This window comes from Gelidibacter japonicus (genome assembly GCF_010725055.1).
In the GTDB taxonomy this organism is placed as follows: domain Bacteria; phylum Bacteroidota; class Bacteroidia; order Flavobacteriales; family Flavobacteriaceae; genus Gelidibacter; species Gelidibacter japonicus.
Window position 1 is genome coordinate 115,343 of the sequence record NZ_BJKB01000008.1, and the last position, 57,671, is coordinate 173,013.

Here is a 57,671-nt window from a genome sequence, read left to right on the forward strand (position 1 = left end):
GTATCTGAATACGCCATAAACATGAACATGGCTTTGTTTTCCAATGGTTGGGGTATAAAATGCCAGATCGCCCGTGGCCCAAAATCCAAGACGGCCAAAGGCATCATCCATATCCTGACTTTTATCGCCCATAAAATGACTGTAAGCAACGGCCACATCCAACGCAAAAAATGGTTTTCGCTGCAGGGATTGCTCAAAATTTTGAACTATGGCTTGGTAACCTTCCAAGCTGGTGATGGCGGTGTTTATCTCCGACAGACTTAAACTTGGGTTTGCAAAGATCGCAATGACTTCAGGACTTGACATAAACTGCTCATACGATGTGTACTGTGATTTGATCTCGTCAATTTGATTTCTGGTCTTAACCGACAACAGCCGTGTTCTCGCACCAACAGAAACGTAAGATTGTGGCACTTCAAAAACGTTGAAGGTTCCATCCATCAAGGCTAAAGAAACAGATGCCTTTTTCCAAGCATCGCCAAACACATTGTAACGCGTATAATCATTGATACTTACATTTTCCCCTTCAGGTTTATCACTTATGAGGTTATTATATTTAAAGAAGTTCATCTTTTCTCGTTTCACATACCAGTAGGGCTGAAACTCCACCGCGTAATTGTTGTTTCCCAATCCGTCCTTGCTATTTCCTGAAAACGCACTAATGGTCTGAATGGAAAATGCCTGAATATTATCGGGTACAATAATATTGGAAGGCGCAATATCCATCAATACAAAAGCTGGAGAATTTGGAGACGCCAAGTTTTTCAGTCCCGCCGTCGGATTAGTATCCGATTGGGCAACGAGTATTGACGTTAACAAAACACCCAAATATTTTAAATATTTCATAATATTCGTTTTAAGTTAGCTTTATGGCACCCTCTAAAACACAGGTTTTTGTAGCGTAAACTGCTTCTATTTTAAATGGTATGGTGTAAGGGCCATCATCTCCACCATTGATACTCGTTTCATACGTGTCTTCCACTTGTTTAATGGCCAGATTAAACGTTTTCTCATCAGGAAAATCAATAAAAAATCTCAAAAAAGTAAGGACTCTAAAAAATTTTCCATTCACAGTGTTGCCGTTGTCCAATTGCTTCCATCCTGTTTTTTGGGTAGGATCAAAAGGTGTCATATATGAATATGGCGTTTGGTCATTGATGCGGTGATACAAAAACGCATAAGTCATTGGTATGGCCTCCGTTTCTATGGCCACTTTTAGTTTGATGGGCGCATTGTCCCCAACTTTATAGCTTTCCATAAGTTCTATAGTTTATTCTTTATTATTTTAAGCCTCAAGCACATCATCTATTACTGACTCCACATCAAGATCGTACTTTATACTATTGATCCATTTTGAGGTTTCAATATGATCTAAAAATGAATTCAATGCTTGTCTTACCTCTTGTTTTTGGGCCGTTGGCAAGGTATCTATAATAGCTTCCAAGTTATTTATTAATTCAATTGGGCTTACTTTGTCTTCACTAAGTTTAAATGCAATTTCAGCGGTCAAGTCCAAAAACTTCAAATAGTTGACTATGGTAGTGATGGGCTCGGAAATTTTGAGCCGTTTAAAGACTTCTCTTGTAAATCCTCTGGTCTGTGGACCGGAAATACCGTCGATAATTACTGATTTTCCATAGATATACTTTAGTACCATCTGAAGGTAAAGCGTTTCTGATTTTGAAGATTCTTGGTAATCCACAGGAACGCTCGTATCTAAATGCCAGTGGTCTGCGTGACTTGGATAAAAGTGGTTCAGGACAATTCCGAAGTGCTTCCGAAGAATGGATTCGATACCCAGATAGAGCTGCTTTTGGTGAACAAAGTTTAAGGTAACCAATGTCGTATCTTTCCAAAATATAGCATCCAAATCGAAAGCGCTGCCATGGCCATGCTGTCCAGATTTGGCAACAAATATCCCTGCAGTAGTTATAGCTACAGGAGGGCCCAACGGACATCGTTTAAAGACTTCATCAAATGCCTTTTCCAGAATCTTTAAAAAATCATCATCAATCGAAAAGTAGCGCTGTTCACCTTTGGTTCCATAAGGATGATTGGTTAATCGAGCGTAATGCAACGGAATACCATTAATGGAATTAATTGATTTCATGGGCGACTGGATTTAGTTTTTAATTCAGCTATTATTTCCTCGATCTAATCAGTAATCAATTCGCTTTGGATGACACGGTCATAATAGGCGATAGTACTTTTACTTAAATGCCTGGCCAAAGTGGGTTCGTAAGTCTGCCAAACTATTCCATTATCATTAATTTGTTTTTTCACCTTTGCATTTTGCCGATCTAAAAAATAATTGAGTTCAATGATTTGATCTGAATCGATCAGTTTGCCTCCCAAAAAGGCTTCCACCTCCTTTAATTCGATTTGAAAAGGCAGATAGATAGGAATGTAACTCACCAGTGGATTTTTACTCCAATCATTTAAGAAATCACTTAAATAATTTGGGATTTTATCTAAGTTCAAACCTGTTTTAAGATCGGCCACAATATTATCCTGTTCCTTTTCTTCAATAAAGAAATGATCAACATCCTTCTCTTTTTTAAATTTCTGTATGAGGTGCCAGATATAATTGTTGCGTCCGTTTATTATTTCTACAAAAACTTTCTTGCTAGTATTCAAAGTAGAATCCTTTAGCAAGTAATTATGCAAGTCGATAGAACTCAACAGTCCACTATTGTCAATGGCACCCGCATCGATATAGTGCCCGTAATTCTTGATTTTCGCCGCAGGACTGAGCGCAGGAAACCTATTGGTGGACGATACGGCTTCATAAAAGGCAATAGCGCCATTATGCAGTTGCGATAAGTTGTCTGAATTATAAAACAAGGTGGAATCCTTTGGGTATTTCACCGAATAGAAGACCCCTCGCCTACCATTGGTTTTGGCAGTATTGATAATTAACGAGGGAAAGTATTGATTTTTATTATCGAAAATATTGGTTTTCCAATAAGCATTGAACGACAAGGAATCCAAGGTTCTGCCTGTTTTGTTCTCCAAAATATTGCGGTAGGTCACCATTGAGTAATATGACCGGTCCCTATATTTTCCCAATTTATTAAAAGGATACAATTTTCTAAAACCATCAAAACCAAAGGTCAAAGCTAAATCCTTAGAGGCAAAATTTTCTGTGGCCACTTCATTTATTTTCGCTTCTATGGCTTCAAAATCGCCAGTGTATTCACCTGCCAAAACCGAATATAGAGACAAACCCATCATACCTCCCGAAGCTCCAGAAAACGAGATGGTCTGATTGAGAAATTCGCCTTCCGTTTTAGTCTGAATTTCGTTTAAGATCTTCATCGTCCAGATGTTTGCCTTTAACCCACCCCCATGTGCGGCAACAAAAAACAAAGGTTTTTGGGTGCGTTCCCTGAGTTTTAATTTAAACGCGTCCATATCCATGAGTTTCTCGTTCTTAACATTTTGGTACACTTGAAGTTCATGGATGGCACTTTCTGAGTTTAATGAAATAATGCCTAAAACAATGACCAGCATTGTAAGTACTGACGCAACCAATCGCCGACGTTGGGAAAATTCCTTTTGCTTTGTAAGAGGCACCAAATGGTGTCTGTTTTTCTGCTTTACACCTGAATTGTATAAGTAACTTTTATCTGTAACATAGGGGATTTTTTCCAGGTCTTCTTTCTGCGTATTGAAAATTGACAACATAAAATAGTATTTCACCAAACATGCCAATCCATAATAGAAAACAAAGAGATAACTTAACAATATCAACATAGCGTTGGCTTGTTTCCATGCAAAATAGACAGCAAGATTGCTGTATATTAAAAACAGTAATGTTACAATTGCGAAAACAAAATAATACCTCAAATAACCAACACTACTGCTCAAGGCATTTAACTTATAATATACCGTGATGACCTGCACCCTAAACACCCTGAATAAAATATACATCACTGCCAATAAAAATGTAAATACCTGAAGAAGCCAATAACCTGAATAGCTGAATTTTAAAGTGATGACCAATACAAAGGCATAAACAATCACAATACAAATACTCAACAAGAGTGCGGTGACACCTAAAGTTGTGAATTTCTTTTTTTCGATTTTTGCTTTCTTTACCTCTTCCTCGTCATCTTCAACATCAACTATTTTATCTTGATAATCATCAAATTTGTCCAACAATACAATTAAAAGAATTGCCGGAATAATGATAAACAAAAGTGACATACCCTTAATAAACCCAATATTATAGTCACTAAAAACCAGCTTTGGATAAAAGGTTTGGTAAATATAATAGTGCCAAATAATAAAAATGACCAAGCCCAGGGAATGTCTGAAAAACTTTGCCTTATAATCCTGTTTATAACTTCTATCTATTTTTGAGAAAATAAAAATAGGATAGCCCAACCATTTATAGGCGTACCATTGGTGGTCGTCACGACTATCGTTAATATTTTCGGCATAATAGATATAGCGAGGATAGTGAGACAGTACAGAGGCAAAAACAGAAATCAGGATAAAACAACAGATCAATGACACCTTATCATGCTCTATCATGTCCACCAATAATGTATTGGCCTGTTCCATGGCCTGAACCAAGAGCAAGATGATGCCAAGAAACAGAAGACTCAGATATGAAGACTTACCAAATTTCCCAAAGGCAGAAATAATATTGTCGACAAAATTAAGGAAGCGAAGTGCTAATTTTCCTATATTATTTAGAAACATCATTGGCGTTTAAAATTATTACTCGTGCGGGGATCAAGAATTAATTTTAATTCATCATTAGGGAAGTCATAACTCTAATCTACGAAAAAAACAGTTTAAAATTATTTATTTTTCTAATTATTATTCTTTTATATATGTGATATTCAAAATGATAGTACAAGAAGTAGTTCATATATTTCTATAGCACTAAAAAATTAAAAGACGAACAAAACAATTTTGAGACTGCTATAAATTTATATCTTAGTTGTCCTAATCAACATACAAATGAACCCTACCAAACGCATCGGTTTCCTCTTAGGCCCATTGGCTTTTATCCTAATTTTATCATTTTTTAAACCTGAAGGTCTTTCGGAAGAAGGCAGGGCCATATTGGCATCTACAGCATGGGTGGCCATTTGGTGGATTACAGAAGCCATTCCAATTGCCGTGACATCCTTGTTGCCCATTGTCCTTTTTCCTTTATCTGGCGGATTGGATCTGGGGACTACAACGGCATCCTTCGGACATAAATACATTTTCTTGTATATAGGTGGATTTATCATAGCCATTGCCATTGAAAAATGGAACCTCCATAGACGAATCGCCCTAAACATCATCAATTTTATTGGTTCTGACATTAAAAAAATTATTCTCGGATTTATGGTGGCCACGGCATTTTTGAGCATGTGGATTTCCAATACGGCGACCGCTGTGATGATGTTGCCTATTGGGATTGCCATTATTACTCAACTTAAAGACAACCCAAATACTATCGAAAACGAAACGAATTTATTTGGAAAGGCCTTGATGCTTGCCATAGCCTACAGTGCGTCCATTGGCGGGATTGCCACATTGATTGGCACACCTCCCAACTTGGTTTTGGCTGGGGTAGTCTCGAATATCTATGATTATGAAATTACCTTTTTACAATGGTTCATGTTTGGCTTTCCTATTTCTGTCGTATTGCTTTTCATCTGTTGGAAATATTTGACCACTTATGCCTTTAGCTTTCAACAAAAGGAATTCCCAGGAGGCAAAGCAGAAATCAAACGTTTGATGAAATTGCTTGGCAAAATTAGTTATGAAGAAAAAATGATAGCTTTTGTTTTTGGTACAACAGCCTTCTTTTGGATCACCCGTTCATTCTTATTTAATAAGTTAATTCCAAGATTGGATGACACGATCATTGCGATAATTTTTGCAATTGTTCTGTTTCTTATTCCTTCTAAGGACAAAAAACGCAAATTGATGACTTGGGAGGACGCCGTGAAACTGCCTTGGGGAATCCTTCTTTTGTTTGGTGGAGGATTGGCTATTGCCAGCGGATTCGAATCGAGTGGCTTAGCGGTTTGGATAGGAAATCAGATGACTACTTTTGCTGGATTAACCACCATCGTTCTTATTCTATTACTGATTGCTGCCATCAACTTTTTAACGGAGATCACCTCCAATACGGCAACGACCGCCATGTTATTACCAGTTTTGGCACCCATGGCCGTGATCGTAGATGTTCACCCTTTTATTTTAATGGTTGGTGCTGCAGTAGCAGCATCATGTGCGTTTATGTTACCTGTGGCGACACCTCCCAATGCGGTGGTTTTTGGGTCTGGGTATTTGCGGATTCCAGATATGGTCAGCAAAGGTTTTGTGATGAATGTGATATCCATTGTGATCTTGACCTTATTTGTGTATTTTTTGTTACCGATGCTTTGGGATTTGACGGTGGAAGGTTTTCCCGAGGCTTTGAAGCGGTAGAATGGAACGCTGAGGACGCTGATATAACTGATCATCACTGATTTTTTTGTGGATAGAACCTTAACAATATTCTCTAAAAATAAATTTGCGACTTTAAGCTTTTGGGTCTCTGCGAGAATAGAACGCTGACCTGCCCGAACGTTCAGGCGGGAAACACAGATGTAACTGATTATCACTGATTCTTTTTCTTAAAACTGAAAGTCCTTACTTTGTACTCGTAACACCCATTATTTCCAGCAGATTCCGCAGTTTCCGCAGATCTCGCAGAACGCTAATTCCCTCAATTCTCCTTAAAACAACCTATAACACTTTTTCCTTACCACATCTGTACTTCCCTGAATTGAGTTGACTGTTATTCATTATTCCTTCTTCAAAAACCAACAATCTTCAATCGTTAATCTACAAATCCCTAATGCCTAATCCCCAATGCCTCATACCTAATGCCTAATTCCCAAAATCTCTGTACAACAACCTATACATCCATTTTTCAATAGAGAATTTAAGTTATTCTTTACTCATTTTGTGTTTTCCGTTACAAACTCCAAAGCCCTTTTCTCATTATAATACACGCCACCACGCTGTATAAACCCAACGTGTCCTCCATGTTTTGGCATTTCCAAATAGAGATTGGGATTGTTTTTGGCGGCTTTTACCGGGAAACATTCGGGTGTTAAAAACGAGTCGTTGAGTGCGTTTATAATTAAGGATGGCACTTTTATGTTCGGTAGAAATTGGAGGCAACTGCTTTTCTCATAATAGTCCAAAGCGTTCTTGAAGCCATGGGCTCTTGAAGTATAAACTTCGTCAAAATCGTTCAGGGTTTTTATAGAATTCACTTCCTCCTCTGATATTTGCTCTGGAAATTGGCTTTGCTTTAATCTTAAACTATTGACCAATCTCCTTTTAAATCGGTCGTGGAAAGGTCTATTTATAAAACTGTGCAATTGTTTCGCAGAATGCTGTAAACTACAAGGCACCGAAATTCCAATACAGGCTTTTACTTGAATTGGCACATCATTGCCCTCACCTAAGTATTTCAAAGCTAAATTTCCACCCAAACTGATGCCATAAATATAAACTTCATCATAGATTTTATTCCCAATGGCGTGCATTATAATGGTATGAAGATCTTCGGTTGCTCCAGAATGGTAGGCATAGTATTTCCGGTTGGGTTCGCCACTACATCCCCTGAAGTTAACACTGATGGCGTCAATACCATTCTTGTTGAATAGTTTTGCTGTTCCCGTGAGATAAGGGCGCTGGGCGTGACCTTCCAAACCACTTAATAATATAATGACCTTATTGGATTTTTCCGGAGCGTAGCTCCAATCTAAATCGATGAAATCGCCGTCTGCCAACTCCAACCGTTCGCGCGTTTGTTCTAAATTTACTTTTCTGAACAATCCGGAATATACGGTGGCGATAAAACTTTTACGGAAAAAGAAAGGTGCTTTGAATGTGGAATCGAGGATGGGCATTTTTTAGTTGTATGTTGTTGAGTATTACACAGAGTTACACGGAGAAAACACAGAGATACACCGAGTTTTTAATCAATTTCGAGGTCGGTAAATTTGAAATCTTTTCCATTGAATAAACCTTTATCGCTGAGTTTTAATGCTGGGATTACCAAGAGCGCCATAAATGATAAGGTCATATAGGGTGCTTTTAAAGTACTGCCCAATTCTTTCGCTATCTGATCGAGTGCAGCATATTGCTTTCCTACGGTTTTACCATCTTGATCGCTCATAATTCCGGCAACTGGCAATGGTAAGATGTGTTCCTCAGAATCAGAAACGGCGCAAATACCGCCTTTGTTTTCGATGAGCAAATTGACGGCTTTACAAATGGCCTCGTCGGAAGCTCCCACAGCAATTATATTGTGCGAGTCATGACCAACAGAACTAGCAATCGCCCCAGTTTTCAATCCGAAATTTTTAATAAATGCGATGGCCGGCGGTTGATCTTGATAGCGATTGACCACCGTCATTTTCAAAACATCGTCTTCTATATTGGAAACCAAATTACCGTCATTAATCAAACCGGCAGTTATAATCTCATTGGTCACCAATTGGCCTTCCATGGCTTCAATCACACGGATATACTTAGAGGTGGATTCAAACCTAAAATCGCTCACGTCCTTTTTAGACGTGTTGAAATTATTAAGGTTTTTAAAAGATACTCTTCCAATCAAAGAGGCACCCTCATCAAAAACCAATTGACCGTCACTATAGGTTTGTATGGTTTTAAATGTTTTTAAATCTTCAACCAAAATGAAGTCTGCGGCATCTCCAACGTTTAATGTACCAACATCCAAACCATAATGTTTTACGGGATTGATACAGGCCACTTGTAAAACTTTGAAGATGTCCATATCTTTTGCGACCGCTCTCGTACAAAGATGATTAATATGATGCAATAGCAAATCGTCAGGATGTTTGTCATCACTGCAAAACATCATATTCTCAAAATGCTCGGGCAGTAAATCAATCAAGGCTTCAAAGTTTTTGGCCGCACTACCCTCTCTAATCAAAATTTTCATACCTTTTTGAAGCTTTTCAAAACCTTCTTCATAAGTAACGCACTCGTGATCAGTAGTAATGCCTGCATTGATATATTTTGTAATGTCGTCACCCAAAACTCCTGGCGCGTGCCCATCAACGGGTTTGTTAAAATGTTTCGCCCATTGAATCTTTTTCATTACTTCAGGATCATCAAAAAGAACACCGGGGTAATTCATCATTTCCGCCAAGTATTTGATGTCCGGATTTTCAAGAAGCTTTCTAATCCCTTCGGAATCGATAGTGGCTCCAGCCGACTCAAACTCTGTCGCCGGAACACATGAAGGCGCTCCAAAATTGAATTTAAAGGGTACTTTCTTTCCATTATCAATCATAAATTCGACACCTTCAACACCAAGCACATTGGCTATTTCATGCGGATCTGAAACGGTTGCCACGGTACCATGTTTCACTGCTAAACGTGCAAATTCACTGGGTACCAACATGGAACTTTCTATATGAATGTGTGCATCTATAAATCCAGGAAGAATATAATGGTTGACCTCATGCTGCTTTTCTTTAATGTTGAGGATCTTTCCATTTTGTAGAGTGACTTCTCCTTTGAATATTCGTCTGTTAGGGATATCGACTATTTGTCCTTGTAGCTTCATTTAATGTACTTCAATTTTTAGAATAGTTGTGGTGTTATCTGTGACTTTAAAACGCTCATCGGGACGCCTTCCAATGACCCAAACCACATCATCGCCAGAAAACAGGATCCAAACCTTCTCTTTATCAACCAAGGAGAGCTTTTCATCCTTGAAAAACTTGCTCAATTTCTTTTTGCCCTTCATTCCAAGCGGATAGAACAAATCGCCCTCGCTCCACTTCCTTATGGATAAGGGATATTTGAGTTGATCGGCATCAACAAATATCTTATTTTTTGAGGTTTCTGAAATGGCATTAACTTCATCAAAAGTCAACCTGCCAAAAGCTGTTGTGATTTCTTTACCTTCTTTTTGAACAGAAATTGGATGTTCGTCAGATACCGAATCCAATTCGCTCAGCACCAAAAACTCGCGATCCTTTAGCAATCTGTGGGTTGGAGAAAACACGTACTTTCCTGATTGGGCATTAAGCAAATTGACCACATCATCCCAAGCGGTAAAATTAAAATCCTTCAAAAGTTGATAAAGATACGCTTTGGGATTGGACAGTTTTTTTAATTTATTAATATCTAGTTTGATCTGATCGCCGTCTACCGCAACCAATTTCTTCTGGATTTTTACGACGGCATCGTCTATGAGATCCTGACTGTCCTGCAGATTGGAAATCGTCGTTTGAAAGTTTTGGAGCAACTGGGGGTTCATCTGTTTCAAGATCGGAATAACATCATGTCTTAACTTATTTCTCAGATATTTTGTGGAGGCATTGCTAGCATCCTCTCGCCATTCAATGTATTCCTTCTTGGCAAAGGCTTCCAGTGCTTCTCTTGAAAACGGCAATAAAGGCCTCACGATTTTATCGGATATTTCAGGAATTCCGGTTAACCCTTCCAATCCAGTGCCCCGGGTCAGATTGATCAAAAAAGTTTCGAGATTGTCATCGGCATGGTGCGCGGTAAGGATATAGTCAAAGTCCAATTGCTCTGCCAACTCAAAAAACCAAGTATAACGGAGTTCCCGGGCCGCCATCTGAATGGAAATATGATGTTCTTTGGCATAGGTCTCCGTATCGAAACTTTCGATATAAACATCCATGTCCAAATCATCTGCCAACTCCATTACAAATTCCTCATCGGCATCACTTTCAGCAGCCCTTAAATTAAAATTGCAGTGTGCCAATGACACCTTTAACTTTGACTGATGACATAAATGCGTTAAAACAACACTATCCAAGCCTCCAGAAATAGCCAAGAGCAGTCGGCTGCCGTGAAGCATATCTAAATGCATATCAAGATGTTTCTGAAAAGCCTGTAACATTATTTTGAGTTTTATGGTGTCTGTCGATTTTTATTGCGCATTCTTATTCCGATCTTCAAACTAAAAAATTAATTGTATTAATATAGCTAATTTTCAAGTACTTGCTTCATTGCCTTCGCCTTTATCAAACATTCCTCATATTCCTTTTGGGGATCACTTTTTGCAGTAATCGCACCACCTACCGAATAAGAAACATAGTGATTTTTCGCATTATACAAGATACTTCTAATAACGACGTTAAAATCAAAATCACCCGTCGGACTAAAATAACCGATGGCTCCAGAATAAAGTCCGCGTTTGGTTTCTTCAAGATCCTCAATAATTTTCATGGCAGAAATTTTAGGTGCTCCTGTCATACTTCCCATAGGAAAAGTAGTCCGTAATATAGTAACTGGAGATGTTTCCTTTGCAACAACGGATGTGATGGTGGAAATTAATTGATGTACCTGTTCAAAAGAATAGACTTCACATAATTCCTCAACCTTGACACTGCCTTTAAGAGCGGTTTGTGAAAGATCATTGCGCACCAAATCTACAATCATGATGTTTTCACTACGTTCCTTTAGATTGCTTTTGAGCTCCTCTTTTAGTTGTTCATCCACTCCAGGATCTGATGAACGTTGGGCGGTTCCTTTAATAGGTTGCGAAATCACTGCAGTTCCGTCCTTTTTCAAATAGCGTTCAGGAGATGCAGATAAGGCGTAACAATGCTGATTTTTAAAAAAAGTCGTAAAGGGGGCTTTCGAGATGGTGTTCAGTTTTTGATAGGTCTCCAACGGATCAATTGGGGTGTTTTCAGTATAAAACTCCTGACAAAAATTAGCTTCGTAAATATCGCCTCTATGGATATGCGCCAACATCCTCTTGACCTTTTCAAAATAATGATCCTTGGTCAATCGCAATTTTATATTGATTTTTTCTGAAATACGTCTACTTTCATTTCCCGTATACTGCTCTATTTCCATAAGATCAGACATAAATTCGTCATCCACAATTTTTAGATAGTGCATTTCAACAACGCCCTCTTTTATCAGAAAAATTTTCTTTGGTTGAAAAAAGAATAGTTCCGGAAAGTTCAATCCATCAAAGTTATTGGAGCTTAGATCTTCGAGATCATTTTTTAAATCGTAACTCAAGTAGCCAAAAATCCAATCCTTGGTCACGCTTTGATATTCATGTAGTTTATCAAATGCCTGATAGCTATCTGTAGTGATACTTGTAAACGCATCAACTGCCAAAACCGCGTCATAGCTAGTGTATTTTTGAGAATGTTTATTGGAGTCCAACCAAACCACTTCCTGGAATTGCTGGCTCCATTGCAAAAGCCGGGTCGTAAAATCAGGGGATTGAATGATATAGGTGTGTTGTGTTCTCAAGGCTCAATTTTCGGTGGTAAAGTTAATGAGATTCTACAAAACTAATTAAGAACTTTGTACTTTCGTTAAAAATATCAAAACCATGTTTACCTTAAAAAATTCGCTCCTGGAAATCGCCATCCATCCTGTAGGCGCAGAATTACAAAAAATTTCAGCTGTGAAAAATGGCTTAGAATTTATGTGGGATGGCAATCCTGAAATTTGGAGTGGGCATGCGCCCAATTTGTTTCCAGTTGTGGGCGAATTGAAGGATGGTAGATTTACTTATGAAAAGAAAATCTATCACTTATCCAGACATGGATTTGCAAGACGTAGCGACGATTTCGTGGTAGCTGAACAAAGTGAAAATAATCTAAGTCTTAAGTTGACATATTCCGAAGCCACACTGCTCAATTATCCTTTTAAATTTGAGTTTTTGGTGAATTATTCCTTAGTGCAAAATCAGATTAAAATCACCTATACTGTTAAGAATTTAGATGACAAAACCATTTATTTTTCAGTAGGTGGACATCCTGCCTTTAAATGCCCTCTATATCCTGAGGAAACTTATGAGGATTATAGTTTGAAATTTGAACATCCAGAAACTTCACCAACACATTTGTTGAATGTAAGCACAGGACTTTTCACATCAGAAACTGAAGCAGTTTTTAATACACCAGATACAATTCCACTACACGCCCATTTATTTGATAAAGATGCACTCGTCTTCAAGGATTTAATATCAAAGAGTGTGGCATTGATCAGTAAAAATCATGGGGAAATCCTAAATTTCAAGTTTGGTGATTTTCCTTTTTTAGGCATTTGGGCGAAACCAAATTCCAATTTTGTCTGCATCGAGCCTTGGCAAGGTTTGGCCGATTCTGAAGACAGCAATCAACTCATAAAAGATAAAGAAGGCATCGTGGCCTTAGAAAAAAACACAACCTACAATGCCACTTACATCATTGAAATACACGAAAAGCATTTAGTGTAAGTTGATTATTAGTTTTAACTTTGGCCAGAATAAAGGTGGGTTGTCGGTTGTCGGTTGTCCGTTGTCGGTTGTCCGTTGTCGGTTGTCGGTTGTCGGTTTGAAATAAAATCATACGCTCTATCAAATTAAAAGTTATAACCCATCAATAATTTAACATAAAAAAAACATCAAACACCTTGAGCTTTAAAAACCTTAATTTAAACACCCCGTTATATAACGCCTTAGACGATTTAGGTTTTACCACGCCTACTCCTATTCAGGAACAAGCATTTAACGTTGTGGCTTCAGGCAAGGATGTGGTGGGTATTGCACAAACTGGTACAGGTAAAACTTACGCCTATATACTACCCATTCTTAAAAACCTACCTTTTTCCAAACAAGATACTCCTCGAGTGATGGTTTTAGTGCCCACACGCGAATTGGTCGTTCAGGTGGTTGAGGATATTGAAAAACTGACCAAGTACATCAATGTGAGAGTGCTAGGTATTTATGGTGGCGTCAACATCAACACCCAAAGACAGGCCGTGGCACAGGGTTTGGATATTATTGTAGCTACCCCAGGCCGTTTATTTGATTTGGCGGTGAGCCATGTTTTACCATTGAAATCCATTCAAAAAATGGTGATTGACGAAGTGGATGTCATGCTCGATTTGGGTTTTAGATATCAACTTCTAAATATTTTCGATATTTTACCTGAACGCCGACAGAATATCATGTTTTCTGCAACCATGACTGATGATGTAGATGAATTGATTACTGATTTTTTTACCAATCCAGAGAAAATTACCGTTGCAGTTTCAGGGACACCCCTGGAAAATATCGTTCAAGCGCGTTATAATGTGCCCAACTTCTATTCTAAGGTAAATCTCTTGGAGCACTTGCTGAAGGATAAGGAAACTTTCAATAAGGTTTTAATTTTTGTGGCCTATAAAAAAATGGCCGATTTATTATTTGACAAGATCGAAGTTCTTTTCCCAAACGAGAGCTGTGTGATCCATTCCAATAAAACACAAAATTACCGATTGCGGAGTATTGAGCAATTCCGAGAAGGAGAAAATCGCATCTTGATTGCTACCGATGTGATGGCACGTGGACTCGATATTGATCATATCAGTCATGTCATCAATTTTGACACCCCTCACTTCCGTGAAAACTATATGCATCGTATTGGACGGACTGGTCGTGCAGAGCGAAAAGGTCATGCCTTGTTATTTTCTACAGAGGCTGAACAAGAATGGGTTATGGCGATTGAAGATTTGATGCAAATGGAAATACCGCTAAATGAGATTCCTGATACCGTTACACTTTCAACGGAACTCATTGAAGAGGAACGTCCACAGAACAAAGAGCATTATAATCCCATAAAAAGACGGGATACAGATCAACCTGGACCTGCCTTTCATGAAAAAAAGGAGAAGAATAAAAAAGTAAATCAAGGAGGTTCATATAAAAGGGAGATCGTCAAAAAATATAAAAAACCTAAAACAAGAGGCGATAAAAACTACAATAAAAGAAATAAGAGAAAATAGTTTTATACCATTATGAAATCAATATCAATATTTATTATTACTGCAGTTTTCCTTTTTAACTCCAATAGTTACGCCAACAAAAAATGGGGCGCTACAGGACATCGTGTTGTAGGGGCCATTGCAGATCAATACACGAGCAATAAAACAAAACGTCATCTCAAAAAACTATTAAATCACCAATCCTTAGCCTTCGTATCAACTTTTGCTGATGAAATTAAGGCAGATCCACGTTATAACGAATTTGAATCTTGGCATTATGTGAATATGTCACTTGATGAGGATTATGAGTCGTCCAAAAAGAATCCAAAAGGCGACTTGGTAACCGGTATCGCTTTTTGCAAAAAAGTCATTAAAGATGATAAGTCTTCAGATGCTGATAAAACCTTCTATTTGAAAATGCTGATCCATTTGGTAGGCGATTTACACCAACCTTTACATATTGGGCGAGAAGAAGACCGTGGCGGCAACGATATTAAAGTACAATGGCAATTTAAAGACACTAACCTCCATAGAGTTTGGGACAGTCAAATGATTGAATCCTATAATATGAGTTATAGTGAATTGGCCGCAAATGCTGAATTTATATCAAAAAAGCAAATCAAGTTTCTTCAACAAGGCTCTGTTATTGATTGGGTGAATTCTACACAAAACTTAACCAAAACCATCTACAGCTCGGTCGAGGAAGGAGAAAATTTGCGTTACGCCTATTCCTATGAATATTTGGACATTGCAAGAACCCAATTGCAGATTGCAGGGATTAGATTAGCGAAAGTTTTAAACGATTTGTTCTAAAAATTGTAGCCATTCTTCAGATTGAAATCCTGTCAATCCATAGAACATTCAAGTAAGATTATTTCGGTAGAATACTATTAAATTTAATATTAGTTGGGATTTTGGCACAACCATTTCAACCTTTTTACATCTAATAGAAAACGAACAATTTATTATGACAAAAAACATTCTTATTATTTGTCTATATATCCTAATTTTCAGTTGCAGCTCCGATGATGATAATTCTACTGTCAATCAGAATTGCGGTCTCATTTCTGAAATAGTTTCCGAAGATGAATTTAATTCAATCATTACTTCAAATTATGAAATAACAGAAGTTGAATTAAATAGGGATTGTCTGGAAATAACATATAGAGCCAGTGGATGCGGAACAGAATTTTGGGAAGAGAATTTATATAGTGTAGATGCTTTTTATGCCGTTTTTCCATTACAGAGATATGTCAAAATGGAAGTGATAAATGAAGAGTTATGTGAAGCTATTTTTCAAAAATCAATTTCTTTTGACCTCACTCCATTTCAAATAAAAACTCAAAGTGAGATACCATTAAATATTGAAGGTTGGAACCAACAAATCATTTATCGATATTAGGGCTATTATTGGTTTTTTCTCTCCCTAACTTATTGACTTAACAACTAACCAGCCACATTTAAAAAATCAGTGTACAAAAAAAGCCCTCAAATTTCTTTGAAGGCTTATATTTTGGGTGGAAGACCGGGCTCGAACCGGCGACCCTCGGTACCACAAACCGATGCTCTAACCAACTGAGCTACAACCACCATGTAGCCGCATTCTTAAATGCGACTGCAAATGTAATTTATTTACTAATGTTTACAAAGCCTTTTGGTAAAAAAAATTAAACTAAGTCGAATAAACTTTTAACTGCAGCATACCGTTCTACGGTAAAACCTTCAGCGTGTTCCGTTCCTATCAATCTACCCAAATCTCTCGCTCTGTAGTCAATACTATCTGTAAAGTTTTTACTGCTGATTGGTGTTTGGGGCGCTTTGCTTTCGGGATCAAAGAATTGCGTTTTATATGCCGCAACTGCTTCCATTTTTTTATCCATAAATCCCGACACATCAACCACAATATCCGGCTCAATATTTTTCCATTGAATATAATGGTACACGTATTTTGGTCGCCAATGTTGTTGTTTTTTTCCATCCAATTCGGTCTCAATTTTCATCAAGCCACTTAAAAAACAGGCATCACTTACCAATTGACTGCCCTTGGCATGGTCAATATGCCGATCATTGATGGCATTGCACAACACCATTTCAGGTTGGTATTTTCTGATCATCCTAATGACTTCCAGTTGATGGGCTTTGTCATTTACGAAAAAACCATCAGCAAAACCCATATTCTCTCTCACCACAACACCTAGGATTTTTGCACCTTCTGCGGCTTCTGATTTTCTGGTTTCTGCAGTGCCACGCGTCCCCAGCTCACCTCGTGTAAGATCAATAATTCCCACCTTTTTACCATGGTGGACTTCCTTCGCGATCGTAGCACCACAACCCAACTCAACGTCGTCAGGGTGAGAACCGATGGCTAAAATGTCTAATTTCATCTGTTTATTATTTTATTAAAGGTTAAAAACCTTACTGCTTTATGGTTTCCGATAGTTGTCGAATTATAACCACGAATGACACAAATTAATACGAATTCATACGTGGATCATAAATTGACAATTCTTATGTTTTTAAATTTCTGAAATGAAACAGGGGTTCCGTCTGTTTTCAAACATTACTGACTTCAATTCCATAGTTGCAGTTTAATTTTTAATCCAATCGTTTTGTTCTTTTTCGGTCAAAAATGACCACGTCACTACTCTACTTACCTTATTACCTTGGATCATATCCAACACCCGAAACTCTGTTGCCCCCAATTTTTTTAATGAGGCTTCCATTGATCTGACATGGCTGACATTTGATACCAGACTTGTAAACCAGTAGCACTGTTTAGGGAATTGGGAACTTTCATACAAATAATTGTGCAAAAAGGCCTTCTCTCCGCCTGCGTAACACAACTCTTTTGGTGTCCCACTAAAGTTTCTAATTACTTTATCGCTTTTGTTGCCCAATCCTTTCAATTTCGTTTTGGTGGCATCAAGGGCATCTGCCTGACTTTTAAAAAATGGCGGATTGCAAACAGAAGCAGTAAATTTATCTGACGGTCTAAGAATTCCCTTCAAAATATGCTGATAATCCCTTTGATGACGCAATTCAATGACATTTTCAAGATTGTTTTTATCTATAATTTTTTGGGCAATTTGGAGAGATTTTTCATCAATATCTGAGCCTACAAAACTCCAGTTGTAAATAGAATTCCCCAATAAAGGGTAAATACAGCTGGCACCCACGCCAATATCCAAAACTTTGACATCCGATTCCAAATGGCTTCGTCTCAATAAATCGGCCAAATGGTGTATGTAATCCGCGCGACTGGGAATTGGTGGACACAAGTTCTTGTCGGGAAATTCCCAGAATTTCACATCATAATGTGTATACAACAACGCCGTATTCAGGGCCTTTACAGCCTCAGGGTTTGAAAAGTCGATCGTTTGATTTTGATAGTCATTAACAAAAACATGTGATTTTAAAGCCTCATGGTTTTTTGTAAGCAGCTCAAAATCGTATGAATTAGTGTGAAGGGAGTTTTTATGCAATTTATTTAAGTTTCTTTGATTCTAATTGTTTCGGTAGCAAGTTCTAATTTTGGGTCTGAAGTTTTGAACTTTTAACCGCCTTGATGGCTTGCTCAATATCTGCTATCAGATCTTTTTTCGATTCTATCCCCACCGAGAAGCGAATCAAATTATCACTTACACCTATTTTATCTCGCTCTTCCTGGGTCAGTAAAGCATGTGAGGTTTTATGCGGCGATAGCATCGTACTTTCAACACCTGCCAAACTCATCGACGATTTGATCAATTTCAATTCCTTTTGAAATGCCGTGGCGTCCAATCCGTCAACCAACTCAAAGGAGAGCATGCCCCCAAATCCTTTCATTTGCGATTTTGCCAAAGCATACTGTGGATGGGTTTTAAGTCCAGGATAAAACACCTGTTTGACGTCTTCATGATTCGATAAAAATTGAGCTAATTTTTGAGCATTTTTATTTTGGGCCTTGACCCGTAAGGCCAAAGTCTTCATACTGCGCTCCAACATCCAAACGGTCATATCACTCAAACTGCCACCCAAGTTCTTGGCCACATTGAAAATGACTTCCATATGCGATTCACTACAGGCAACCGCACCTGCCAATATATCAGAATGGCCTCCCAAATATTTTGTGGCGGAATGCATGATAATGTCGATTCCAAAATCGATTGGTGTTTGATTGACAGGACTTGCAAAGGTATTATCAATAGTCGTGACAATGTTTTTTGATTTTGCCAAATCGGCCACACCTTTAATATCCGTTATGGTCAACAAGGGGTTGGATGGGGTTTCTATATGAATTAGCTTTGTATTCGGTTGGATGGCCGCTTCAAAATCGGCAACCTCGTATCCATCCGTAAACGTAAATTCGATACCGTATTTAGGAAACTCTTCCCTAATGAAATTACTGGTACCACCATACAAGGTGTTTTGGACCACAATATGGTCGCCTTGTTTTAAAAAAGCCAAAAATACGGTACTAATGGCTGCCATTCCGCTTCCAAAAATCATTCCTGCTTCGGCATGCTCCAAGGCTGCTATCTTTTTGGACAAATGTTCTTGGTTTGGCGTGTTAAAATACCGTGGATAACGTTTTACATCAACATCGTCAAATTGATATGATGTGGACATATAAATAGGCGACACCGCTCCTTTAAACTGTTCATCCTTGATTTCGCCAACGTGTGTGCAAATGGTGTTTAATCCGTATTTTGATTTTGACATGAGTTCTCATATTTAATAAGCTTTAAAATTACGAATAATTGGTTATACATTGATGGATAATTGCAACGCTTTTTTTGGTTTCTGTTCCAAAAAGTGCTCTTCAACGGTGCATTAAACCGACAAGAAACACAAATCTAAAAAAATCCCAAACTTCAAAACCGTTTTTTAGGCATTGTAAGTCATTTCACTTATATTCGTCATGCTATTAATAAATTACTTTCCAAATGCTTAAAGCCGTATTATTTGATATGGACGGTGTTATTGTGAACACTGAACCCTTACATCAAAAATCTTATTCCCTCATGTTTAACGATGTCAATATTGACGTGCCTGACTCACTCTATGCATCTTTTACAGGACAGTCCACTCGTGCAATTTGCGAGTTTTTGGTAGACCATTTTAAATTGCCGTTAGGAGCTGAGACTTTACAGGGAATCAAACGCGATCATTTCAAATATTTATTTGAGAACGATGATGAATTGGATCTTTTACCCGGGGTCTTAGACCTGATCAAGGACTATCATTCCAACGGATTAACCTTGGTCCTAGCGTCTTCCGCCACCATGGAAAACATCAATAATATTTTTGAACGTTTTCATTTGAACCCTTATTTCGTGGCCAAATTAAGCGGTGCTGATTTAAAGGCGTCCAAGCCACATCCTGAAATCTTTGAAAATGCTGCAAAAGCAGCTGGGTTTAAACGCGATGAATGCATTGTGATAGAAGATTCAACCAACGGTATTAGAGCGGCCAAGGATGCCGGTATATTTTGCGTAGGATATGATGGCTTACATTCCAATGATCAGGACTTTTCACTTGCCGATTTGGTCGTAAGCGACTTTAAAGATATTTCTTACAAGAATATTACTGCCCATTTCAATGCCGTTCTTGCAGAAAAATAAGGCTGTCGTAAAGCTCTCCTGATTTTTAAAAAAAACTCGAAACCTTATAGGTTATTAAAACTTCCTTGAAACAATCTCGAAAGTCTCTACTATAAAATATCCCCGAGAGCTTACTTTTGCTTCTTCAGCAATTTATTTTGCTCTTCCATCAACTCTTTTAAATGAGATAGCAATTCAATATCCTTCGGTGTTTTGATTGTTTTATCTTTGACATCATCGGCTTTGCTCTTTAAGCTGTTCATAAATTTCACCACGATAAAAACGGTTAACCCAATGATCAAGAAGTCGATAAAAGCCTCAAAAAGGGCTCCATAGCCAATAGCCACTTCATCAGAGACGAGTTGGCCAGCTGGATCCATTATTTTTTCTCTCAAAACAAGGCGTTTATCTTGAAATTTTATGCCGTCGGTCATTAACGACAAAGGAGGCATCAACACTTTTTTTACTAAGACATCAATAACTTTGTTAAACGATGCGCCAATAATGATGCCGATGGCCATATCCATCATATTTCCTTTTACGGCAAATTCTTTAAATTGTTTAAAAAATCCCATCTCTTTATAGTTTTGGTTTTAATGTTAATTGCAACAGCCACAAACAAAGTGTTTGTGGCTGAAAAATAATTGAACTGAATTAGATCTTATTTTTTATAATATATAGCATATTTCCGGTAAGCGAAAAAGGCCAGAACAGCGACAGCCACTACGGTAATCGCAATAAATTTCAAACTGACAATTTGATCACCACTCGCATAGGCATGGAGCCCTGAGAGGTAAAAGTTCACACCAAAATAGGTCATCATAATACTTGCAAAAGCAATTATAGAAGCCAAGTTAAACCCAAATCGGCCGCGTAGTCCCGGAACCAATCTCATGTGGATGACAAAGGCATAGACCATGATACTGATTAAAGCCCAAGTTTCCTTTGGATCCCATCCCCAATAACGCCCCCAACTTTCATTGGCCCACATCCCTCCTAAAAAGTTTCCAATGGTCAAAAGCACCAATCCAGTGGTCAGTGCCAATTCGTTGATGATGGTAAGTTCTTTGATGTTGAGCAACATCTTTTGTTTATTCTTTTCGTTGGTGAAAATCATCAAGATTAATGAGACGGCTCCTAAAATCATCCCAAGTGTAAAAGGCCCATAACTCATCACAATTACCGCAACGTGGATCATCAACCAATAACTGTCCAATACAGGCTCTAAGGTTGAAATGGCAGGATCCATCCAGTTCCAATGTGCGACCATCAGAATAATAGCGGTCACAAAAGCCGTTGCAGCGATGGTCAAGTCGCTTTTTCGTCCGAAAGCCAATCCAAAGAACATGGTTGCCCAGGCCACGTAAATCATCGATTCGTAAGCATCACTCCACGGCGCATGTCCTGACAGATACCAGCGCACACCCAATCCTAAGGTATGAAGGATAAACAAACCTAAAAGTATAAATCCGAAGACCTTAATGCTGACATTGATGAATTTATTTCTACCGTTGAAAATTTGTATAATCAAAAGAACGAACATGAGCGTTCCGGCATACATATACCAACTGAACAAATTTTTGAAAATATCATATTTATTATAAGCAATTTCGGTTTTTACTTTTTTATCAGACAACATGACCTCACTGCCATATTTCTCTTGGGTTTTCTTAATCCCATTCAATACCGCTTCAGCTTTTGAAAAATCGCCATCTTGCTTTGCCTGGTTAAGCGTCAATAAATAGGCACTAAATCCGTTATTGATAAAATTCCCTAAAAGCGAATCACTTATTTTCTCACGATATCCCTCATCTCTAAACTCCCTCGAAGATATCCACTTATTGTTATCATCCTCTGGAACCGGGAAAATTTTCATGGCGCGTCCCTCCAACGCATTATGTAATAAGTTGACGCGTTGATCAGCTTCTTTAAATTCCTTTTGCGACCCGTTAGGTATTGCTGCACGATAGGCACTTTCAAGATAGGGTTGTAATTTGTAGATACCTTCTTCTGTAAAGAAATCGATAAACGCCACATATTTTTGATCCATGGGCGTTCCAATAATTTTTCTGATGGTATCTGCCTTCTTTGGAGCCAAATAAATGACTGGCACATTATACCATAATAATGGACTTTCCTGTATGGACAACATCACCTGATTGGCATCAAACTCCTCATAAGAATCATGCTTGCTCAGTTTCCGCAACATTTCAGAAGCGTACGTGTCCATAGGCATCATTCGCCCACTATAATCCTGAACAACCATATGCCCAAATTTATCAGCATGTTCTTTAGGAGTGATATTGGCCCTGAGTACCGAATCTATTTGTGCTTTGGTTGGCCTGCTGCTATTATGGTTATGCCCATCATCAGGAGAATGTGATTGAGAAAAGCCTAAGGTAGAACATCCTATAAGCAAAATGGTGGCAAGCTTTCGTTTTTGCTTTTTGACTTTTTCAAGCATACGATTCAAATCTGCAAATCGCGTGTTTTTGTCAAACCAGATGGCCATAAGTCCGATATACAATAGGATATATCCAATATAAGTAACCCAAGTACCCCAAAAATCATGGTTGACGGAAAGAATTGTTCCTTTCTCATCAGAATCAAAACTCGCCTGGAAAAAACGATAACCTCTATGATCAAGAATATTGTTCATATAGATATGGTAGTCAAAATCACCTTCTTCTTTATCCAGAACGGTTACTTTACTTTCATAGGACGAATAGCTTTTCTCAGTACCTGGATATTTCTTAGCGATAAATTCGTTGAGCTTCACCTCAAAAGGCAGCTCCATCAATTTGGAACCGTATTTAAGGGCAATTTCCAAATTCCCGAATTTCAGTTGTTCGAATGGGTTATTTTTAAACGGACCTCCCAGCAAATTCGCGCGTTTTGTTTCGCCATCAACGGTAACCTTCAACACAACACCGTCTTCATCGCCGGCCATCATTTCAGACTTTTTGACCACATCAAATACCCCCTTGACTATAGGTTTTGGAAAGACTATGGACATATTCGCTATAAGATAACGGGAACGTAAAACTAACGGTTGTACACTGTCTTTTACCACGGTTCCCGTTTCCATGGTTGCCATGGTCATATAAGTCCCTTCATAAGGGGACTCAATGGTTAAACCATCTGGAGTTGATGTTATATTGATGGCACCGGGTGTTGGTTTGTCTAAAGCCACCAAAACGTTATGGAGATTAGCAACCTCCCCAACCTTCAAAAAATGATTATGCGGCTGTCCATCTCCAGCTTCTACCAATTTAAGATACGATTCACCAGACTCGTCGGGAATGATATCTATTTCCGCACTTTTTATATATTTCTCCAACTCAAAAGTGATTGGAATATTATCATAATCAGTTTCTACATGGAATTTATTGTCCAAACGGTATGAAAAATCCACTTCACGTTCAATGATTTTGCGTTGTGCTACGCCATTCACCATATAATCACCGTCTATATAGGCAGTGACATAAGTTTTTTGCGATAAAAATTGATTTTCAGAGGCGCCTTCCCGTATATGCATCATCCCTTCATATCCAATATACCTCGTGATAAATGCTCCAAAAATGATCAATACAAAGGATAAATGCAGCATCAAAGTGGCCCATTTCTCCTTTCTCAATAATCTGTAGCGAAACATATTACCGAAAAAATTGATCATAAAAAATCCCATAATAGCTTCAAACCACCATGCATTATAGATCAAATGTCGTGTATATGGCGTTGGTGAAGTTTCCTGATTGGCATCCAAAAATGTACCAATTGCCATAGCCAGGGCAAAAACAACAAATAAAATTGCGGTTAAACGTGTGGAAAATAGAATATTAGCGAGTCTTTTTTGCATGATAGAAAAACTAATTTTTGCGTGTTCATTTAAGCAGTGCAAATTTAGCCTTTTTTGTTGGTGTTTGAGGGTATATTATATGTTAAAGTTGAGATATTTGAAGTGGGTTGGTTTTTGTGGAAAACAATTTCAAAATAGGGTCAGAAGACTCGTTAGATTAAAATGAAAATAGCAGCCGTTTTTCACCAAAATAGATACCATTCCATTTTAACAGATTGAAAAAACGATGCGCAGAATGATCTGATGAAATTAAACCCTAAGAGGTATAAAAAATTGTTTTTCAGACAAACAAAAACCTAAGGCCTATTAAAACCCAAAAAATCGGACTGACCAACCTCATGGAAAAGTTTCTAATATGGACTATTGAATTCTTTTAAACTTCCTGTCTTGCCTGAAAAATATTCAAATACATGAAGGTTCCCATTTTGCGTGCCCTATTTTTGGCATTTTGGGCGTATTCTCCTTCAAAAAATTCGTCGATAGTTGCAAACCATAAATTCATCCAGAGACCAAAGTGCAATTCTGTAATGCTGTTGTCATTTTCATTATCAACTTTGATGTGGACTTGTAAAGGATTTCCGTAATAACGGTTTTCCAATTTTCTTGTCATAAACAGGCTGGTTTCCCAAAACGTGGTCAAACGTTCAATATGAGCATCCCAATCTGTGATAACTCGATTGAAAAAGGGTCCTAAAATCTCGTCTTTTCTAACTTTTTTATAAAATTCAGAGACGAGTAAAAACACATCGTCCCTATTCTGAATATCTTTTTTTTCCATTATATATTATGCCAAACGTACCAGATTAATAATAAGGAACGTAGAATGCACTAAAACTGTCGCTATCAATAAATTGTAGATGATTTTCGGTTTCAATAGTGCATACAACGAACCATTATATGCCATTGCAAAGCTAACAACTAATATCAAATCTAAAAAACGAAATGTATGAGTGCTGTTCATCAGGATAAACATTGCTGCAATAGAACCTAAGCAACTTTGAAAAATAATGGTCAACGGAACATATAAAGTCAAATGTTCTTTAAAATCTTCGAGTCCTTTCTTATAAAGTGTCATAATTCTAATATTTTGTTTAATTACAAAGTTCTTAAACGTTTATTCGTACTTTTATGATTCTAATCATAAGATCATGATTCCTGAAGATTTAATGTACACCTATGGAGGCCATTTAAAAAGCTATTCCAAGGACCAAACCATCTTTAATGAGGGTGACCGTGCCGATTTCTATTTTCAGATCAAAATAGGTCATGTCAAAATGTTCAATATGACTGAAGAAGGAAAGGAATTTGTGCAGGGGTATTTTGATAACGGCGACTCTTTTGGAGAACCACCACTGTTTGGAGCTTTCAAATATCCAGCCACGGCATTGACCCTTGATTTTTCTGAAATATTTGTACTTCCGAAAGTTTCGTTTTTCAACCTGTTGAAAACACACCCGGACATCCATTTAAAATTTACAAAATTGATTTGTAAACGCATGGTTTACAAAGCAAAAATGGCTCGGGAAGTATCCATTTATCCTCCTGAACACCGTATTTTAACCCTGTTGCACCACCTTAAAGGAAGCACAGAAAGTGATAATTCTTTTGAAGTGCCTTTAACCCGTCAACAAATTTCTGAATTAACCGGATTGCGAGTAGAAACAGTGATCAGGGCCATTAAAAAACTCGAAAAATCAGAAGCTTTAGCAATTATTGACCGAAAGGTATTTATATAAAAAGCGATCCAATTTTAAATGCATCAGGACCGATTGCAAGCATAATTTTAATTGAAATCCAAAAATTCCGGATTCTTAATTCTTAATTCCTATTTCTTCATTAATTTAGCAACATGATTTCAGTGGTTATTCTTGGGGCAGGCAATGTCGCAACGCATTTATTCAACGCTTTTAACAATTCAGATTCTGTTTCTGTCATCCAATGGTTTAACAGAAATATCAGCAGTCTGAAATCTTATAAGAACGGGGTTGAAATTACCGACGATTTATCGCAATTAAAAGAAGCTGATCTTTATATTATTGCCGTCAGCGATGATGCGATTTCGAGTTTATCATCACAATTTCTATTTGAAAACAGGTTGGTGGTCCATACTTCTGGCACGGTCAATATTCACGACCTTGACAAAAAAAACCGACGTGGCGTGTTTTATCCTCTACAAACATTTAGTAAAAATGCCACCTTAGATTTTGCTGATGTGCCCATTTGTATTGAGGCTATAGATAAATCGGATCTTTCAACCTTAAAAGTCTTGTCAAAAGCCATAGGCAGTCCATACCATAAAGTCAGTACCAATCAACGTAAAGCCTTACATTTGGCGGCGGTGTTTGTCAATAACTTTACAAATCAACTCTACCGGGTGGCACATGAAATTACTGAAGCAGAAGGTGTAGAATTTGATATTTTAAAACCTCTTATCTTAGAAACTGCAAAAAAAGTCCAAAACCTGTCACCATATATGGCACAAACTGGTCCTGCAAAACGCAAAGACAAGAAAACCATAAAGAAACATTTAGATTTGTTGAAAAAAGAGCAGCACAAAGCTATTTATGAACTCTTGACCGCAAGTATCCAACAGACACATGGCGTTTTGACAGACCCAAGGACCCATTCGAAAAAAAATAAAGTACATGGAAGAAAAAAGTTATAAAGAATACCTCGCGCACATCACGACATTTGTTCTTGACGTGGATGGGGTCTTGACCGATGGCACTATTTTATTGACAACCAATGGCGACATGCTGCGAACCATGCACATCAAAGATGGGTTTGCCATGAAGACCGCAATAGACGCTGGATATAATCTTTGCGTCATTTCTGGAGGTAGTAATGAAGGCGTTCGCAAACGTTTAAATGGTTTGGGAATCACCGATGTCTATTTGGGTGCCCACAATAAAATCGACCAGTTGAATGATTATTTGAAAAAAAACAATATCAAACTTGAAAACGTGCTCTATATGGGTGATGACATTCCTGATTATCCCGTTATGAAACTTGTCGGATTACCCACCTGTCCGCAAGATGCAGTTCCAGAAATCAAGGCCATTTCAAAATACATCTCCCATAAAAACGGCGGAAAAGGTTGTGTGAGAGATGTAATTGAGCAGGTATTAAAAGTACAGGAAAAATGGAATGGGAATTTTGATGCGAAATATGACTGATGGCGCTTGAAGCACGAAGCATGAAATTGGAAGACCAAGTAATGAGGGATTAGGCATTATTGATTTGGAATTTAAACTTAATACACCTACTATTTGTTAACTAAATCCCTCAAATTTGCGAATATCTGCGGGAAACCTTTTGAAAAGAGGTGATTAATTTTGGATTTTGAACTCATAACTCATAACTCTGAACTCATAACTCATAACTACGAACCTTTAATTTTGAACTAACACCACCAACCAATTGAACATTCTAAATTTAATCCGCTGGAAAAACCTATTGATGATTGCTTTTGTACAATTGCTCATTAAATACGCCTTATTTCAACCTTTTTTGGAAACCACAGAACTAACCATTACGCTCAATGGCTTTGGGTTTGGGCTTTTAGTACTATCTACCTTGTGCATTGCAGCTGCAGGAAATATCATCAACGATATTTATGATGTTGAAACGGATTTGGTCAATAGACCAGCGAAAGTAATTATCGGTAAAAAGATTTCTGAAAAAACTGCCTATACCCTATTTATCACACTCAATGTGATTGGAGTCCTTATTGGATTTTACCTCTCACATTTGGTAGGGAGAAGTGGCTTTTTTGCCATTTTTGTCATCATTTCAGCCATGCTTTATATCTATGCATCCTATTTAAAACAGATGGTTTTATTAGGAAATATCGTGATCTCCATCTTGGTGGGATTGAGTATTCTAATTGTTGGTGTTTTTGAATTAATGCCAGCAATTACAGATCAAAATCAAACCACCCAATTGACCTTTTTTAAGATCCTTTTTGATTATGCCCTATTTGCCTTTCTAATTAACCTTGTGCGTGAAATGATCAAGGACCTTGAGGATATAGACGGCGATTATAAATCTGGAATGAACACCTTGCCTATAGCCATCGGACGTGAAAGGGCTTCAAAATTAGCGTTTGGAGTATCACTATTGCCCCTATTTGGTTCCATGTACTATGTTGCCACTTATCTTCTAAACTATGAATTGTTTATCGGATATTTTATTGTATTGATTGTCGTGCCATTAATTTATATCGCGGGTAAATCATATCATGCAAAAACAAAAAAGCATTTTCATCATATTAGCAATATGCTTAAATTAGTCATGCTATTTGGGATGCTGTCCTTACTGCTTTATCCCATTGTTTTGAAATAGGCGATTTTCTTGAAATTAATCTCTCGCAGATGCGCGAAGGCGCGGAGGGGTGTGGGGATGGAAGAAGGAAATTGGACGCTGGAAAGTAGAAGTAAGAAGTATAGTTGGTCAACACAATTTGGGCATTGACAAACTGTTGACTGCCTACTGAACATTGCCTGCCCGTCCGCAGCTTTAGCGAAGGCGGGAAGACTGCCAACTGAACATTGAAGACTAAAAAAATGCTCAACGAAAAACTAAAGGATTACAACATCATCTTAGCCTCGGCTTCACCAAGGCGACAACAGTTTTTTAAGGATCTGGGATTGGATTTTGAGATCCGTTTAAAACCTGTCATTGAAGAATATCCACTGCGACTTGCCCATTTCGAAATCAGTGATTATTTAGCGCAATTAAAAGCTTTGCCCTTTAAAAAAGATCTAAAACCGAATGATATCCTCATCACCAGTGATACGATTGTGTGGCTCAAGAATAAAGCCCTGGGCAAACCAAGAAACGCTGCTGAAGCTTTTGAGATCATCAAATCATTGAGCAATGTCACCCATGAGGTCATTACCTCGGTCTGTTTCACCTCGACTTCCTTCGAAAAAACGGTCAATGCAGTGACAAAAGTGACCTTTAAGCGATTTACTGATGAAGAAATTGACTATTATATCAAAACCTGCAAACCTTTTGATAAAGCGGGCGCTTATGGTATTCAAGAATGGATCGGTCAGATTGGAGTCACCAAAATAGAAGGTTCTTATTTTAATGTCATGGGCCTTCCAACACATCTTGTTTATGAAACGTTAAATGAGATGGTCCAAAAGATTTAACATTGTATTTTTAGTCAAAACGATATTATATGAAACTATCATTCCCACTAATTGGTCTTACTTTTATATTCCTAACACTGTTTTCATGCAAGGAAGACCCGCAGGAAATTCAAAAGGAAAAAGATATAACATCCTTTGCTACAGAAGAAACGTTGAAAAGTGCCCAGCCATTAACAGACGAATTCAAAGCCTATTGGTTTGCCAATGAGGCCGAAATTACATCCTATGCCTTAGAACAAGGACGCTATGGTGAAATCCGAGAAGGCAGTGCCGTATTGGTTTTTGTTACCGAACCATTTTTAAAGGAAGAGCAAGTAAAAGCAGACCAATCATCACCCACAAATATCCCTGTCCTAAAGTTAAATGCCACAAAAAACTTCCATACCGGCATTTATCCGTATAGCATCATGCAAAGCGTTTTTTATCCGTTGGCAAACAATCAACACGCGTTAAAGATATCGTGCTCTGTACAAGAATGGTGTGGGCATGTCTATACCCAACTCAATAACCGTTCAGAATTTGAAGTGGTCTCCCATTCTTATTTTGAGGGTGAAGCTGATGAAGATTTTAGCATGGGCAAAGCCATTCTCGAAAACGAATTATGGACACAATTGCGTATCCATCCAGAAAGCTTGCCAATTGGCAATTTGGAAGTCGTTCCGTCTTTCGAATTTTTACGCCTCCGACACATTCCTTTTAGAGCTTATCCGGCTTCCGCAGAATTGACATCAGGCACCTACACCATCACTTATCCCGATTTAAACCGAAGTCTCAGCATCCAATTCAACCCGCAATTTCCTTTTGACATTACGTCCTGGGAAGAGACCTTTATAAGCGGATTTGGTGATAAGGCCAAGCCCTTGACCACGAAAGCGACTAAATTAAAAACGATAAAATCGGACTATTGGAACAGGACCACAAATGACGATCTCCCATTGAGAGAAAGCCTCGGTTTACAATAGAACTCTATCTTTTCTGTGTATCTTTGCAAATAATTTTATATCATAAATTTATGTTTTTTCAAAACTATCAGCAAGAGTTCATTTATACGGGCATTGTGCTACTTTTTTTATTGGTTACCAGGTATTTTGTCAATGCGCTAATTGGTAAAATATCGAGAAAAAACGGTATTAATATAGCACGAACCCAGTTAATGCAACGTTACGTGAGCGTAGCACTGTTAATGCTCGCTCTTTTAATCATTCCTTTTATTTTTGGAACGCAGGCGAATGATCTGGTGGTACTTTTTTCATCTGTATTTGCTGTCATTGGAATTGGTCTTTTCGCTATCTGGTCAATTCTGAGCAACATCACATCGGGCATCATCATGTTCCTTTCGTTTCCTTATAAAGTAGGTGATAAAATAAAAATACACGACCACGATTTCCCTTTGGAAGGGATCATTGAGGACATTAGGGCCTTTCAATTGCATTTGCGAATTGAAAATGGCGATTTGATCACTTACCCAAACAACCTAATGCTTCAAAAACCAGTGACTTTAATCAAAAAGGACGCCATTTATGATGTGCTTGACGATGATAACGATTTGATAAAAGTCGATAAATAGGATTCATTCTCCGTTAATCTTATTTCATTTTTTCTTATGTCCTCTCAAAAAGAATCGAATCGTTCAGATTTTGAGTTAAATAAAAACTAAAATCGGAAATTACGGTGCTTCTTTTTTATATTTGAGGCATACGCTAAAGTCCAAAACATGTTCAAACCCTATTTTTTCTTTTTAATTGTCTTATTATACTGTTTTCCCACTCAAGCACAACATCCTACAAAGCCTACAAGTTCAGAGATTTACCAAGCCATAGAAAAACTCAGTTTTCTTGGATCTGTGCTCTATGTTGCAGCACACCCTGATGATGAAAACACGCGACTTATTTCGCATATGGCCAACGGTGTGAAGGCAAGAACAGCGTATCTTTCCCTAACCCGAGGTGATGGTGGACAAAATCTCATTGGACCGGAACTTAAAGAGCTTTTGGGGGTGATCAGAACCCAAGAATTGTTGGCCGCACGCCGAATTGATGGTGGTGAGCAATTGTTTACTAGAGCCGATGACTTTGGCTACTCCAAACATCCTGATGAGACCTTGGCTATTTGGAATGAAAACGAGGTGTTGAGCGATGTTGTTTGGGCCATCCGAAACTTCCAACCGGACATAATTATCAATCGATTTGATCATAGAAGCCCTGGAACAACCCATGGCCATCATACCAGTTCGGCCCTGTTGAGCCTGAAAGCATTTGATTATGCCGCCGATAAATCAAAATTCCCTAATCAATTGAAATCAGTTGACGTTTGGCAAGCCAAACGCGAGTTTTTCAATACGTCCTGGTGGTTTTATGGCAGTAAAGAAAAATTTGAGGCTGCCGATAAAACGAATCAGTATGCCGTGGAAGTAGGCGACTTCTATCCTGCTCTCGGCTTATCAAATCCTGAAATTGCGGCACTGAGCAGAAGTGCACATAAATCGCAAGGTTTTGGGAATACAGGAACTCGGGGAAGTGATTTCGAATATTTGGAACTCATAAAAGGCGATGCTCCAAAAGATAAAAACAATATTTTTGAAGGCATTGATACCAGTTGGAACCGAGTCAAAAATGGTCAACGCATTGGAGAATTATTGAAAGAGGTACAGGACAATTACGATTTCAAAAATCCGTCAGCATCTATTCCTAAATTGGTGGAGGCCTATAGGTTGGTTCAAAAACTCGAAAACTCCCATTGGAAAACCGTGAAGTCCAAAGATCTTAAAAACGTCATTGCTGCCTGCGCTGGCCTGTTTTTGGAAGCTGTGGCAGAGTCCAATCTGGCCACTCCTAATAGCAAGATGACATTAGAATTGGAGGCCATCAACCGCAGCCCCCAAAACATGAGATTAAATTCCATAAGCTTATCTGACGGCACAACGATTGAAAAAAATACAGATTTAAAATTCAACGATTCCCATCGATTTGAATCACAAATATACATTCCCTCTTCGGCCTCCTACTCCACCCCCTATTGGTTGGAAACCAAGGGCAGCTTGGGCATGTATAAAGTTGATGACCAAAGCTTGATTGGCCTGCCTGAAACGCCAAAAGAAATTACCGCCACTTTCCATGTTTCCGTTGAAGGGGAACCATTATCGTACACCAAACCAATTGTCTATAAAACCAACGATCCTGTAAAAGGTGAGGTTTATAAGCCATTTGAAATTGTCCCAGTAGTTGCCGCCCATATTGCAGAACCCGTTATCATTTTTGCCGATGACCAACAAAAGGAGATTCAGGTGATCGTAAAGGCCAATCGGAATACTATAGAAGGCTATGTGCAATTATCACATCCACAAGGTTGGCAGGTGTATCCGGAAAAACAACATATCACCATTACAAATAAAGGCGAGGAACAAAGCCTAATCTTTACAGTCATTCCTCCAAAAAATCAGAGTGAAGGCCTATTGACGCCAATGGTTTACGTTGGCGGCGAGGTTTACAGTAAAAAATTGGTAGAAATCAACTATGATCATATTCCGTTTCAAATGGTACTGTTGCCAAATGATAGTAGAGTGGTCCGATTGGACATCAGGAAAAAAGGAGAAAACATAGGCTATATTGAAGGAGCCGGAGATGTTGTTCCCGAAAGCCTGCGACAAATTGGCTATAATGTGGCCATCATCAAGCCTGAAGAAATCAATGCCGAAACCCTGAGCCGTTTTGATGCGATTGTCGTCGGAATCAGAGCCTACAATACTGTGGATGCCCTAAAGTTTAAACAGCAACATTTATTCGATTTTGTAGAGCAAGGTGGAAATTTAATTGTCCAGTACAATACCAACGGAGGACTTGTTGTTGATCAATTGGCACCATATCCGTTAAAATTGTCAAGAGATCGTGTAACCGATGAAAACTCCGAGGTGGTATTATTAAATACAACCAATGATCTGCTCAACTATCCCAACAAGATCACCACAAAGGATTTTGAAGGTTGGGTTCAGGAACGAGGCCTCTACTTTCCTAATCAATGGTCAAAGGAATTTACCCCAGTTTTATCCATGCACGACAAAAATGAATCCCCTAAAGAGGGCAGTTTATTAGTGGCCAAATACGGCAAAGGCCATTATATTTATACCGGCCTGAGCTTTTTCAGGGAATTTCCTGAAGGCGTAGCCGGCGCTTACCGTTTATTTGCCAATATGCTTTCTGTGGGGAAAGAGAGCCTTAAAACAAGTCAACAACTGAAAAATTAATGCTTCCATAGCAAATTTCCCCGATTTCATACCCAATAGGTCAAGACAAAAAGGATGTTTTAAAAATAAGAACTATGCAGACACAACCACCAAAAGAGCGTTGGAAAAAATCATACACTTTAGTGCTGATTGCCAATGCCATTTATATTGTATTATTCTATTTTATCATGAAATCCTTCTAAGATGCAGACATTGGATTGGATTGTACTTATTGGAACTCTGGTGTTTATCGTAGCCTATGGCACTTGGAAAACTAGGGGCAGCAAAAATGTTCAGGATTATATAAAGGGTGGCAACGAGGCCAAATGGTGGACCATTGGTTTGAGTGTAATGGCAACACAAGCCAGTGCTATTACATTTCTTTCAACCCCCGGTCAAGCGTTTCATGATGGAATGGGCTTTGTCCAATTCTATTTTGGATTACCTATTGCCATGATCATCATCTGTTTGGTGTTTATTCCGTTGTATTATCGACTCAAGGTTTATACGGCCTATGAATTTTTAGAAAATCGGTTTGATCTCAAAACCAGAAGTCTGACCGCTATCCTGTTTTTGATCCAACGCGGATTGGCGGCTGGCATCACCATTTATGCACCTGCCATTATTCTATCCGCTGTCTTAGGTTGGAACTTGAATATACTCATCATCATCATCGGAATTTTGGTTATTATCTATACGGTTTCTGGAGGCACAAAAGCGGTGAGTATCACGCAAAAACAACAAATGGCCGTTATTTTCACAGGCATGTTTATCGCATTTTTTCTCATTGTGAGTTACCTTCCTGAGAATATCACGTTCACGAACGCATTGGAGATTGCCAGTGCCAGCGGGAAAATGGATATCCTCGATTTTTCATTCGATTTCAACAATCGCTATACATTTTGGAGCGGCCTTATTGGTGGAACGTTTCTGGCCCTTTCCTATTTTGGGACGGATCAGAGTCAGGTGCAACGTTATCTTTCAGGAAAATCAGTAAAAGAGATGCAAATGGGACTGATTTTCAACGGATTGTTAAAAGTACCGATGCAATTTTTCATCCTATTGGTTGGTGTCATGGTTTTCGTATTCTATCAATTCAACACCTCTCCCATTAATTTCAATCCCGCCGCTACGGAAACCGTTATGAATTCTTCCTATGCTAAAGAATACATCCAATTGCAAAACGAACAAGACGAAATTTTTACGAAGAAAAAGGATTTGATGACCGCTTATGCCAATACCAAAAGCGATGCCATTGCCCGACAGATTGCCTCCTATAATTTGGGTGATAGAGCAAACAGGGAGGCTGCCAAAGAATTGATCGTCAAAGCAAATAAAGAACAGACACTTTCGGTTGAAACCAATGACAAAGATTATGTGTTTATCCATTTTATTTTAAACAATCTACCGCGAGGTTTAATCGGCTTGTTATTGGCAGTTATATTGAGTGCAGCCATGTCCAGTACGGCCAGCGAACTTAATGCCTTGGCATCAACCACCACGATGGATCTATACAAACGAAGTTTCGTAAAGGACAAAGATGAAAGCCATTATTTAAAAATATCAAAATGGTTTACCTTTGGTTGGGGTAGTTTGGCCATATTGATTGCCAGTGTAGCTTATTTGGCTGACAATCTAATTCAACTGGTCAATATTATAGGCTCCGTTTTTTACGGTAACGTATTGGGGATATTCTTGCTGGCATTCTTCTTTAAATATGTAAAAGGCAATGCCGTATTTGTAGCCGCTTTAATTACACAAGCCATCGTCATTACGGGTTGGTGGTATGATTGGATGCCTTATTTATGGCTCAATTTATTTGGATGTGCCCTAGTCATTGGAATCGCTTTTGTACTTCAAACCATTAATTCACCACAAAATGAAAACGCCTAGAACCATACGTTGGGGCATTATCGGACTCGGTAAGATTGCCAATAAATTCGCAACAGACCTTCAAACTGTTCAGCATAGCGAGCTTTATGCAGTGGCCTCCAGACAGCAGGAAAAGGCCAATTCATTTGCAAAACAACACAACGCTACCAAGGCTTATGGCAATTATGAAAGCCTGGCTGCCGATCCCAACATCGACGCCATCTATATTGCAACACCACATAGTTTTCATAAGGAATACACCATTTTATGCCTGAACCATAAAAAAGCTGTGTTATGCGAAAAACCCTTGGCCATGAATCTTCAGGAAGTCGAAGAGATGATTGCTGCGGCCAACGCCAATAACGTCTTATTGATGGAAGCCCTATGGACCTATTTTCTGCCGCACTACCAATTTGTTTTAAAGGAATTGGCCACTGGCCGATATGGCGCCATCACAAAACTAGAAGCCGATTTTGGATTTCAACCCAAAATGGATATGCATTCTCGTGTTTTCAATAAATCGCTTGGTGGCGGTAGTTTATTGGATATTGGCATCTACCCTATTTTTGCAGCTTTGTCCACCTTGGGCAGACCCGTTGACGTGGAAGCAAAAGCGAGGTTTTTTGATAATGGTGTAGATGCGTCCTGTAAGATCATCTTTAACTATTATAACGGCGTCAAAGCATTTTTAAAGAGTTCATTTTTAGAAAAAACACCAACAGAGGCCATCTTTTATTGTGAAAAGGGCATCATTAAAATCAATGGACAGTTTCATCGTCCTTCAACAGTAACCATCACCCATGACGGTAAACAGACCACCCATACTTTCGACTGTCGCACCCTTGGTTATAATTACGAAACGGAACATTTTAATGAGCTGTTACGAAACAACAAAACAGAAAGCCCAATCATGACCCATGATTTCAGTAGGGATTTAATGTTTATTTTGGATGATGTAAGACATCTTATCAACCTTAAATACGATTGAAAACAAAGTAGCCCCACAAAATTTTGTGAGGCTACTATTATCTGATTCTTATTTAGCTCTTATTTATTTAGCTCCCCATTCTTTCAAGGAATCCTTATTCATTTTGATATAGTCAAGATTACCAGCTTCTTCTGAGGCCTTCAAGGATTTTTTGGCAAGTTCAATCGCTCCTTTTTTGTCACCTGCCTTTGCATAAATTAACGACTGTTGTCTTAATTGATAAAAAGCTGGTTTTGGAATCATGGACATCGCTTTGTCCATCCATGTTTTGGCTTGGTTAATATCCTTGTCTTCTTGAAAATAGTACACAGCCGCAGCATAATAATCGCCAGCTCCAGGACCGTTCATCACTTTATCAATAGACGCCGCTACAATCTTATCGGTTGGCACTTCAAATTTTACACCAGCATAAACATTGGCCCACATCATCCCAAGAGTAGCACCCGTACTAGAAAGGTCGTCAAAACTCATGGTGAAGGTTTCAATATCCATTGGCAATTTATAAGTTTCTACTTTTACCTTAGCAGCAATCTTAGATTCATCCAATTCTTGAGGTGCACCCCAATTTTCCGCGCTCGAATAAAATACAACATCCCAATTATTTTCATTAGGGATGGCAAATAGCGCATAAGTTCCGGCCTTTAATTCTTTTCCTCCTACGGTGACGTTGGTGCTAAACGTGATTTTGGTATTCGCATTGGCACCTAAACGCCATACTCGTCCGTAAGGCACCAAATCGCCAAAAATAGTACGACCTCTCATATTTGGACGTGAATATTCCAAAGACACCTCTGTCAATCCAACCGTTTGCTCAACTTTAGAAAACAGGCTTGGCTGTGGCGTTTGAATTTGGGCGTTTACGGAAAAAGTCATTCCTATAACACCAAAAAGCAGCATAATTTTTTTCATAATATTTTATTTTTAATTGATTTTTTTATTCAAAAGGTAAAATTACAGTTTTTAAAACCCTCAATTGTTAACGAAATCTTAAATTAAAAACCGGGCTAAAGCTAAATTATTGAAATGCACTCCGTTAAATCAATATATACGTCAATATGTGCCAATCATAAACCCTTGTTAAATTTTGTTTAATAGAATACATTAAAGGTTAAACATATTGTATCTTTACATCAAAATTACCATCATGGCAAAAAAGAAAAACATATCAGATCAAAACATCCTTTCTTTTTATATGGATTATGTTTTAGAACACGGCGCACCACCAAAATCAGTTTATATGTTCGCTAAGACCAACAACTTTGAGGAATCTAAGTTTTACGAACATTTTGGAACCTTTGAAGCCGTCGAAAAGCGTATTTTCAGAGTGCTTTTTGAGGATACATTAAAGCTTTTGAATAAAAGTGACGACTACCAGCTGTTTGATGCCCGCAATAAATTGTTAAGTTTTTACTTTACCTTTTTTGAGAATTTAACGGCCAACAGAAGCTATGTGTTATTTGCGCTGCAACAACATAAAAATGCTTTAAAAAACCTATCGGTCCTGACCGAATTGAAAACAGGCTTTACAAATTATATTGCAAGTTTAGACATTGAAACTTTAGATTTGAAAGAAGAACGGATAGATAAAATACAACGTCGTGCCTTGCAAGAATCGGCATGGATACAGCTGTTGTTGACCATGAAGTTCTGGATGGACGACACCTCCACTTCCTTTGAGAAAACGGATGTTTTCATTGAAAAGTCGGTCAACACCAGTTTTGACATTCTGAATATTACTCCGTTGAAAAGCGTGATCGACCTAGGGAAATTCCTCTTTAAGGAAAAAATTCAAATGAAATAAATGAAAACAATCGACAGAATCCCCACCTCAAAAATCCAAAGAGCTTCAAAATTGGTTTCAACTGGCGCCAAGGTTGGCGTCAATTACCTCAAATATTATGGTGATAAATTGACCAAATCCGAAGATGAGGCACGTTTAAAACTAAATGAAAACAATGCTGAAGACATTTACGACAGTTTAAAACAACTCAAGGGCAGCGCCCTAAAAGTTGCGCAAATGCTGAGTATGGAAAAAAGCATCATGCCTCAGGCCTATGTCGAGAAATTCTCCTTGGCTCAATTTTCGGTACCGCCATTGTCGCCACCCCTGGTAATCAAAACTTTTAAAACCTATTTTGGCAAAATGCCCAATGAGCTTTATGACTCCTTCAACACAACTTCTGTAAATGCTGCCAGTATCGGCCAAGTCCATATGGCAGAAAAAAACGGGAAGAAACTTGCTGTGAAAATCCAATACCCTGGAGTTGCTGAAAGTATTTCGTCTGATTTGGCCCTTGTAAAGCCTATTGCCATGAAAATGTTCAATATAAAGGGCAAGGATTCAGACAAATATTTTAAGGAAGTTGAAGGAAAGCTTATTGAGGAAACAAACTATATTCTGGAAATGCAGCACAGCAAGGAAATTGCTGCGGCATGTTCGCATATTCCACATCTTTTGTTTCCTCAATATTATGAAGACCTATCCTCCGAAAGAATTATCACCATGGACTATATGGATGGTGAGCATCTTTCGGAATTTACGGCTCACAACACCAATCAGGAAGTGGCCAACAAATTGGGTCAGGCGCTTTGGGATTTTTATATGTACCAAATCCACGTCCTTAAAAAGGTACATGCCGATCCGCATCCCGGGAATTTCTTAGTGTCCAAGGAACACAATTTAGTGGCGTTGGATTTTGGCTGTATGAAAACCATTCCGGACGACTTTTACGAACCTTATTTTGAGCTGGCAAAGCCTGAGAACATATCAGATCAAACTTTGTTTACTTCAAAACTCTATCAGTTGGAAATTTTGCGGGAAGATGATTCAGAGGAAGAAATTGCGTTTTTCACTACCATGTTCCATGAGTTATTGAGTTTGTTCACACAGCCATTCCACTCTGAAACCTTTGATTTTTCAGATGCCGATTTTTTCGGTAAGATTACTGAATTGGGACAACGGTATTCAAAGAACACCGAACTTCGGAAAATGAACGGCAACCGAGGGTCCAAACATTTTATCTATATGAACCGAACGTTTTTTGGACTCTACAACCTCATGTTCGACCTAAAGGCTAAAGACATCAAAATCAACAATTTTACGACCCTATAAGATATAAACCTCTTTTCCTTTTTTAAAAATCTTGACACCATCCTTCTTGTCTATAGACGTTCCAGAAGTTGATTTGGATAGACATGTATTTACCTGATTGATATTGTAGCTTATAAAGTGCTACTTATGCTTTTTGGTTTATTTTTTATATTTTTATTGTTTTCAGGCTAATAATGGATATCTTTACTCCCTTGAAACCTACCAAATTAACGTATAATTTGATCAATATAAATCCCCAAACGGCACAATTTTCAATTGTTGATTCTACTATTTATGAATTATTCAGTTCATCTCTTTATGACGGTGTCTGGTATTCTGAGAAATCACATCCCCATAGTTTTGTCATAAGTAAAAGCTTCAAGGTGTTATTGGGCTATGAACCCAATCACCAACTGTTATGGGACCGCCTTCTTCATCCTGATGACCTGGGTAAATTTCAAGGACATCTCAATTCCATCTGCGGCAAACACGAAATTGGCATTAATGAAGATCTAAGATTGATCCATAAGTCCGGAGCCAATCTCTGGGTACAATGTCATATTTACTTCAAACCAAATACTGACAACGCGTCAGAATTTATTTTTATAGCTTTTAAAAACATCTCTAAAAAAAGAGCTTCAGAATTAGAGTTAATCCACCAGCAAGAAAGGGCCCATGAAATCCTTACCGACAGTTCCATTGGGACTTGGGAGTGCGATTTAATTACGGGAGAGTCTTACAGTAATAAAAGCTTGGCCGCTATTATCGGTTATACGGCCGATGAGATGAAAGAGTTTACTATTGACACATGGACAGCTCTCACCCATCCAGATGATGTTTTGGAGTCAAATCAAATATTGAAGGAACATTTCCGGTCAAAGTCATCTTGTTTTAACAATGAATATCGGATCAAGCACAAGAAAGGCCATTGGGTTTGGGTAACATCCATAGGAAAAGTTATCAATTACACTAAAGACCACCAACCGAAACGTTTAGAAGGCATATTATACGAGATCACCGATAGAAAGAACAACGAGCTTCAGATACAAAAATACAAAGAGCTATTGGAAGGTGTCAATAAAGCTGCAGAAATTGGTGTTTGGGAAGTGGATTTAGAAACCAATAAGGTTTATTGGAGCAGTGAAATTAAAAAGATGTTTGGAGTTTCAATGTCTTACGAACCGAGCCTTGAAGATGCTATCGGCTTTTTTAAGGCAGGTGAAAGTCGCCAAAAAGTTATTGATGCTGTACAGAACGCCATTGAAAAGGGAGAGAATTACGACATTGAAGTACAGGGCGTCAACTCAAAAAACAAAGCCATCTGGACCAGATCCATTGGTGTTTCAGAATACAAGAATGGAAAATGTACCCGCTTATTTGGTTTTTTCCAAAACATCCATAAGAAAACGGTAGCCACAAAAAAGCTAGCCCTAAAAGAAGAACTATTTCGGAAAACATTTTCACACGCGCCCGTTGGCATGGCCATTATAGATTTAAATGGAAATATTTCTCGAGTCAATAAGGTTTTATGTGAATGTCTCGGCCACAGTGAAAAAGACCTTTTACAAAACAACTTTAACAAGTTCACACATCCTGAGGACAAGGACATTTCCAATGAGTTTATCGATGAGCTTGTACAAAAAACCAGAGAGAGCTTCAAAATGGATAAGCGCTATATCCATAAGGATGGTTCGACCATTTGGGCACATATATCTGTTGCATCCGTTAAAAACGACCTAAACAAAATCACCCATTTTGTGGTTCAGGTTCAAGATATTACGGAACGAAAGAAAAATGAACTTCTTTTGATCAATTATCAAGACTTACTTGAACGCTCCAATTATCTCGCGAAAATTGGTTCATGGGAAATTAACGTTGATGATTATACCGTCACCTGGAGCAAGTCCTTACGTAAGATCATAAAAACCAGAGATAATTTAGTTCCCAATTTTCTTGAGTCTATTGAATTTTTCGCCGGCAACACACCTCATAAAGAAGTGCTACAATCCGCCTTACACAAGGCCTTAAAGGAAGGGGTAAGTTTTGATCTTGAAGTTCTGGTCAAAGCGGATGGTAAAAGGCGAAAATGGATAAGAATGATAGGCATATCAGAGTTTGTGGACGGGAAATGCAAAAGATTATATGGTCTTATCCAGGACATCAATGATATTAAAAAAGCGCAACTTGCAATCGCTGTCAAAGAAGAGCAGTGGCGTACGACTTTCAGTCATGCCAAAGCAGGAATGGCCATCATCAATTTTAACGGTAAGGCCGATAATGTCAACAAAAGTCTCTGTGATATTTTTGGTTATAGCATGAATGAAATGCTAGAAATTGGCATTAAGGATATTTCTTTGAGTGAAGATCTTGACAGAAATATCCAATTAATGGACAATTTGATCAACGGAGAGGCTGAAAACTTTACCGACGATCTGCGTTTTGTTCATAAAAACGGACATGTAATTTGGGCCAATGTTTCGGTTTCGGCCGTAAAAAATGACTTCAACCAATTTACACATATGGTAGCTCAAGTGGTTGATATTACGGAATCAAAGACGAATCAAATTCTTTTAAAGAAATATAAAGACAGTTTAGAGCGCTCAAATACGGTTGCTAAGATTGGCTCGTGGGAAATAGATCCTGAAACAAAGAGCTTATATTGGAGCTCCAACCTTGGTCGATTGCTCGGCGCGACCACTTACACTCCCCGTATTTTTAGTGATTCAATTAAAAAATATGTGCTTGATGAAGACCAGGACCAATTGGTCAGCTTGATTAACGATGCCATAGAAAAAGGTATTAATTTCGATTTAGAAATTCAGTTAAAAACAAGTATGGGCCTTCGTTGGATGCGGATGTTGGGGGTTTCCGATTTTGAGAATGGATCCTGTAAAATGCTACATGGACTGATACAGGATATTGACGATTTCAAAAAAGCGGAATTGGAAATTGTACTCAGGGAAGAGGAATTTAGACAAACTTTCTGGCATGCTCCAATTGGGATGGCCCTCTTGGATTTAAACGGTAAAATCATCAAAGTCAATCCGGTAATTTGTGAAACTTTCGGTTATACCGAACAGGAATTGATCAATATTGAGAAAAGTGCCATTTCACATCCGGATGATATGGAACTTACAAACAAGTTACTTGATGAAGTTTTAAGTGGAAAGCGCGAAAGTTTCCAGCAGGAGAAACGCTATTTTCATAAAAATCGAAAATTGATCTGGGGCATCCTTTCCGTTTCAGCCGTTAGGAACGACAAGGGAGAAACAACACACTATGTGCTACAGATCAGTAATATTACCGATAAAAAGCTATTGACCGAAAGTTTAAAAGAACACAATAACCGACTTCAAAATTACGCTCATATTGTATCCCACAATTTGCGATCGCATACCGGAAATCTGTCTATGTTGTTGGAATTGATTGAATTAAGCAATCATCAAGGCTGTAATAATGAGCTCTTTAGCCATATCAAGTCAGCTTCCAACAATATGAATGAAACGGTGCAACATTTAAGCGAGATCGTCGAAATCAACAATCTCATTAAAGACACACTTGAACCACAAAATCTAAGAAAACGGGTTGATAAATCGATAGAAAACGTTCAGACGTCTATAAATCAAATCAACGGCGAAATGATCGTTAAGGTTAGAGAAGATTATATGGTTTATGCTGTTCCGTCCTATTTGGACAGCATTGTACTCAACCTACTCACCAATGCGATAAAATACAGATCTCCCCACCGACTTTTAAAAATCGAGATAAAAGCTGGAAAAAGGAATGGTTATACTTACCTGAGCATTTCAGACAATGGATTGGGAATCGATCTCGAAAAAAATGGCTTAAAGATATTTGGTATGTACAAAACCTTTCATGAGCACAAAAATGCCAGAGGTATTGGGCTATTTATCAGCAAAAATCAAATTGAGGCCATGGGAGGACGGATAGATGTTGAAAGCCAACCTAATATTGGAAGTACCTTCACTTTATATTTTAATGATGAAAAAAATTAAAACCATATGTATCATAGACGACGACCCTATCTTTAGATTTGGAACCATAAAAATGATGGAGAACGTACAATTGTCACTCAATTTTTTGGTTTATAAAAATGGAAAAGACGCCTATGATCAATTATTGCCTAAACTTCAACTTAATACCAACTTGCCAGATGCCATTTTATTAGACCTCAATATGCCAGTAATGGACGGTTGGCAATTTTTGGACGAACTGGCCAAAATTCCTATCGCTGAAAACATCCCAATTTACATTGTCAGCTCATCTGTGGATAATCGGGATATTAAAAAGGCAAAAACCTATAAAATGGTCAATAAATATATCATAAAACCATTTTCAATTCCCAAAATCAAGGAACTCATTGAAGAATTGGAAAACCAGGATTAATCGTTTTTTAATTCCGTTTACGTCCGCCCTATAACGCTTTAACTTCACTTGCAAGTAGAGAAAGGCCATTCATTCTAAAAGATATTGACCCTCCTTAGCTTTATTTTTGTTTAACATTTATTATTTTTAGTTAAACATATCGTATCTTTACCTAAAATTCGCACTCTCTTGAAAATTCTTGTTACAGGTTCCACTGGTTATATCGGAAAAAGACTCATTCCCATTCTTCTCAATGAAGGCCACGAAGTGGTGTGTGCCGTCAGGGACAAGCTAAGAGTGGACAATAATCTTCTTGAAGAACCGCATATTTCCTTTGTTGAGGCCGACTTTTTAAAACCGGAAACTCTTGAGACTATCCCGAAGGACATTGATGTTGTTTACTATCTAATTCACTCCATGTCAAGCAGCTCCGATGATTTTGAAAAATTGGAAGCAGCATGTGCAACAAACTTTAAAACCTATTTTGACACAACAAGGGTCAAACAGGTGATTTATTTGAGTGGTATTACCAATGAAGAGAGTTTGTCAAAGCATCTGCAATCACGAAAAAATGTGGAAGATTTACTGGCTTCCGAACACTATGCACTTACCATATTCAAAGCAGGCATTATTGTAGGTTCAGGGAGTTCTTCCTTTGAAATCATTCGGGATTTGGTTGAAAAATTACCGGTGATGATTGCTCCCAAATGGTTAAACACAAAGACACAACCACTGGCAGTCAGAGACATACTGTCATTTTTATCAAGAGCAAAAGGCAAAGAGGAACTTTATAACAAAAGCTATGATGTCTTTGGTCCAGAAACCATGACCTACAAAGAGATGCTGCTCAACTTCGCTGAAATCCGAAATTTGAAACGCTACATTCTTACCGTGCCGATCATGACCCCGAAACTATCTTCCTACTGGCTCTATTTTGTGACTTCCACGTCGTATAAACTAGCGTCGTCCTTAGTGGATAGTATGGGTGTGCAAATTATTGGTAAAGAAAGTAATATCAATGAGCTTTTAGATGTGCATCCCATTAGTTATCGAGAGGCCGTGGAATTGGCCTTTGAAAAGATTGAGCAAAACAGCATTGTTTCCAGTTGGAAGGATTCTCTGGTCAGTAGTGGCCGACTCAAAAAGAGTCTTCATAAATATGTCAATGTACCCACCTATGGTTGCTTCACAGATTATAAGGAACGTGAGGTCTTGGACATGGACACCACTATTAATCGCATCTGGTCCATCGGTGGCTCTACGGGTTGGTATTATGGGAATTATTTGTGGCAGATTAGAGGCCATCTCGACAAACTATTTGGAGGAATTGGCTTGCGACGAGGGAGGACGCATGCTTCCGAATTGAATGCTGGAGATGCGTTGGATTTCTGGCGCGTGATTTTTAGCGATAAAAAAGAACGGAAACTATTGCTCTACGCCGAAATGAAACTTCCTGGCGAAGCATGGCTGGAATTCAAGATAGAGGACGGATTATTAAAGCAAACTGCCACATTTAGACCTCACGGACTGGCAGGCAGGTTATATTGGTATAGCGTGTTGCCTTTTCACGGGTTTATTTTTAGGGGAATGATCAATAAATTAGTTGAAAATAAAGTCTAAAGGCAATTTTACTACAATCGGAGATTGGTAAATTATGGCTCAAAATTGATCATTTATTCCTAATAAAATCTATAAATTCCAAAATCACTGAAGAATGTGTTAATTATTGTTTAATGTTTTGGCCATAACTGTAAACGCCAATTTAATTTAACTATCTTTAGGCCATGATTTTGAACACCACATATTCCAATAAAAAACACGATGAACTCATCAATGACCTGCTCGGCAAACCGTTTAGTTTGTGGCAGTCCATAATGATGAAAGGTATCGGCTCCAAACGGATGATCATTGAAGAGACGAGCCCAAATATGACGCCATATCTCAATACGGTGGCAGACGTCAATTATGCCAACTTGGAATTACGTCCTGTAGGCATACTCGTTAGAATCAATAAAGGCCTAAATAATTATACTTGGGTCATTCCTTATTACAAACTGGCCATTCACAGAAGCAATGGATGCAGCATTCATGCAGAGGGGAAATTCATCAATTTTAGACCGAATTCGAATTACAGGGAAAACAAGGCTTTTTTTGACAAGCTCCTGAACGAGAAAGTAAAATATGAGTCACAATACCATACCCTCCCGTCATTTCAATGAAACAATCGATTCGCCATTTTAATTTTTAACACTAAATGTTGCTTTGCTTTGGATAGCAAATTCCAAGGACAGCACTCAAAAAAGACACTATGATTCCGGAAAAAGATTTAAAAATATTTAAAGTCAACCAAATGATCAACGATTTCAACACACAGGTTGGCGACGATCATTTATACACGGGATTGGAAACTCCTATGAAGAAAGATGCTTTTAAGCTTTCTGACAAGGAAAAGAAAAAGCGGATCTCCGTTTTGTTTGAAGAAATCATGGAAGTGTTAGGATTGGATCTCACCAACGACTCATTAAAAGGCACACCAAATCGGGTAGCCAAAATGTATGTGGATGAGATTTTTTCTGGTCTGAATCCTGCCAACAAACCTAAAATCACTTTATTCGACAACAACTACCAGTACAACCAAATGTTGGTGGAAAAAAACATCAGTTTCCATTCCAACTGCGAACATCATTTTGTACCCATTTTTGGCAAAGCTCATGTCGCTTATATTTCTGCAGGAAAAGTCATTGGCCTGTCAAAATTAAACCGCATTGTTCACTATTATGCAAGTCGGCCGCAAGTTCAAGAGCGCTTGACCAATCAGATTGCAGAAGAATTAAAACATATTTTGGGAACTGAAGATGTCGCGGTCATTATTGACGCAAAACATCTATGCGTTTCCTCTCGAGGCATCAAGGATGAATCCTCAACAACCATTACCTCATATTACGGTGGAAAATTTGGCGCACCGGAAAAAATCGCCGAATTACAAAACTATTTAAAAGATTGACATTATGGACATTATTAATGAAGCACTCGAATTTGAGAAGCAAAAATTAAGATCACTCTCTACTAGTGACAGAATAGAAATTTCCAGAAAAGCAAAAAGCCTTATTTTAGGGCTGAATGAGATTTATAAACGCAAGAAAGATGAACAGATCATGGACATTATGAAACGATTGACGGTCATCAAACAGAGAGTGGAAAAACGATTGAAAGGTAAACCACTTACTGCTTAGGTTGAACATAAAATAATCACCGGAAACCTATTGGGTTATTTGGGCAAATGGCTGAAATAACCCAATAGTTCCAAAATTAAAACATAAAGTGTTCTTCAATTCTGCGGTCAAAGGTCAGGGTTTTTATTTATAATATTCTATAGGAGAATCGTCACAAAATGGAACGAAACTAAGATAGAATTTTTACTTTTTAATAGCCTTACCCAGTCATCAGCAGAATCCCGAACCTACTCTTAGGATGGTTTTTATCAAGGAGCAACGAAAAAATTAAAAGTAAGATATGAAGTTTTTAAAACCACTTTTCGTATTTCTGATCCTAAACTTTGGTGCCCTGGGACTTGGCATCTTGCTTATGGGCAATGGTCCTACAAGCGATTGGTACACCTCTATGAACCAAGCACCTTGGACGCCTCCAAATTGGCTTTTTGGCATAGCGTGGACATTCATCATGCTCTGCTTTTCATTTTATATGACCTTTCTTTATCTCAAGCATCCCACCAATAAAGTCATCGCCCTTTTTATCTTTCAATTTGTTTTGAATGTAGCCTGGAACTTCATCTTTTTCAATCAGCATTTGATTGCCTTTGGATTGCTGACCCTCATCGCATTGACGTTCGTCATTACCGCATTTTTAGTTACATATTTCAGATTGTTGAAAGCGTATTCCCTGCTTATTGTCCCGTATTTTATATGGATCTATATTGCAACCACTCTAAACCTGTATATATTAATAAACAATTAAAGACGATTTGGCTTTTAACGGGATTGGCTTATTGACCATTTTGAATCTCTTCACGAGGTTCTCCTGAAATGTTGCTGGCATTCTGGAAACGTAAATCCCATTTAGAATTACCTAAACCCACCACCGCTTCCGCACCATTACTATGAAAATATACACCCTTCACCAAAAGCAGAACTTGCCCATTAGCATTGAAACCGCATGGGATTTCCTTTCTGACCCAAGAAATTTAAAAACGATAACACCAGAGTACATGGGTTTTAATATTCTGTCTGGAGCCGACAGACCGATGTTTGCGGGACAAATCATCCAATATATCGTTACGCCTGTCATGGGCATTAAAACCAAATGGGTCACTGAAATCACCCACAGTGTCAAAAATGAATATTTTGTGGATGAACAGCGGTTTGGACCGTATGCGTTGTGGCACCACAAACATTTTATTAAAGAAATTGACGGTGGTGTCGAAATGGAAGATATTATCGATTATAAATTACCCTTTGGCATTTTAGGTCAATGGGTCCACCCTATTATTGTCAAACCGAAATTGGACGAAATTTTTAATTTTAGAAGAAAAAAGCTGGAAACACTTTTTGGGGTTTATAAAGATCGAATTTCAAGTAGTTGAAATTGCTTGCCCGTCCACAGCGAAGCGTAGGCAGGAAGTTGAAGCGCATCGTACGATTAACATTCAATGCTATAGATGCGAAGACGTGGAACTTTGAATATTTAATTTTTGAACACCGAATAGCGAATTTTGAATAGCGAATGATGAAATAGAACATCGCAAAAACTTTGAACTCTGAACTCTGAACTCCGAACTTTAAGCTTTGAACCCTAAATAGATGCAAAGAGCTGAAAATTTGAACCTTTAATTTTTGAACACCGAATAGCGAATTTTGAATAACGAATGACGAAATAGAACATCGCAAAAACTCTGAACTCTGAACTCTGAACTCAAAAAAATGAAACAAATGAAAAACCCCATCAACATCTTCTGGTTCCGCCGCGATTTGAGATTGGATGACAATATCGGTTTCTATGAGGCCTTGACTTCGAAACACCCTGTGCTTCCCCTCTTTATTTTTGATACGGAGATCTTGGAAGGTCTTCCTGAAGATGATGCACGTGTGAGCTTCATATTTGATACGCTGCAAAACATGCGAACTAGATTGCAGGAGGAGCACGATAGCAGTCTGGCCATATACCACGGAAAACCTTTGGAGATTTTCAAACACCTTGTCAAGGATTTTGATATTGCCACAGTTTACACCAATCACGATTACGAACCCTACGCCCAAAAGCGCGATTCGGAAATCAAGGAGTTTCTAGCACCAAAGAACATCGACTTCCTCACTTATAAGGATCAGGTGATTTTTGAAAAAAACGAAGTTGTGAAAAAAGATGGCGAGCCTTATGTTGTCTATACGCCTTATATGAAGGTTTGGAAGGAAAAATTCAAGACCCTTAATTTGAAAATTTACGATACCAAGTCCTATGTTCACAACCTCGTCAAAAACACTAGACTTCCAAACTTAAGCTTGTCCGAAATTGGGTTTAAAAAAGCATCGCAAACCATTGCCGATTATGAGGTGACCCCATCCATGATTCAAGACTACGAAAAAACCCGAAATTTCCCTGCCCAGGACAGCACCTCCCGATTGGGCCCACATTTGCGTTTTGGAACCGTCAGCATTCGAAAAATAATGGCAAAAGCCATTGCCGAAAAAAATGAAGTATTTTGGCAAGAACTTATTTGGCGTGAATTCTTTATGCAAATTCTATGGCATTTTCCACATACGGTCAATGAAAGTTTCAAACCGAAATATGACCGCATTGAATGGCGAAACAATGAAGCAGAATTCAAACGTTGGTGCGAAGGCATGACCGGATATCCGCTGGTTGATGCGGGGATGCGTCAATTGAATGCTACTGGATTTATGCATAATCGGGTGCGGATGTTGGTCGGCAGTTTTCTATGTAAGCACCTCTTGATTGACTGGCGTTGGGGCGAAGCCTACTTCGCTGAGAAATTGCACGATTACGAGATGTCAAGCAATGTTGGGAATTGGCAATGGGTTGCAGGAAGTGGTGTAGATGCCGCGCCTTACTTTCGCATTTTCAATCCGACCACTCAGATTGAAAAATTTGACAAAGATTTAAAATACATCCGCAAATGGGTCCCTGAATTCCAAGAATTGACCTATCCCGAAAAAATGGTGGACCATAAAGAAGCCCGACAGCGTTGTTTGGAGAGGTATAAACGCGCCTTAGATTAAGGTCTCTACTTTCCAAATAACTTCAAAACCCTTTTGGTGGTCATTTCAATGGATGGAATTGTTGACCGCATTTGTCACTTATGAGCTAACAAATTGATCGCTATCTTTTGAACTCAATTGAAAATTAAAAAATAATTGTTTATCCGCTTTTGGTCAAAGGAATTAAAACTTGAAAATACAATGCCGATTTTTTGTTTGCCCTTCTGATAGATTCTGTGTTAACTAACAAGAGATTTTCTTTTTTTGTTTTATTATTTTTGTTATTCAAGACGGCTATAAGCTAGTTGGCAACAAGCCAAAATCCGTAAAATCAAGAAATATTCGAACTGAATTTTATAATTTAGTATCTTTGATAAAATGCAATTCAAAATGAATATAGATGCTCGAAAAATAGAATTTATTCAAGAATTTTTAAAAGTTCAAAGTGAGGACGTCATTTCTCGTCTTGAAAAAATTTTGAGAAAGGAAAATAACACTTCAGACGAAAACAAATTTGAGCCAATGACTGAAGAGGAATTGAATAAAAGAATTGACCAATCGGAATCGGATTTCCGCAATAACCGATTCAAAAGCAGTTCGGAACTTTTATCCAAATACGAATAATGGGATTAAAGATAATTTGGTCTGCATTTGCTGAATCTCAACTTGACGAAATTTATGATTATTACGAAAAGAAAGCAAGTTCAAGAGTTGCTACAAAACTCGTAAAGGGCATTATCAACGAACCAAAAAAATTGATTAAATCTCCTTTCATCGGACAAGAAGAAGAATTGCTCAAGGATAGAAAAATCAAATATCACTATCTGGTTTTTAAAAAATACAAATTAATATATTCGGTCGACGAACAAAACGGATTTATAAAAATTGCTGATGTTTTTGACACTCGACAAAATCCGCCGAAAATGAAACGGACGAAATAAAGCCAGTTGCCAAGAAAGTATAAGCTATGGCTTGGTCAGTCCACACTTGGAAAATCCTGCAGATTTTCCAAAACCAGTTTTTATTTGGAGAGGTTCGTGCCGAGACACGCCACAGCTCATATACATAAATGTCTGTAAAAGGATACTTTCTGCATTTGCATTTGGTGTCCTTTTTTGTTGATAATTATTCTCAAACCTAGTTTTATTCTTATCTATAACAAATATAAGTTCCAGCATTTTTCTCTGCACAGCTATCAGTGCTTTCATTTTAACCCCGCTTTTGGCAACGATTCTCGCATAGATTTTTATGGGATTCATTGTACTTGACGGATGACAGAGAAGGTAGATGCAATGATTTTCTAAGATGCCTGTTCCCTTTTCTTGATATTCGAGGTTTGCCCTTCACTGATGTACCTGATTGTTTTTCCCTAACATCTAAACCTGCATAACCGGTCAACTGTTTTTTGTTTCTTATCAGCTCGAACCCATTGGTCTCAGCTAATACTATAACCGCCGTCAGTTCTCCCACGCCCGGGTATAGTGCAAATATTCTTTATTCGCTCCATGATATCTGGATGGTCCTTTAGCAACACTGCTATGTCCATCTTGATTTCTTTCTCTTGTCCGTTGAGAAACTTGATGCGCTCTGCAATGCGTTTTAGGCTTCTTTCATTTGGCGTAGCCTCTGTTTTCTCTAGGTGTAGCTGATTTTTGACCATTGATCTCTGATCCACTATTTGATCACGCTCCCGGGTTAATTGCTTGAGCTGTCTATAAGCTTCTTTGGGAGGCTCCAGTTCTCTAGTTTACGTTCAAGACCAAACCTCATAATAGCCTGTGACGCTGTTTTATCAGTAATCGTATTTATGTCCAATGTCCTAAAAAAATTACTGATCTTATTGGGCAATACAACACTTAGATCAAAACCACTTTCATCAAGGACATAGGCAAGTTTTTCGTGATAGACTCCAGTAGCCTCCATGACATATCTAACGCTATCTGCATTATGACCGTGATCAGCAACCCAATCGATCAAAGATTTTATACCATTGTCGGTGTTTTTAAACACTTTGTACGCTATGATCTCTACGTCAAGACTCTCATAGAGTCTTCCCAGAGATACAACTAATTCCTTTTGAGCTACATCAATACCTGCAACCTCTTTTAAAACTTTTTTCACATGTCAATTTTTAAGATTAAAAGTGAAAAATCTCTGTTCGTCTTTTCTCCTGGTTGGATATTCTGGATACCGTTAAAGTTCCTTACATTCTGTTCAAACTCTACGGGATATAAAAGGATAAGGTCATATCTATCGGTCGATATATCTTATGATTATCTATCCATCGGTTGACTCTTATCCTCATTCACTTATATTTGTAAAACTAAAAATTTATTTCCAAAGCAAACATAGGAGCTATCGGGTCAAAAGGGAGCAAAAAATCTCAATGAATAATTGATTTGAGCATAAGCCATCCTTTAGTATCGATAACTATCGGGAGGATCAAGGATTATTCGGATTTTAAATGAGCAATTTCAATTTTTTTTTTAGGATTGATTATGGCTATGCAATAAAAATACTTCAAAAAATACTGTAACATTTTTAAGATGCTCGTATCCAAAAGAAAAATCATCGAATATTAATTTAATCTTTTGTGACTATTATGAACATCAAAATCAGCATTGCCATTATCCTTTACTTTATTCATTTTTCCTTATCTACAGTTGACTCTCCCGAAAGCTACCCTTTTACTGTTGAAATATCTGGTCAAGGCGATAAGGCGATCCTCTTTATTCCAGGATTTGCCAGTTCCGGTGAGGTCTGGGAGGACACTGTAAAACAATTTGAGCCCAACTATACATGTTATACCTTTACCATGGCAGGATTTGCAGGGGTAGCTCCACAATCACCGATCACTTTTGACCATTGGAAATCAGAAATTGCCAATTACATCAAAAACGAAAACATTGAAAAGCCTATCCTAATTGGCCACAGTATGGGTGGTGGGCTGGCTATGGCCATTGCCGCCGATTTTCCAGAGCTTATTGAAAAAATGGTTATCGTAGATGCTCTTCCAGCCTTAATGGCATTGACCAATCCCAATTTCAAATCCACTGATAATGTAGACTGCACCGACATGGTCAAGCAGTTTCAGGAGATGAGCGATGAAAGCTTTTACGAGATGCAAAAATCGAGCTTGCCGATGTTGATGCAGAATACCGAAATGCACGACACCGTTCTAGGATGGAGTATGGCATCAGATAGAGAAACCTTTGCTAAAATGTACTGCGACTTTTCCAATACCGATTTAAGACCACTACTTAGTCGGATTGAGTGCCCAACACTCGTTCTTTTGGAATCTTATTTTGTAAATTTCAAATCCGCAATTGAAGCGCAATACCAGGACCTAAAGACGGCGCAGTTGCGCTATGCCAATAAGGGTCTACATTTTATAATGTATGATGATGTCGATTGGTATTTAAAAGAGTTACATCAATTTATGACAGCCCACTAATGCCTTTTGAAGAGATTTACAATAACTACTGGTCAAAAATCTTTCGTCTCTGCATGGGCTATGTGAACGACCATGCTTTGGCACAAGATCTGGCCCAGGAGACCTTTATCATCGTTTGGCAACAATTACCAAATTTCAGAAATGAATCCAACATTGGAACGTGGATTTACCGAATTGCCTCGAACAGATGCCTAAGGCAACTTGAAACCGACAAAAGAATTCAAAAATCGGAATTGCCCTTTCAAATAAAAGAAGAGGCCCCTTTATCGATAGAACCACAAATCCAATTTTTATACACCTGTATTTCTGAACTTCCGGAAACCGATCGGATCATCATTTCGCTGGAATTGGAGGATATCAAACAGGCAGAAATCGCTAAAATTGTTGGGCTATCGGAAGGCAATATCCGAGTCAGGATTCACCGTATCAAAGCAATCTTAACAGAAAAATTCAAAGTCTATGAGCGCTAATATCGATTTTAAAAATCTTTGGAAACAACAGGAAGCTGAGCAACCTGAACTTTCGGATTTAATGCTACTACTGAGAAGTTACAAAAACAAAGGCCTAAAGCGCCTGGTATTGACCAATGTTCTATTAGTTATCACGACGGTGGGTTTAGTGTTGATCTGGTATTATTTTCAACCCCAATTGATCACCACAAAGATCGGGCTTATAACTACCATATTAGCTATGCTTATTTTTGTTCTTGCCTACAATACGCTATTTAAATATTACAAATCTGCTTCTGAATTTGAAAGCAATAGCGCCTATTTGAAGAATTTAATTACCATTAAACGTAAACAAAAATTTATGCAGACCACGATGCTGCAGCTCTATTTTATTTTACTCTCCCTTGGAGTCTGTCTATATCTATATGAATATGTCAAATTGATGCCCACAGTTGTAGGGCTTTTGGTCTATGCGCTAACCCTTGCGTGGTTGGCATTCAACTGGTTTTATCTCCGACCAAAAACCATAAAAAAACAAGAGAAAAAATTGGACATCTTGATCAAAAAGTTTGAAATGATCAATCGGCAGTTGGATGAGCTGGATGAATTAAATGCATAAAACAATGCCTCGAAAAATTCGAGGCATTGTTTAATAGTATATTTTATAGTCAAAGGTGATTAACCCACCCTCGTAATCTTGGCTCCTATCGCCCGTAAACGCTCATCAATGCGCTCGTACCCACGATCGATCTGCTCAATATTATGAATGGTGGACGTACCTTTTGCCGATAAGGCAGCAATCAATAGTGAGATTCCAGCTCTAATATCGGGCGACGTCATTGTGGTCGCTTTTAAAGTCGATTTGAAGTCGTGACCTATAACCGTAGCGCGATGCGGATCGCACAGAATGATCTTCGCGCCCATATCAATCAATTTATCCACAAAGAACAAACGGCTTTCAAACATTTTTTGATGTACTAAAACGGCACCTCTGGCTTGAGTGGCAACCACCAATACGATACTCAAAAGATCTGGTGTAAATCCAGGCCATGGCGCATCGGCAACCGTCAAAATGGAACCATCGATATAACTCTGGATTTCGTAACCGTCCTTATGGGCAGGAATATGGATATCGTCTCCATCTTTCTCAATGGTGATTCCAAGTTTTCTAAAGACATTCGGGATCTGTCCCAAATCGTCCCAGCTGACATTTTTGATGGTCAGTTCACTTTTGGTCATGGCCGCCAATCCTATCCAGCTTCCAATTTCAATCATGTCAGGAAGCATCCTATGTTCTGTTCCTTTTAACGAATCAACACCTTCAATAATTAGCATATTGGAACCCACACCGCTGATCTTAGCGCCCATTCGGTTCAACATTTTACACAATTGTTGCAAATAGGGCTCACAAGCGGCATTGTAAATTGTGGTGGTACCTTCGGCCAGAACAGCTGCCATGACAATATTGGCCGTTCCGGTTACAGAAGCTTCATCCAATAGCATATAGGTGCCTTGTAATCGGTCCGCTTCCACGCCGTAAAAATGGTCCTCACGGTTGTAACGGAATTTTGCACCCAGATTTATAAAGCCCTCAAAGTGGGTATCCAGTCTTCGACGTCCAATTTTGTCACCTCCAGGTTTCGGGATATAGCCTTTACCAAAACGTGCCAATAGTGGACCTACAATCATTATGGAACCGCGAAGCCCTTTTCCATCTTCTTTAAATTCAGCAGATTCAAGGTATTTCATATTCACTTCATCCGCTTGAAACGTATAGGATCCAGAACCCATTTTATTGGTTTTGACACCTAACTTTTGTAAAAGCGAAATGAGTTTATTGACATCAATGATGTCTGGAATATTATGGATAGTGACGATTTCCGGGGTGAGCAAAACAGCACATAAAATTTGTAGTGCTTCATTTTTTGCGCCTTGAGGTTGGATACTTCCCTTTAATTGATGACCTCCTTCAATTATAAATGTTGTCATGTATGTTTAGTAGCGTTTTCTATTACGGCTAGAACCGCCTTTTTTAGAGTGCGATTTCTTGGTGCCCGAAGAATATTTCTTTTTGTTTCTCATCAATGTAGTAACATCAGACAAGTCTTCATCTTCTTCCTTCAAATTGATTTTTCCTCCAGACAGCTCATATAAGTGACTGAAAATAACATCATCTTCCACAGTATCCTTGTTCCAGTTGAGGAAGCATTTTTTCATGTGGTTGGCAATGGTATAGATCAAAGCCTCTTTTAATTCGCCGTCCTCCCAAGTATTGGCCACATCAATCATCGTTTTGATGTTGTTGCCATAGAAACGGTATTTCGGAAAGTTTTGCGGATATTTTAAAGGTTCAGGATGTGCCTGTAATTCCTCTTTTATCGGTTTTGGATAAGGAGAATCCACATCCAGATCAAAATCGGCCATGATGAATAGCTGATCCCAAAGCTTGTGCTGAAAATCGGGAACATCTCTTAAATGAGGTTGTAAGTTGCCCATTACCGAAATAATGGCCTTCGAAACCTTGTTGCGCTCTTCTTTTGTTTCACGCGATTTAGCGTAGTTGATCATCTTCTGCAAATGCCTTCCGTATTCAGGAATAATCAAATGTTCACGCTCTGTATTGTATTCTAAATTGTCTATCAAAATAATTAAGTGTAGTATTAAATGTTATGCATCGTAGTAATTTGTGCATGCCTGCAAAATACGAAAAAAAACAAAGAAAGCTTAATTGTGCCCTAAAAGTTTCGAAAAAATCAGTCTTCAGGCCTCAGATCTTATAAAAGGACTGAAATTTCCCGCAGATTGTGCAGAGTGCCGCAGACAGTGTGCGATGGTAAGTCAGTTATCGGTCTTCCGTCAGAGCTCATCCGTCATCACTCATAACTCTGAACAATAAGAAATAATATTCAGTCGACAGTCTTCAGTGATCCGGTCGTCCGTCATCACTCAAAAACTCATCACTCATCACTCATCACTCATCACTCATAACTCATAACTCATAACTCATAACTCATCACTCATCACTCATCACTCATAACTCATCACTCATCACTCTAAAAAGTACGAAGTAATCTTCAGTCATCCGTCACCAGTCATCCGTCTCCCGTCATCAGTCAAAACTCACCACCACCCTCTCTCACCACTACCCACTACCCACTACCCACTACCTACTCCGCACTAAACCCTACAACGAAATCACCCCTTCCACATTCTCGGTCACTTCCTTGTATTTTTCAATGACATTTTCTGGAGTTGACATCTGTAAATTAATGGACACACTGGTATATTTTCCATTTTTTGAAGGTTTGGTTTTTATCACCGCCCCCATATTATCAAAAACAGATTCTATTTGTTGCACTTTATCGCCCTCTGTTACGACAATAAACTTATAAAGATATTCAGATGGCCAGCTTGCCGTTGCGTAAAGCTGTGCTCTTAATTTAACGTAAAATTCCTCTTGATTTTTTTCTGTACTCATAATGTTTCGTGTTCATCTGCAAAGATACATTTTACTTTACATTTTTTAATTTCTATTAAAATTACGATTTTTGCAGCCAAAACCTTGCCAAATTGAGCACAAAGAAGATTGTTATTACGGGTG

56 protein-coding genes and 1 tRNA gene (2 of these 57 running past the window's edge) are annotated in these 57,671 nt (G+C 38.3%); 33 read left to right on the forward strand and 24 right to left on the reverse strand.

Features of this window, described 5'->3' with window-relative positions; translation table 11 throughout:
• The 4 genes in view from G6N06_RS09975 to G6N06_RS09990 are tightly spaced (at most 44 nt apart) and all read right to left on the reverse strand, a layout consistent with a single transcriptional unit that may run on beyond the window.
• Nucleotides 1-846 carry the 5' portion of a hypothetical protein gene (locus G6N06_RS09975; RefSeq protein WP_163516418.1) on the reverse strand. 309 nt of this gene lie to the left of the window's left edge, so 846 of the gene's 1,155 nt are visible here — the first part of the coding sequence; it begins with the start codon at nucleotides 844-846; its stop codon lies off the left edge, out of view.
• A gap of 10 nt (nucleotides 847-856) precedes the next feature.
• Nucleotides 857-1,258, reverse strand: a complete 402-nt coding sequence (locus tag G6N06_RS09980; RefSeq protein ID WP_163516420.1) for a hypothetical protein — start codon at nucleotides 1,256-1,258, stop codon at nucleotides 857-859.
• Between the two features lie 27 nt (nucleotides 1,259-1,285).
• Nucleotides 1,286-2,110, reverse strand: a complete 825-nt coding sequence (locus G6N06_RS09985; RefSeq protein WP_163516422.1) for a hypothetical protein — start codon at nucleotides 2,108-2,110, stop codon at nucleotides 1,286-1,288.
• A 44-nt stretch (nucleotides 2,111-2,154) separates the two neighbouring features.
• Nucleotides 2,155-4,713: a patatin-like phospholipase family protein gene (locus tag G6N06_RS09990; RefSeq protein ID WP_163516424.1), complete on the reverse strand. Its 2,559-nt coding sequence runs from the start codon at nucleotides 4,711-4,713 to the stop codon at nucleotides 2,155-2,157.
• A 261-nt stretch (nucleotides 4,714-4,974) separates the two neighbouring features.
• On the opposite strand from G6N06_RS09990, the gene G6N06_RS09995 reads away from it, so the two are divergent.
• On the forward strand, nucleotides 4,975-6,444 hold the full coding sequence (locus tag G6N06_RS09995; protein WP_163516426.1) for an SLC13 family permease: 1,470 nt from the start codon (nucleotides 4,975-4,977) through the stop codon (nucleotides 6,442-6,444).
• A gap of 515 nt (nucleotides 6,445-6,959) precedes the next feature.
• Here G6N06_RS09995 and G6N06_RS10000 read toward each other — a convergent pair.
• The 4 genes from G6N06_RS10000 to G6N06_RS10015 all read right to left on the reverse strand — a co-directional run bounded on the left by G6N06_RS10000 (nucleotide 6,960) and on the right by G6N06_RS10015 (nucleotide 12,300).
• Entirely contained in the window at nucleotides 6,960-7,922 is a 963-nt protein-coding gene (locus G6N06_RS10000) for a YheT family hydrolase (protein ID WP_163516428.1), read from the reverse strand.
• A gap of 68 nt (nucleotides 7,923-7,990) precedes the next feature.
• Nucleotides 7,991-9,613 (reverse strand): adenine deaminase, encoded by a 1,623-nt coding sequence (gene ade / locus G6N06_RS10005; RefSeq protein ID WP_163516430.1) that lies wholly within the window; start codon nucleotides 9,611-9,613, stop codon nucleotides 7,991-7,993.
• Nucleotides 9,614-10,924, reverse strand: a complete 1,311-nt coding sequence (gene tilS, locus G6N06_RS10010) for a tRNA lysidine(34) synthetase TilS (RefSeq protein WP_163516432.1) — start codon at nucleotides 10,922-10,924, stop codon at nucleotides 9,614-9,616.
• An 86-nt stretch (nucleotides 10,925-11,010) separates the two neighbouring features.
• Nucleotides 11,011-12,300, reverse strand: a complete 1,290-nt coding sequence (locus G6N06_RS10015; RefSeq protein WP_163516434.1) for an anthranilate synthase component I family protein — start codon at nucleotides 12,298-12,300, stop codon at nucleotides 11,011-11,013.
• Nucleotides 12,301-12,382: 82 nt separating this feature from the next.
• Here G6N06_RS10015 and G6N06_RS10020 point away from each other — a divergent pair, with 82 nt between their 5' ends.
• The 4 genes from G6N06_RS10020 (at nucleotide 12,383) to G6N06_RS10035 (ending at nucleotide 16,183) form a co-directional block, all read left to right on the forward strand.
• Complete coding sequence (locus G6N06_RS10020) at nucleotides 12,383-13,273, forward strand: aldose 1-epimerase family protein (protein WP_163516436.1); 891 nt, start codon at nucleotides 12,383-12,385, stop codon at nucleotides 13,271-13,273.
• Between the two features lie 176 nt (nucleotides 13,274-13,449).
• Nucleotides 13,450-14,802, forward strand: a complete 1,353-nt coding sequence (locus G6N06_RS10025) for a DEAD/DEAH box helicase (protein WP_163516438.1) — start codon at nucleotides 13,450-13,452, stop codon at nucleotides 14,800-14,802.
• Nucleotides 14,803-14,814: 12 nt separating this feature from the next.
• The gene (locus G6N06_RS10030) at nucleotides 14,815-15,594 is read left to right on the forward strand and encodes a S1/P1 nuclease (protein ID WP_163516440.1); all 780 of its coding nucleotides are present in this window, start codon (nucleotides 14,815-14,817) and stop codon (nucleotides 15,592-15,594) included.
• A 154-nt stretch (nucleotides 15,595-15,748) separates the two neighbouring features.
• Nucleotides 15,749-16,183, forward strand: a complete 435-nt coding sequence (locus tag G6N06_RS10035; RefSeq protein ID WP_163516442.1) for a hypothetical protein — start codon at nucleotides 15,749-15,751, stop codon at nucleotides 16,181-16,183.
• Nucleotides 16,184-16,296: 113 nt separating this feature from the next.
• Here G6N06_RS10035 and G6N06_RS10040 read toward each other — a convergent pair.
• The 4 genes from G6N06_RS10040 to G6N06_RS10055 form a co-directional block, all read right to left on the reverse strand.
• Nucleotides 16,297-16,372, reverse strand: a tRNA-His gene (locus G6N06_RS10040).
• 76 nt (nucleotides 16,373-16,448) lie between these two features.
• Nucleotides 16,449-17,165: a bacillithiol biosynthesis deacetylase BshB1 gene (gene bshB1, locus G6N06_RS10045; RefSeq protein WP_163516444.1), complete on the reverse strand. Its 717-nt coding sequence runs from the start codon at nucleotides 17,163-17,165 to the stop codon at nucleotides 16,449-16,451.
• 204 nt (nucleotides 17,166-17,369) lie between these two features.
• Nucleotides 17,370-18,263 (reverse strand): 23S rRNA (adenine(1618)-N(6))-methyltransferase RlmF, encoded by an 894-nt coding sequence (gene rlmF, locus G6N06_RS10050; RefSeq protein WP_163516445.1) that lies wholly within the window; start codon nucleotides 18,261-18,263, stop codon nucleotides 17,370-17,372.
• A gap of 43 nt (nucleotides 18,264-18,306) precedes the next feature.
• Nucleotides 18,307-19,482 carry a trans-sulfuration enzyme family protein gene (locus tag G6N06_RS10055; RefSeq protein ID WP_163516447.1) on the reverse strand — a complete coding sequence of 392 codons (1,176 nt, stop codon included), beginning with the start codon at nucleotides 19,480-19,482 and terminating at the stop codon, nucleotides 18,307-18,309.
• A 224-nt stretch (nucleotides 19,483-19,706) separates the two neighbouring features.
• On the opposite strand from G6N06_RS10055, the gene G6N06_RS10060 reads away from it, so the two are divergent.
• A complete protein-coding gene (locus tag G6N06_RS10060) occupies nucleotides 19,707-20,384 on the forward strand; it encodes an HAD family hydrolase (protein ID WP_163516449.1) in 678 nt (225 codons plus the stop codon).
• Nucleotides 20,385-20,494: 110 nt separating this feature from the next.
• On the opposite strand, the gene mscL is transcribed toward G6N06_RS10060, so the two are convergent.
• The 4 genes from mscL to G6N06_RS10080 form a co-directional block, all read right to left on the reverse strand.
• Nucleotides 20,495-20,938 carry a large conductance mechanosensitive channel protein MscL gene (gene mscL, locus G6N06_RS10065; RefSeq protein ID WP_163516451.1) on the reverse strand — a complete coding sequence of 148 codons (444 nt, stop codon included), beginning with the start codon at nucleotides 20,936-20,938 and terminating at the stop codon, nucleotides 20,495-20,497.
• 86 nt (nucleotides 20,939-21,024) lie between these two features.
• On the reverse strand, nucleotides 21,025-24,222 hold the full coding sequence (locus G6N06_RS10070; protein WP_163516452.1) for a cytochrome c biogenesis protein CcsA: 3,198 nt from the start codon (nucleotides 24,220-24,222) through the stop codon (nucleotides 21,025-21,027).
• A gap of 373 nt (nucleotides 24,223-24,595) precedes the next feature.
• Entirely contained in the window at nucleotides 24,596-25,000 is a 405-nt protein-coding gene (locus G6N06_RS10075; RefSeq protein WP_163516454.1) for a group III truncated hemoglobin, read from the reverse strand.
• A gap of 6 nt (nucleotides 25,001-25,006) precedes the next feature.
• Nucleotides 25,007-25,297: a hypothetical protein gene (locus G6N06_RS10080; RefSeq protein ID WP_163516455.1), complete on the reverse strand. Its 291-nt coding sequence runs from the start codon at nucleotides 25,295-25,297 to the stop codon at nucleotides 25,007-25,009.
• Between the two features lie 73 nt (nucleotides 25,298-25,370).
• On the opposite strand from G6N06_RS10080, the gene G6N06_RS10085 reads away from it, so the two are divergent.
• From G6N06_RS10085 to G6N06_RS10130, 10 genes are all read left to right on the forward strand, one after another.
• Nucleotides 25,371-25,958, forward strand: a complete 588-nt coding sequence (locus G6N06_RS10085) for a Crp/Fnr family transcriptional regulator (protein WP_163516456.1) — start codon at nucleotides 25,371-25,373, stop codon at nucleotides 25,956-25,958.
• Between the two features lie 113 nt (nucleotides 25,959-26,071).
• Entirely contained in the window at nucleotides 26,072-26,887 is an 816-nt protein-coding gene (locus tag G6N06_RS10090) for a Rossmann-like and DUF2520 domain-containing protein (RefSeq protein WP_163516457.1), read from the forward strand.
• Complete coding sequence (locus tag G6N06_RS10095; RefSeq protein WP_163516458.1) at nucleotides 26,868-27,398, forward strand: KdsC family phosphatase; 531 nt, start codon at nucleotides 26,868-26,870, stop codon at nucleotides 27,396-27,398. Before G6N06_RS10090 ends, G6N06_RS10095 begins: the two co-directional genes overlap by 20 nt.
• Before the next feature lie 244 nt (nucleotides 27,399-27,642).
• On the forward strand, nucleotides 27,643-28,566 hold the full coding sequence (locus G6N06_RS10100) for a geranylgeranylglycerol-phosphate geranylgeranyltransferase (RefSeq protein WP_163516459.1): 924 nt from the start codon (nucleotides 27,643-27,645) through the stop codon (nucleotides 28,564-28,566).
• A gap of 221 nt (nucleotides 28,567-28,787) precedes the next feature.
• A complete protein-coding gene (locus G6N06_RS10105; RefSeq protein WP_163516460.1) occupies nucleotides 28,788-29,381 on the forward strand; it encodes a Maf-like protein in 594 nt (197 codons plus the stop codon).
• A gap of 29 nt (nucleotides 29,382-29,410) precedes the next feature.
• A complete protein-coding gene (locus G6N06_RS10110) occupies nucleotides 29,411-30,343 on the forward strand; it encodes a septum formation inhibitor Maf (RefSeq protein WP_163516461.1) in 933 nt (310 codons plus the stop codon).
• Nucleotides 30,344-30,393: 50 nt separating this feature from the next.
• The gene (locus G6N06_RS10115; protein WP_163516464.1) at nucleotides 30,394-30,948 is read left to right on the forward strand and encodes a mechanosensitive ion channel domain-containing protein; all 555 of its coding nucleotides are present in this window, start codon (nucleotides 30,394-30,396) and stop codon (nucleotides 30,946-30,948) included.
• 147 nt (nucleotides 30,949-31,095) lie between these two features.
• Nucleotides 31,096-33,621, forward strand: coding sequence for a PIG-L family deacetylase (locus tag G6N06_RS10120; RefSeq protein WP_163516466.1), 2,526 nt, complete (start codon nucleotides 31,096-31,098; stop codon nucleotides 33,619-33,621).
• Nucleotides 33,622-33,804: 183 nt separating this feature from the next.
• On the forward strand, nucleotides 33,805-35,493 hold the full coding sequence (locus G6N06_RS10125) for a sodium:solute symporter family protein (protein WP_163516468.1): 1,689 nt from the start codon (nucleotides 33,805-33,807) through the stop codon (nucleotides 35,491-35,493).
• Nucleotides 35,480-36,460, forward strand: coding sequence for a Gfo/Idh/MocA family protein (locus tag G6N06_RS10130; RefSeq protein ID WP_163516470.1), 981 nt, complete (start codon nucleotides 35,480-35,482; stop codon nucleotides 36,458-36,460). Before G6N06_RS10125 ends, G6N06_RS10130 begins: the two co-directional genes overlap by 14 nt.
• Nucleotides 36,461-36,523: 63 nt before the next feature.
• Here G6N06_RS10130 and G6N06_RS10135 read toward each other — a convergent pair whose 3' ends face one another.
• Nucleotides 36,524-37,369: a DUF2911 domain-containing protein gene (locus tag G6N06_RS10135; protein ID WP_163516471.1), complete on the reverse strand. Its 846-nt coding sequence runs from the start codon at nucleotides 37,367-37,369 to the stop codon at nucleotides 36,524-36,526.
• A 235-nt stretch (nucleotides 37,370-37,604) separates the two neighbouring features.
• Between G6N06_RS10135 and G6N06_RS10140 the strand changes: the two genes are divergently transcribed.
• The 13 genes from G6N06_RS10140 to G6N06_RS10200 all read left to right on the forward strand — a co-directional run bounded on the left by G6N06_RS10140 (nucleotide 37,605) and on the right by G6N06_RS10200 (nucleotide 51,108).
• Nucleotides 37,605-38,261: a TetR family transcriptional regulator C-terminal domain-containing protein gene (locus G6N06_RS10140; RefSeq protein ID WP_163516474.1), complete on the forward strand. Its 657-nt coding sequence runs from the start codon at nucleotides 37,605-37,607 to the stop codon at nucleotides 38,259-38,261.
• The gene (locus G6N06_RS10145) at nucleotides 38,262-39,572 is read left to right on the forward strand and encodes an ABC1 kinase family protein (RefSeq protein ID WP_163516475.1); all 1,311 of its coding nucleotides are present in this window, start codon (nucleotides 38,262-38,264) and stop codon (nucleotides 39,570-39,572) included. It begins immediately after the preceding gene.
• A gap of 173 nt (nucleotides 39,573-39,745) precedes the next feature.
• Nucleotides 39,746-43,567: a PAS domain S-box protein gene (locus G6N06_RS10150; protein WP_163516477.1), complete on the forward strand. Its 3,822-nt coding sequence runs from the start codon at nucleotides 39,746-39,748 to the stop codon at nucleotides 43,565-43,567.
• Entirely contained in the window at nucleotides 43,551-43,958 is a 408-nt protein-coding gene (locus G6N06_RS10155) for a response regulator (protein WP_240338029.1), read from the forward strand. Before G6N06_RS10150 ends, G6N06_RS10155 begins: the two co-directional genes overlap by 17 nt.
• A gap of 168 nt (nucleotides 43,959-44,126) precedes the next feature.
• On the forward strand, nucleotides 44,127-45,557 hold the full coding sequence (locus tag G6N06_RS10160; RefSeq protein WP_163516480.1) for an SDR family oxidoreductase: 1,431 nt from the start codon (nucleotides 44,127-44,129) through the stop codon (nucleotides 45,555-45,557).
• A gap of 164 nt (nucleotides 45,558-45,721) precedes the next feature.
• Nucleotides 45,722-46,156, forward strand: a complete 435-nt coding sequence (locus tag G6N06_RS10165; RefSeq protein ID WP_163516482.1) for a hypothetical protein — start codon at nucleotides 45,722-45,724, stop codon at nucleotides 46,154-46,156.
• A gap of 131 nt (nucleotides 46,157-46,287) precedes the next feature.
• Nucleotides 46,288-46,941, forward strand: coding sequence for a GTP cyclohydrolase I FolE (gene folE / locus G6N06_RS10170; RefSeq protein ID WP_240338034.1), 654 nt, complete (start codon nucleotides 46,288-46,290; stop codon nucleotides 46,939-46,941).
• Between the two features lie 4 nt (nucleotides 46,942-46,945).
• Nucleotides 46,946-47,170, forward strand: coding sequence for a hypothetical protein (locus tag G6N06_RS10175; RefSeq protein WP_163516486.1), 225 nt, complete (start codon nucleotides 46,946-46,948; stop codon nucleotides 47,168-47,170).
• Between the two features lie 280 nt (nucleotides 47,171-47,450).
• Nucleotides 47,451-47,912 (forward strand): TspO/MBR family protein, encoded by a 462-nt coding sequence (locus tag G6N06_RS10180; protein WP_163516488.1) that lies wholly within the window; start codon nucleotides 47,451-47,453, stop codon nucleotides 47,910-47,912.
• 142 nt (nucleotides 47,913-48,054) lie between these two features.
• A complete protein-coding gene (locus G6N06_RS10185; RefSeq protein WP_163516490.1) occupies nucleotides 48,055-48,537 on the forward strand; it encodes an SRPBCC family protein in 483 nt (160 codons plus the stop codon).
• Between the two features lie 346 nt (nucleotides 48,538-48,883).
• Complete coding sequence (locus G6N06_RS10190) at nucleotides 48,884-50,188, forward strand: cryptochrome/photolyase family protein (RefSeq protein WP_163516492.1); 1,305 nt, start codon at nucleotides 48,884-48,886, stop codon at nucleotides 50,186-50,188.
• A 369-nt stretch (nucleotides 50,189-50,557) separates the two neighbouring features.
• The gene (locus tag G6N06_RS10195; protein ID WP_163516494.1) at nucleotides 50,558-50,791 is read left to right on the forward strand and encodes a hypothetical protein; all 234 of its coding nucleotides are present in this window, start codon (nucleotides 50,558-50,560) and stop codon (nucleotides 50,789-50,791) included.
• Entirely contained in the window at nucleotides 50,791-51,108 is a 318-nt protein-coding gene (locus G6N06_RS10200; RefSeq protein ID WP_163516496.1) for a type II toxin-antitoxin system RelE/ParE family toxin, read from the forward strand. Before G6N06_RS10195 ends, G6N06_RS10200 begins: the two co-directional genes overlap by 1 nt.
• A gap of 24 nt (nucleotides 51,109-51,132) precedes the next feature.
• Here the strand turns inward: G6N06_RS10200 and G6N06_RS19880 are convergent, their stop codons facing one another.
• The 4 genes from G6N06_RS19880 to G6N06_RS19895 are packed head-to-tail and all read right to left on the reverse strand — an operon-like array spanning nucleotide 51,133 to nucleotide 52,288.
• The gene (locus tag G6N06_RS19880) at nucleotides 51,133-51,426 is read right to left on the reverse strand and encodes a hypothetical protein (protein WP_240338035.1); all 294 of its coding nucleotides are present in this window, start codon (nucleotides 51,424-51,426) and stop codon (nucleotides 51,133-51,135) included.
• Entirely contained in the window at nucleotides 51,377-51,637 is a 261-nt protein-coding gene (locus G6N06_RS19885) for a transposase (protein ID WP_240338030.1), read from the reverse strand. The genes G6N06_RS19880 and G6N06_RS19885 overlap by 50 nt, the downstream gene beginning before the upstream one ends.
• Entirely contained in the window at nucleotides 51,603-51,842 is a 240-nt protein-coding gene (locus tag G6N06_RS19890) for a hypothetical protein (RefSeq protein ID WP_240338031.1), read from the reverse strand. The genes G6N06_RS19885 and G6N06_RS19890 overlap by 35 nt, the downstream gene beginning before the upstream one ends.
• Nucleotides 51,843-51,862: 20 nt before the next feature.
• Complete coding sequence (locus G6N06_RS19895; RefSeq protein ID WP_240338032.1) at nucleotides 51,863-52,288, reverse strand: IS110 family transposase; 426 nt, start codon at nucleotides 52,286-52,288, stop codon at nucleotides 51,863-51,865.
• A gap of 481 nt (nucleotides 52,289-52,769) precedes the next feature.
• Between G6N06_RS19895 and G6N06_RS10210 the strand changes: the two genes are divergently transcribed.
• The 3 genes from G6N06_RS10210 to G6N06_RS10220 are packed head-to-tail and all read left to right on the forward strand — an operon-like array spanning nucleotide 52,770 to nucleotide 54,689.
• On the forward strand, nucleotides 52,770-53,621 hold the full coding sequence (locus tag G6N06_RS10210; protein WP_163516499.1) for an alpha/beta fold hydrolase: 852 nt from the start codon (nucleotides 52,770-52,772) through the stop codon (nucleotides 53,619-53,621).
• The gene (locus tag G6N06_RS10215) at nucleotides 53,621-54,091 is read left to right on the forward strand and encodes an RNA polymerase sigma factor (protein ID WP_163516501.1); all 471 of its coding nucleotides are present in this window, start codon (nucleotides 53,621-53,623) and stop codon (nucleotides 54,089-54,091) included. The genes G6N06_RS10210 and G6N06_RS10215 overlap by 1 nt, the downstream gene beginning before the upstream one ends.
• Complete coding sequence (locus G6N06_RS10220; RefSeq protein ID WP_163516502.1) at nucleotides 54,081-54,689, forward strand: hypothetical protein; 609 nt, start codon at nucleotides 54,081-54,083, stop codon at nucleotides 54,687-54,689. Before G6N06_RS10215 ends, G6N06_RS10220 begins: the two co-directional genes overlap by 11 nt.
• Before the next feature lie 59 nt (nucleotides 54,690-54,748).
• Here G6N06_RS10220 and murA read toward each other — a convergent pair whose 3' ends face one another.
• The 3 genes from murA to G6N06_RS10235 form a co-directional block, all read right to left on the reverse strand.
• A complete protein-coding gene (gene murA / locus G6N06_RS10225; protein ID WP_163516504.1) occupies nucleotides 54,749-56,059 on the reverse strand; it encodes a UDP-N-acetylglucosamine 1-carboxyvinyltransferase in 1,311 nt (436 codons plus the stop codon).
• Between the two features lie 6 nt (nucleotides 56,060-56,065).
• Entirely contained in the window at nucleotides 56,066-56,713 is a 648-nt protein-coding gene (locus G6N06_RS10230) for a DUF4290 domain-containing protein (RefSeq protein WP_163516506.1), read from the reverse strand.
• A gap of 541 nt (nucleotides 56,714-57,254) precedes the next feature.
• A complete protein-coding gene (locus G6N06_RS10235) occupies nucleotides 57,255-57,548 on the reverse strand; it encodes a DUF493 family protein (protein WP_163516508.1) in 294 nt (97 codons plus the stop codon).
• A 92-nt stretch (nucleotides 57,549-57,640) separates the two neighbouring features.
• On the opposite strand from G6N06_RS10235, the gene G6N06_RS10240 reads away from it, so the two are divergent.
• On the forward strand, nucleotides 57,641-57,671 hold the beginning of the coding sequence (locus G6N06_RS10240; protein WP_163516510.1) for an AAA family ATPase. It continues 509 nt past the right edge of the window; only the first 31 of its 540 coding nucleotides appear in the window; the start codon lies at nucleotides 57,641-57,643; its stop codon lies beyond the right edge, outside the window.

What these genes read in the sequence shown, in the direction of transcription:
- bshB1 (WP_163516444.1), bottom strand. Translation starts at nt 17,165, where the DNA reads ATGAAATTAGACATTTTAGCCATCGGTTCTCACCCTGACGACGTTGAG.
- mscL (WP_163516451.1), bottom strand. Translation starts at nt 20,938, where the DNA reads ATGGGATTTTTTAAACAATTTAAAGAATTTGCCGTAAAAGGAAATATG.
- G6N06_RS10000 (WP_163516428.1), bottom strand. Translation starts at nt 7,922, where the DNA reads ATGCCCATCCTCGATTCCACATTCAAAGCACCTTTCTTTTTCCGTAAA.
- G6N06_RS10220 (WP_163516502.1), top strand. Translation starts at nt 54,081, where the DNA reads ATGAGCGCTAATATCGATTTTAAAAATCTTTGGAAACAACAGGAAGCT.
- ade (WP_163516430.1), bottom strand. Translation starts at nt 9,613, where the DNA reads ATGAAGCTACAAGGACAAATAGTCGATATCCCTAACAGACGAATATTC.
- G6N06_RS10125 (WP_163516468.1), top strand. Translation starts at nt 33,805, where the DNA reads ATGCAGACATTGGATTGGATTGTACTTATTGGAACTCTGGTGTTTATC.
- G6N06_RS10105 (WP_163516460.1), top strand. Translation starts at nt 28,788, where the DNA reads ATGCTCAACGAAAAACTAAAGGATTACAACATCATCTTAGCCTCGGCT.
- G6N06_RS10145 (WP_163516475.1), top strand. Translation starts at nt 38,262, where the DNA reads ATGAAAACAATCGACAGAATCCCCACCTCAAAAATCCAAAGAGCTTCA.
- G6N06_RS10085 (WP_163516456.1), top strand. Translation starts at nt 25,371, where the DNA reads ATGATTCCTGAAGATTTAATGTACACCTATGGAGGCCATTTAAAAAGC.
- G6N06_RS09995 (WP_163516426.1), top strand. Translation starts at nt 4,975, where the DNA reads ATGAACCCTACCAAACGCATCGGTTTCCTCTTAGGCCCATTGGCTTTT.
- G6N06_RS10185 (WP_163516490.1), top strand. Translation starts at nt 48,055, where the DNA reads ATGAAAATATACACCCTTCACCAAAAGCAGAACTTGCCCATTAGCATT.
- G6N06_RS09980 (WP_163516420.1), bottom strand. Translation starts at nt 1,258, where the DNA reads ATGGAAAGCTATAAAGTTGGGGACAATGCGCCCATCAAACTAAAAGTG.
- G6N06_RS10175 (WP_163516486.1), top strand. Translation starts at nt 46,946, where the DNA reads ATGGACATTATTAATGAAGCACTCGAATTTGAGAAGCAAAAATTAAGA.
- G6N06_RS10020 (WP_163516436.1), top strand. Translation starts at nt 12,383, where the DNA reads ATGTTTACCTTAAAAAATTCGCTCCTGGAAATCGCCATCCATCCTGTA.
- G6N06_RS10200 (WP_163516496.1), top strand. Translation starts at nt 50,791, where the DNA reads ATGGGATTAAAGATAATTTGGTCTGCATTTGCTGAATCTCAACTTGAC.
- G6N06_RS10135 (WP_163516471.1), bottom strand. Translation starts at nt 37,369, where the DNA reads ATGAAAAAAATTATGCTGCTTTTTGGTGTTATAGGAATGACTTTTTCC.
- G6N06_RS10115 (WP_163516464.1), top strand. Translation starts at nt 30,394, where the DNA reads ATGTTTTTTCAAAACTATCAGCAAGAGTTCATTTATACGGGCATTGTG.
- G6N06_RS10060 (WP_163516449.1), top strand. Translation starts at nt 19,707, where the DNA reads ATGCTTAAAGCCGTATTATTTGATATGGACGGTGTTATTGTGAACACT.
- G6N06_RS10030 (WP_163516440.1), top strand. Translation starts at nt 14,815, where the DNA reads ATGAAATCAATATCAATATTTATTATTACTGCAGTTTTCCTTTTTAAC.
- G6N06_RS09990 (WP_163516424.1), bottom strand. Translation starts at nt 4,713, where the DNA reads ATGATGTTTCTAAATAATATAGGAAAATTAGCACTTCGCTTCCTTAAT.
- G6N06_RS10140 (WP_163516474.1), top strand. Translation starts at nt 37,605, where the DNA reads ATGGCAAAAAAGAAAAACATATCAGATCAAAACATCCTTTCTTTTTAT.
- G6N06_RS10210 (WP_163516499.1), top strand. Translation starts at nt 52,770, where the DNA reads ATGAACATCAAAATCAGCATTGCCATTATCCTTTACTTTATTCATTTT.
- G6N06_RS10235 (WP_163516508.1), bottom strand. Translation starts at nt 57,548, where the DNA reads ATGAGTACAGAAAAAAATCAAGAGGAATTTTACGTTAAATTAAGAGCA.
- G6N06_RS10130 (WP_163516470.1), top strand. Translation starts at nt 35,480, where the DNA reads ATGAAAACGCCTAGAACCATACGTTGGGGCATTATCGGACTCGGTAAG.
- G6N06_RS10150 (WP_163516477.1), top strand. Translation starts at nt 39,746, where the DNA reads ATGGATATCTTTACTCCCTTGAAACCTACCAAATTAACGTATAATTTG.
- folE (WP_240338034.1), top strand. Translation starts at nt 46,288, where the DNA reads ATGATCAACGATTTCAACACACAGGTTGGCGACGATCATTTATACACG.
- G6N06_RS10215 (WP_163516501.1), top strand. Translation starts at nt 53,621, where the DNA reads ATGCCTTTTGAAGAGATTTACAATAACTACTGGTCAAAAATCTTTCGT.
- G6N06_RS09985 (WP_163516422.1), bottom strand. Translation starts at nt 2,110, where the DNA reads ATGAAATCAATTAATTCCATTAATGGTATTCCGTTGCATTACGCTCGA.
- G6N06_RS10180 (WP_163516488.1), top strand. Translation starts at nt 47,451, where the DNA reads ATGAAGTTTTTAAAACCACTTTTCGTATTTCTGATCCTAAACTTTGGT.
- G6N06_RS10190 (WP_163516492.1), top strand. Translation starts at nt 48,884, where the DNA reads ATGAAAAACCCCATCAACATCTTCTGGTTCCGCCGCGATTTGAGATTG.
- G6N06_RS10035 (WP_163516442.1), top strand. Translation starts at nt 15,749, where the DNA reads ATGACAAAAAACATTCTTATTATTTGTCTATATATCCTAATTTTCAGT.
- G6N06_RS10165 (WP_163516482.1), top strand. Translation starts at nt 45,722, where the DNA reads ATGATTTTGAACACCACATATTCCAATAAAAAACACGATGAACTCATC.
- G6N06_RS10095 (WP_163516458.1), top strand. Translation starts at nt 26,868, where the DNA reads ATGGAAGAAAAAAGTTATAAAGAATACCTCGCGCACATCACGACATTT.
- murA (WP_163516504.1), bottom strand. Translation starts at nt 56,059, where the DNA reads ATGACAACATTTATAATTGAAGGAGGTCATCAATTAAAGGGAAGTATC.
- G6N06_RS10120 (WP_163516466.1), top strand. Translation starts at nt 31,096, where the DNA reads ATGTTCAAACCCTATTTTTTCTTTTTAATTGTCTTATTATACTGTTTT.
- tilS (WP_163516432.1), bottom strand. Translation starts at nt 10,924, where the DNA reads ATGTTACAGGCTTTTCAGAAACATCTTGATATGCATTTAGATATGCTT.
- G6N06_RS19880 (WP_240338035.1), bottom strand. Translation starts at nt 51,426, where the DNA reads ATGAATCCCATAAAAATCTATGCGAGAATCGTTGCCAAAAGCGGGGTT.
- G6N06_RS10090 (WP_163516457.1), top strand. Translation starts at nt 26,072, where the DNA reads ATGATTTCAGTGGTTATTCTTGGGGCAGGCAATGTCGCAACGCATTTA.
- G6N06_RS10055 (WP_163516447.1), bottom strand. Translation starts at nt 19,482, where the DNA reads ATGTCAAAATCAAAATACGGATTAAACACCATTTGCACACACGTTGGC.
- G6N06_RS10080 (WP_163516455.1), bottom strand. Translation starts at nt 25,297, where the DNA reads ATGACACTTTATAAGAAAGGACTCGAAGATTTTAAAGAACATTTGACT.
- G6N06_RS10070 (WP_163516452.1), bottom strand. Translation starts at nt 24,222, where the DNA reads ATGCAAAAAAGACTCGCTAATATTCTATTTTCCACACGTTTAACCGCA.
- G6N06_RS10110 (WP_163516461.1), top strand. Translation starts at nt 29,411, where the DNA reads ATGAAACTATCATTCCCACTAATTGGTCTTACTTTTATATTCCTAACA.
- G6N06_RS10075 (WP_163516454.1), bottom strand. Translation starts at nt 25,000, where the DNA reads ATGGAAAAAAAAGATATTCAGAATAGGGACGATGTGTTTTTACTCGTC.
- G6N06_RS10155 (WP_240338029.1), top strand. Translation starts at nt 43,551, where the DNA reads ATGATGAAAAAAATTAAAACCATATGTATCATAGACGACGACCCTATC.
- G6N06_RS10195 (WP_163516494.1), top strand. Translation starts at nt 50,558, where the DNA reads ATGAATATAGATGCTCGAAAAATAGAATTTATTCAAGAATTTTTAAAA.